Source organism: Nocardioides sp. (genome assembly GCA_037045645.1).
Taxonomy (GTDB): Bacteria; Actinomycetota; Actinomycetes; order Propionibacteriales; family Nocardioidaceae; genus Nocardioides.
On record JBAOIH010000001.1, the window covers coordinates 1,142,941 to 1,200,611 of the forward strand.

General features: G+C 67.9%; 55 protein-coding genes and 3 pseudogenes (2 of these 58 only partly in view). 48 read left to right on the top strand and 10 right to left on the bottom strand.

What is annotated here, in order from left to right:
• A protein-coding gene (dinB, locus tag V9G04_05630) for a DNA polymerase IV (protein MEI2712776.1) crosses the window boundary here: on the top strand, positions 1-1,096 show its 3' portion. It extends 122 nt beyond the left edge of the window; the window shows 1,096 of its 1,218 coding nt (coding positions 123-1,218); its start codon lies beyond the left edge, outside the window; it ends in the stop codon at positions 1,094-1,096.
• A gap of 312 nt (positions 1,097-1,408) precedes the next feature.
• Complete coding sequence (locus V9G04_05635) at positions 1,409-1,750, top strand: DUF3040 domain-containing protein (GenBank protein ID MEI2712777.1); 342 nt, start codon at positions 1,409-1,411, stop codon at positions 1,748-1,750.
• Between the two features lie 26 nt (positions 1,751-1,776).
• Here V9G04_05635 and V9G04_05640 read toward each other — a convergent pair whose 3' ends face one another.
• Genes V9G04_05640 through V9G04_05655 form a run of 4 tightly spaced genes read right to left on the bottom strand, consistent with a single transcriptional unit; the run spans position 1,777 to position 6,371 of the window.
• Entirely contained in the window at positions 1,777-2,346 is a 570-nt protein-coding gene (locus tag V9G04_05640; protein ID MEI2712778.1) for a hypothetical protein, read from the bottom strand.
• A 43-nt stretch (positions 2,347-2,389) separates the two neighbouring features.
• Positions 2,390-4,144 carry a DUF3488 and transglutaminase-like domain-containing protein gene (locus tag V9G04_05645; GenBank protein ID MEI2712779.1) on the bottom strand — a complete coding sequence of 585 codons (1,755 nt, stop codon included), beginning with the start codon at positions 4,142-4,144 and terminating at the stop codon, positions 2,390-2,392.
• On the bottom strand, positions 4,141-5,415 hold the full coding sequence (locus V9G04_05650) for a DUF58 domain-containing protein (protein MEI2712780.1): 1,275 nt from the start codon (positions 5,413-5,415) through the stop codon (positions 4,141-4,143). Before V9G04_05650 ends, V9G04_05645 begins: the two co-directional genes overlap by 4 nt.
• 8 nt (positions 5,416-5,423) lie before the next feature.
• Positions 5,424-6,371, bottom strand: coding sequence for a MoxR family ATPase (locus tag V9G04_05655; protein MEI2712781.1), 948 nt, complete (start codon positions 6,369-6,371; stop codon positions 5,424-5,426).
• A 297-nt stretch (positions 6,372-6,668) separates the two neighbouring features.
• Here V9G04_05655 and mraZ point away from each other — a divergent pair, with 297 nt between their 5' ends.
• Positions 6,669-7,100, top strand: coding sequence for a division/cell wall cluster transcriptional repressor MraZ (gene mraZ / locus V9G04_05660; GenBank protein ID MEI2712782.1), 432 nt, complete (start codon positions 6,669-6,671; stop codon positions 7,098-7,100).
• Between the two features lie 165 nt (positions 7,101-7,265).
• On the opposite strand, the gene V9G04_05665 is transcribed toward mraZ, so the two are convergent.
• On the bottom strand, positions 7,266-7,475 hold the full coding sequence (locus V9G04_05665) for a hypothetical protein (protein ID MEI2712783.1): 210 nt from the start codon (positions 7,473-7,475) through the stop codon (positions 7,266-7,268).
• 33 nt (positions 7,476-7,508) lie between these two features.
• On the opposite strand from V9G04_05665, the gene rsmH reads away from it, so the two are divergent.
• The 21 genes and pseudogenes from rsmH (at position 7,509) to V9G04_05770 (ending at position 28,342) form a co-directional block, all read left to right on the top strand.
• A complete protein-coding gene (gene rsmH, locus V9G04_05670) occupies positions 7,509-8,495 on the top strand; it encodes a 16S rRNA (cytosine(1402)-N(4))-methyltransferase RsmH (GenBank protein ID MEI2712784.1) in 987 nt (328 codons plus the stop codon).
• 3 nt (positions 8,496-8,498) lie between these two features.
• Entirely contained in the window at positions 8,499-9,062 is a 564-nt protein-coding gene (locus V9G04_05675) for a hypothetical protein (GenBank protein ID MEI2712785.1), read from the top strand.
• Between the two features lie 47 nt (positions 9,063-9,109).
• Entirely contained in the window at positions 9,110-10,951 is a 1,842-nt protein-coding gene (locus V9G04_05680) for a penicillin-binding protein 2 (GenBank protein ID MEI2712786.1), read from the top strand.
• A pseudogene (locus tag V9G04_05685) lies at positions 10,881-11,498 on the top strand (Mur ligase domain-containing protein). Before V9G04_05680 ends, V9G04_05685 begins: the two are co-directional and overlap by 71 nt.
• A 73-nt stretch (positions 11,499-11,571) precedes the next feature.
• Positions 11,572-11,621: pseudogene (locus V9G04_05690) on the top strand (hypothetical protein).
• 50 nt (positions 11,622-11,671) lie between these two features.
• The gene (gene murF, locus V9G04_05695) at positions 11,672-13,942 is read left to right on the top strand and encodes a UDP-N-acetylmuramoyl-tripeptide--D-alanyl-D-alanine ligase (GenBank protein ID MEI2712787.1); all 2,271 of its coding nucleotides are present in this window, start codon (positions 11,672-11,674) and stop codon (positions 13,940-13,942) included.
• Entirely contained in the window at positions 13,939-15,045 is a 1,107-nt protein-coding gene (gene mraY, locus V9G04_05700; GenBank protein MEI2712788.1) for a phospho-N-acetylmuramoyl-pentapeptide-transferase, read from the top strand. The genes murF and mraY overlap by 4 nt, the downstream gene beginning before the upstream one ends.
• A complete protein-coding gene (gene murD, locus V9G04_05705; protein MEI2712789.1) occupies positions 15,027-16,502 on the top strand; it encodes a UDP-N-acetylmuramoyl-L-alanine--D-glutamate ligase in 1,476 nt (491 codons plus the stop codon). Before mraY ends, murD begins: the two co-directional genes overlap by 19 nt.
• A 37-nt stretch (positions 16,503-16,539) precedes the next feature.
• On the top strand, positions 16,540-17,808 hold the full coding sequence (gene ftsW / locus V9G04_05710; GenBank protein ID MEI2712790.1) for a putative lipid II flippase FtsW: 1,269 nt from the start codon (positions 16,540-16,542) through the stop codon (positions 17,806-17,808).
• A 20-nt stretch (positions 17,809-17,828) separates the two neighbouring features.
• Positions 17,829-18,905, top strand: coding sequence for an undecaprenyldiphospho-muramoylpentapeptide beta-N-acetylglucosaminyltransferase (gene murG, locus V9G04_05715; protein ID MEI2712791.1), 1,077 nt, complete (start codon positions 17,829-17,831; stop codon positions 18,903-18,905).
• Complete coding sequence (gene murC / locus V9G04_05720) at positions 18,902-20,320, top strand: UDP-N-acetylmuramate--L-alanine ligase (protein ID MEI2712792.1); 1,419 nt, start codon at positions 18,902-18,904, stop codon at positions 20,318-20,320. Before murG ends, murC begins: the two co-directional genes overlap by 4 nt.
• A 249-nt stretch (positions 20,321-20,569) precedes the next feature.
• On the top strand, positions 20,570-21,100 hold the full coding sequence (locus tag V9G04_05725) for an FtsQ-type POTRA domain-containing protein (GenBank protein ID MEI2712793.1): 531 nt from the start codon (positions 20,570-20,572) through the stop codon (positions 21,098-21,100).
• Positions 21,101-21,289: 189 nt separating this feature from the next.
• Entirely contained in the window at positions 21,290-22,528 is a 1,239-nt protein-coding gene (ftsZ, locus tag V9G04_05730) for a cell division protein FtsZ (GenBank protein MEI2712794.1), read from the top strand.
• Between the two features lie 64 nt (positions 22,529-22,592).
• On the top strand, positions 22,593-23,240 hold the full coding sequence (locus V9G04_05735) for a polyphenol oxidase family protein (protein MEI2712795.1): 648 nt from the start codon (positions 22,593-22,595) through the stop codon (positions 23,238-23,240).
• Positions 23,237-23,938, top strand: coding sequence for a YggS family pyridoxal phosphate-dependent enzyme (locus V9G04_05740; GenBank protein ID MEI2712796.1), 702 nt, complete (start codon positions 23,237-23,239; stop codon positions 23,936-23,938). Before V9G04_05735 ends, V9G04_05740 begins: the two co-directional genes overlap by 4 nt.
• A 72-nt stretch (positions 23,939-24,010) precedes the next feature.
• Positions 24,011-24,529, top strand: coding sequence for a cell division protein SepF (gene sepF, locus V9G04_05745; protein MEI2712797.1), 519 nt, complete (start codon positions 24,011-24,013; stop codon positions 24,527-24,529).
• A 121-nt stretch (positions 24,530-24,650) separates the two neighbouring features.
• A complete protein-coding gene (locus tag V9G04_05750; protein MEI2712798.1) occupies positions 24,651-25,409 on the top strand; it encodes a DivIVA domain-containing protein in 759 nt (252 codons plus the stop codon).
• A 195-nt stretch (positions 25,410-25,604) separates the two neighbouring features.
• On the top strand, positions 25,605-26,384 hold the full coding sequence (locus V9G04_05755) for a TraR/DksA C4-type zinc finger protein (GenBank protein MEI2712799.1): 780 nt from the start codon (positions 25,605-25,607) through the stop codon (positions 26,382-26,384).
• Between the two features lie 35 nt (positions 26,385-26,419).
• Positions 26,420-26,935: a signal peptidase II gene (gene lspA / locus V9G04_05760; GenBank protein MEI2712800.1), complete on the top strand. Its 516-nt coding sequence runs from the start codon at positions 26,420-26,422 to the stop codon at positions 26,933-26,935.
• Positions 26,932-27,861: an RluA family pseudouridine synthase gene (locus tag V9G04_05765; GenBank protein MEI2712801.1), complete on the top strand. Its 930-nt coding sequence runs from the start codon at positions 26,932-26,934 to the stop codon at positions 27,859-27,861. Before lspA ends, V9G04_05765 begins: the two co-directional genes overlap by 4 nt.
• On the top strand, positions 27,848-28,342 hold the full coding sequence (locus tag V9G04_05770) for a GNAT family N-acetyltransferase (GenBank protein MEI2712802.1): 495 nt from the start codon (positions 27,848-27,850) through the stop codon (positions 28,340-28,342). The genes V9G04_05765 and V9G04_05770 overlap by 14 nt, the downstream gene beginning before the upstream one ends.
• A 52-nt stretch (positions 28,343-28,394) precedes the next feature.
• Here the strand turns inward: V9G04_05770 and V9G04_05775 are convergent, their stop codons facing one another.
• The gene (locus tag V9G04_05775; protein MEI2712803.1) at positions 28,395-28,877 is read right to left on the bottom strand and encodes a hypothetical protein; all 483 of its coding nucleotides are present in this window, start codon (positions 28,875-28,877) and stop codon (positions 28,395-28,397) included.
• A gap of 422 nt (positions 28,878-29,299) precedes the next feature.
• Here V9G04_05775 and dnaE point away from each other — a divergent pair.
• Both dnaE and V9G04_05785 read left to right on the top strand, forming a co-directional pair.
• A pseudogene (gene dnaE, locus V9G04_05780) lies at positions 29,300-32,858 on the top strand (DNA polymerase III subunit alpha).
• Between the two features lie 53 nt (positions 32,859-32,911).
• Complete coding sequence (locus tag V9G04_05785) at positions 32,912-33,385, top strand: hypothetical protein (protein MEI2712804.1); 474 nt, start codon at positions 32,912-32,914, stop codon at positions 33,383-33,385.
• On the opposite strand, the gene ybaK is transcribed toward V9G04_05785, so the two are convergent.
• Positions 33,353-33,844: a Cys-tRNA(Pro) deacylase gene (gene ybaK / locus V9G04_05790; protein MEI2712805.1), complete on the bottom strand. Its 492-nt coding sequence runs from the start codon at positions 33,842-33,844 to the stop codon at positions 33,353-33,355. The genes V9G04_05785 and ybaK overlap by 33 nt on opposite strands.
• A gap of 8 nt (positions 33,845-33,852) precedes the next feature.
• Positions 33,853-34,521 carry an LON peptidase substrate-binding domain-containing protein gene (locus V9G04_05795; GenBank protein MEI2712806.1) on the bottom strand — a complete coding sequence of 223 codons (669 nt, stop codon included), beginning with the start codon at positions 34,519-34,521 and terminating at the stop codon, positions 33,853-33,855.
• A 103-nt stretch (positions 34,522-34,624) separates the two neighbouring features.
• Between V9G04_05795 and hisD the strand changes: the two genes are divergently transcribed.
• The 15 genes from hisD to V9G04_05870 all read left to right on the top strand — a co-directional run bounded on the left by hisD (position 34,625) and on the right by V9G04_05870 (position 47,255).
• Complete coding sequence (gene hisD / locus V9G04_05800) at positions 34,625-35,920, top strand: histidinol dehydrogenase (GenBank protein ID MEI2712807.1); 1,296 nt, start codon at positions 34,625-34,627, stop codon at positions 35,918-35,920.
• Positions 35,917-37,044 carry a histidinol-phosphate transaminase gene (locus V9G04_05805; GenBank protein ID MEI2712808.1) on the top strand — a complete coding sequence of 376 codons (1,128 nt, stop codon included), beginning with the start codon at positions 35,917-35,919 and terminating at the stop codon, positions 37,042-37,044. Before hisD ends, V9G04_05805 begins: the two co-directional genes overlap by 4 nt.
• On the top strand, positions 37,044-37,661 hold the full coding sequence (gene hisB / locus V9G04_05810; GenBank protein MEI2712809.1) for an imidazoleglycerol-phosphate dehydratase HisB: 618 nt from the start codon (positions 37,044-37,046) through the stop codon (positions 37,659-37,661). Before V9G04_05805 ends, hisB begins: the two co-directional genes overlap by 1 nt.
• 509 nt (positions 37,662-38,170) lie before the next feature.
• A complete protein-coding gene (gene hisH, locus V9G04_05815) occupies positions 38,171-38,821 on the top strand; it encodes an imidazole glycerol phosphate synthase subunit HisH (protein MEI2712810.1) in 651 nt (216 codons plus the stop codon).
• A 102-nt stretch (positions 38,822-38,923) separates the two neighbouring features.
• Positions 38,924-39,097 carry a hypothetical protein gene (locus V9G04_05820; GenBank protein ID MEI2712811.1) on the top strand — a complete coding sequence of 58 codons (174 nt, stop codon included), beginning with the start codon at positions 38,924-38,926 and terminating at the stop codon, positions 39,095-39,097.
• A gap of 60 nt (positions 39,098-39,157) precedes the next feature.
• Positions 39,158-39,958, top strand: coding sequence for an SDR family oxidoreductase (locus V9G04_05825; protein ID MEI2712812.1), 801 nt, complete (start codon positions 39,158-39,160; stop codon positions 39,956-39,958).
• 99 nt (positions 39,959-40,057) lie between these two features.
• Positions 40,058-40,786: a bifunctional 1-(5-phosphoribosyl)-5-((5-phosphoribosylamino)methylideneamino)imidazole-4-carboxamide isomerase/phosphoribosylanthranilate isomerase PriA gene (gene priA, locus V9G04_05830; protein ID MEI2712813.1), complete on the top strand. Its 729-nt coding sequence runs from the start codon at positions 40,058-40,060 to the stop codon at positions 40,784-40,786.
• Positions 40,787-40,790: 4 nt separating this feature from the next.
• Complete coding sequence (locus V9G04_05835; protein ID MEI2712814.1) at positions 40,791-41,228, top strand: NUDIX hydrolase; 438 nt, start codon at positions 40,791-40,793, stop codon at positions 41,226-41,228.
• Positions 41,229-41,238: 10 nt separating this feature from the next.
• Positions 41,239-42,021, top strand: a complete 783-nt coding sequence (hisF, locus tag V9G04_05840; protein MEI2712815.1) for an imidazole glycerol phosphate synthase subunit HisF — start codon at positions 41,239-41,241, stop codon at positions 42,019-42,021.
• A gap of 52 nt (positions 42,022-42,073) precedes the next feature.
• Positions 42,074-43,873 (top strand): ABC transporter ATP-binding protein, encoded by a 1,800-nt coding sequence (locus V9G04_05845; GenBank protein ID MEI2712816.1) that lies wholly within the window; start codon positions 42,074-42,076, stop codon positions 43,871-43,873.
• The gene (locus V9G04_05850; GenBank protein ID MEI2712817.1) at positions 43,870-45,669 is read left to right on the top strand and encodes an ABC transporter ATP-binding protein; all 1,800 of its coding nucleotides are present in this window, start codon (positions 43,870-43,872) and stop codon (positions 45,667-45,669) included. The genes V9G04_05845 and V9G04_05850 overlap by 4 nt, the downstream gene beginning before the upstream one ends.
• Positions 45,670-45,710: 41 nt before the next feature.
• On the top strand, positions 45,711-46,067 hold the full coding sequence (gene hisI / locus V9G04_05855; GenBank protein ID MEI2712818.1) for a phosphoribosyl-AMP cyclohydrolase: 357 nt from the start codon (positions 45,711-45,713) through the stop codon (positions 46,065-46,067).
• Positions 46,060-46,572, top strand: coding sequence for a Trp biosynthesis-associated membrane protein (locus V9G04_05860; protein MEI2712819.1), 513 nt, complete (start codon positions 46,060-46,062; stop codon positions 46,570-46,572). The genes hisI and V9G04_05860 overlap by 8 nt, the downstream gene beginning before the upstream one ends.
• Before the next feature lie 58 nt (positions 46,573-46,630).
• Positions 46,631-46,819, top strand: a complete 189-nt coding sequence (locus V9G04_05865) for an HGxxPAAW family protein (protein ID MEI2712820.1) — start codon at positions 46,631-46,633, stop codon at positions 46,817-46,819.
• Positions 46,809-47,255 carry a DUF2752 domain-containing protein gene (locus V9G04_05870; GenBank protein ID MEI2712821.1) on the top strand — a complete coding sequence of 149 codons (447 nt, stop codon included), beginning with the start codon at positions 46,809-46,811 and terminating at the stop codon, positions 47,253-47,255. The genes V9G04_05865 and V9G04_05870 overlap by 11 nt, the downstream gene beginning before the upstream one ends.
• Before the next feature lie 30 nt (positions 47,256-47,285).
• Here the strand turns inward: V9G04_05870 and V9G04_05875 are convergent, their stop codons facing one another.
• The gene (locus tag V9G04_05875; protein MEI2712822.1) at positions 47,286-47,828 is read right to left on the bottom strand and encodes a DUF4190 domain-containing protein; all 543 of its coding nucleotides are present in this window, start codon (positions 47,826-47,828) and stop codon (positions 47,286-47,288) included.
• Between V9G04_05875 and V9G04_05880 the strand changes: the two genes are divergently transcribed.
• The 6 genes from V9G04_05880 to lgt are packed head-to-tail and all read left to right on the top strand — an operon-like array spanning position 47,827 to position 52,356.
• A complete protein-coding gene (locus V9G04_05880; protein MEI2712823.1) occupies positions 47,827-47,958 on the top strand; it encodes a hypothetical protein in 132 nt (43 codons plus the stop codon). The two genes, V9G04_05875 and V9G04_05880, sit on opposite strands and share 2 nt — an antisense overlap.
• 14 nt (positions 47,959-47,972) lie before the next feature.
• Positions 47,973-48,767 (top strand): indole-3-glycerol phosphate synthase TrpC, encoded by a 795-nt coding sequence (trpC, locus tag V9G04_05885; GenBank protein MEI2712824.1) that lies wholly within the window; start codon positions 47,973-47,975, stop codon positions 48,765-48,767.
• Positions 48,764-50,065 (top strand): tryptophan synthase subunit beta, encoded by a 1,302-nt coding sequence (trpB, locus tag V9G04_05890; GenBank protein MEI2712825.1) that lies wholly within the window; start codon positions 48,764-48,766, stop codon positions 50,063-50,065. The genes trpC and trpB overlap by 4 nt, the downstream gene beginning before the upstream one ends.
• Positions 50,062-50,859: a tryptophan synthase subunit alpha gene (gene trpA / locus V9G04_05895; GenBank protein ID MEI2712826.1), complete on the top strand. Its 798-nt coding sequence runs from the start codon at positions 50,062-50,064 to the stop codon at positions 50,857-50,859. Before trpB ends, trpA begins: the two co-directional genes overlap by 4 nt.
• On the top strand, positions 50,852-51,496 hold the full coding sequence (locus V9G04_05900; GenBank protein ID MEI2712827.1) for an SCO family protein: 645 nt from the start codon (positions 50,852-50,854) through the stop codon (positions 51,494-51,496). The genes trpA and V9G04_05900 overlap by 8 nt, the downstream gene beginning before the upstream one ends.
• On the top strand, positions 51,493-52,356 hold the full coding sequence (gene lgt / locus V9G04_05905) for a prolipoprotein diacylglyceryl transferase (GenBank protein ID MEI2712828.1): 864 nt from the start codon (positions 51,493-51,495) through the stop codon (positions 52,354-52,356). The genes V9G04_05900 and lgt overlap by 4 nt, the downstream gene beginning before the upstream one ends.
• Positions 52,357-52,366: 10 nt before the next feature.
• Here the strand turns inward: lgt and V9G04_05910 are convergent, their stop codons facing one another.
• Entirely contained in the window at positions 52,367-53,074 is a 708-nt protein-coding gene (locus V9G04_05910) for a type II CAAX endopeptidase family protein (GenBank protein ID MEI2712829.1), read from the bottom strand.
• A gap of 231 nt (positions 53,075-53,305) precedes the next feature.
• On the opposite strand from V9G04_05910, the gene gltB reads away from it, so the two are divergent.
• Positions 53,306-57,671 carry the 5' portion of a glutamate synthase large subunit gene (gltB, locus tag V9G04_05915; GenBank protein MEI2712830.1) on the top strand. It continues 206 nt past the right edge of the window, so the window shows 4,366 of its 4,572 coding nt (coding positions 1-4,366); it begins with the start codon at positions 53,306-53,308; its stop codon lies off the right edge, out of view.

Here is a 57,671-nt window from a genome sequence, read left to right on the forward strand (position 1 = left end):
CGGCGGCAGTCGCGGGGTGGTCTTGTCGGCCAACTATCTGGCGCGCGAGTTCGGCGTACGTTCGGCGTTGCCGATGACCAGAGCGCGTCGACTGTGTCCGCAGGCGGTGGTGGTCAGCCCCGACTACGACACCTTCACCACCGTCTCCGCCTCGGTAATGGAGACCTTTCGACGGGTGACCCCACTGGTGGAGGCATTGTCGTTGGACGAGGCGTTCTTGGACGTACGCGGTGCCGCCCGGCGACTTGGCAACCCGGTCCAGATCGCCGAGTGGCTGCGCGCCACGATCCAAGACGAGCAGGCCATCACCTGCTCGGTCGGAGTGGCGGCCTCGGTCTCGATGGCCAAGCTCGGCAGTCGGATGGCCAAGCCCGACGGCGTGGTGGTGCTGGCGCCCGAAGCGGTGACCACGGTCTTGCATCCCCTCGACGTCGGCGAGTTGTGGGGCGTGGGCGAGAAGACGAGAGCGATGTTGCATCGGCTCGGTCTGATCACCGTCGGCGACGTCGCCCACACTCCGGCCAAGACGTTGCAACGCGCCGTCGGCGTGGCGTTGGGCAAGCAACTGCACGCCCTGGCCTGGGGTGACGACCGGCGGGAGATCACGCCGCGCAGCGGGGCAGCGTTCTTCGGCGGGGGAGACCCCGACAAGTCGATGGGCGCCAACGAGACCTTCGGGCGCGACACCGATGACCGAGAGGTGATCCTGCGGGAACTGCTCCGGCTCTCGGCAAAGGTCGCGTCCCGGTTGCGGGTGGCCGAGGTGGCAGGACGTACGGTCACCATCACGATCAGGTTCGCCGACTTCACCACGATCACGCGTTCCAAGAGTCGCTCTGAGGCCACCGACGTGACCCAGGAGATCTATCAGTCGGCGGTGGCGCTCTATGACGCCCTCGGTCTGCAACGTGCTCGGCTGCGTCTGGTCGGCGTACGCGTAGAGGGCCTGGTGCCGCGCACCACCGTGCACCGGCAACTGGTTCTGGGTGAGCGGGAGCGTGGCTGGCGAGAGGCGGACAGGGCTGTCGATCGGGCGACCTTGCGTTTCGGGACTGCGGCGGTTGGCCCCGCCAGCCTGTTGGGAGGACGGCCCTAAGGGCCTAGAAGCCGCGCGGCAGCAACTCCACTTTGATGCCCGAACAAGCACGTGTCGGGCCGCGTCAACCGGGCCGGGTCGGACGGTTGTCCGAACAAGCACGTGTCGGGCCGCGTCAGGCGGGCCGGGTCGGACGGTTGTCCGAACAAGTACGTGCGGGCCGCGGCAGGCGGCGCGTTCGCCACCCCCGAAGGGCGGCGCGGACCACCCACGCGAGAGCGATCTGGAGATTTCGATCGCCTCAACGGCTACCGCGATGCCGAGAGCCTGCCTAGACTTGGCAGGAAGCGACTTTGAAGGTGGGAGAAGAACGTGGCGCTCTCCGAGCATGAGATGCGGCTCCTTGAGCAGATGGAGCGCGCCCTCCTCGACGAAGACCCCAAGTTGGCTCACACCCTGCGTGGGCCCTCGCGGCACCACAGCGCTCGTCGCCGGATGCTCGTGGGTGGCATCGGCCTCCTGGTCGGCATCGCGGTGATGGTCGCCGGCGCCTTCTGGCAACTCACCCCGGTCGGGATCGCGGGCTTCGTGATCATGCTGGTGGCCGCACTGTTCGCGCTCGGTGGCGTGCACATGAGCGACGAGGTCGGCCAAGAGGATGAGCCCGGACACGTGGAGCACTCCGGACGCGACCTCAACGAGGACGACCTCTAAGTCACCGCTGAGTCTCGCGAAAGAACTCACCTGACGCGGTCGACCAGCCGCTCCCCGTCCGCCGCGACCAGCGGACCGGATGCCGCTCGTGCCCGGTCCAGTCGGCCGAGCGAGCGTGGCCACCACGAGGAGAGCCGTCGTACGCGCCCGGTCGCTCCTGCCTCCCAGGCAGCCACACACACGGCCACATCCGCGCGCAACGACTCGACGTCGCCCTCGCCCGGACGGCGCGCATAGCGGCCCAACTCGACCTCACGCACGATCCGCAGCAAAGCCGCGTACGCCTCGGGGGCCGCATCCGGCCCGCGACGAGTCGAGGACTCGCGCCCGCCGAAAGACGCGGCCGCACGTTCGGCGGTGCGTCGCGGTGAAGCGGTGTTCAGCCACGCGATCCCAAGATCACGCGCGTGATCGCGCAACTCGACCCAGGCGGCTTCGGCCGCAGGCAGGCTTCGCCACCGCCGCTGCGAGCGGATCCTGCGCGCCAGGCGTGGACCACAGATGAGCAGGCCCAGCAACGCGACCGCGCCGAGGGACTGCAGCACCCGGGTCAGCGAAATACCCCACCATCCGCCCGCGTCGGTGCTCTGCTCCAACTCATCCTGGGGAGTGGTCGGCTGCGGAGCCCGGGTCGGCAGGTCATTGCTGGGCTGCGCGGTGGGCGCCGAGGTGGTGGGCGTCGGTGCCTCCGGGAAGCTCGGCGGTCGTATAACCGGGCACCTGCGGGACCCGAGCCGCCGGCGTCGGCTCGAAGCGCACCCATCCCGATCCTGGGAAGAACAGTTCCGGCCAGGCGTGCAGGTCGTGCGTCGAGAAGGTGTACGACGGCACTCCCGCCTCGTTCACTCCCGTGCGTTCTCCGCGCAGGAAACCCACCGCTACCCGAGCGGGGATGCCGAGGGTTCGCGCCATCATCGCCATCGACGAGGAGAACTGCTCGCAGTACCCGGTACGGTCGCCGAACAGGAACGAGGTCAGAGTCCCTTCACCGGTGTAGCTGTCGTTGTAGGTGAACTCGCCGCTGCTGCGGAAGAACTCCTGCAGCAGCTGGGCTCGCCTGAATCGGGTGGTGGCACCTTCGGTGACCTGGCGAGCCAGCGAACGGACCCGCTCGTCGAGAGTGCTCGGCACCTGGGTGAAGTCGGTGCGTACCTCACTCGGGGCGGCCGGCGACTCGTTCATCGCCAACGCGTCACGGTCGAGCACGATCCGGGTGAAGTCGTAGTCGAGAGCATTGGCGCGTTGGCTGTTGCTGCCCGAGAGGAAGTCCATCGTGCTCAGGTCGTAGCGCCAATCACCGGGAGCGGAGATCGATTCCAAAGCCTCCGCGGTCGGCAGCCATAACGAGTCGAACCGCTGTTGTGTGTGGACCGACCACTCGAACGTCGTGCGTGGCACGCCCGGAGCCACTCCTACGAGGGGCGGCATCGGCCCCTCTGCCACCTGTTCCTGCGGTACTTCCCGGTCACCGGTGCTCCATTGCTCGTCGTTGAGCCGAGCCAGGACGGCGATGCGCAGGTAGGTCGGGTCGGGATCGGTGGTCGAGGCCGTCAGCAGCGGCAGGTCGGGGCCACGAAGCAGGTCGCGCTCAAGATCGGTCATCGGGTTCTGAATCTCGATGTCGCCGCCACGGCCGGCGCCGAAGCCTCCCTCGAACATCGACAGCCCGAAGGTGGGCACAGCCAGTGCGCCGATCAGGGCCACCGCGATCGAGGAGGCGCCGATGCCGGACGCCGCGGTCACGATGCGTTCTTCGTCGATGGCCAGATCCGGCTCGTGTTCCTCGCTGTGCGGCAACCCGCGTCCCCATCGGGAGAGTTCACGTCGATGATCGAGGTAGAGCATGGTGACGAGCCCGATCGCCGCAGCCACGAAGATCCACCACGACACGGCATCACCGGTCAGGCTGATGGGCACCGCGTAGACGGCCAGCAGGGGTAGAGAGGCGAGGGTGGGGCGCTGCAGGGTGTTGGCCAGGAAGTCGACCAGCAGCAGGCAGCCGAGCCCGCCGAGGATCAGTAGCGGTACGACTGAGGGTGCTTCGGCCGGCACAGGAGGCGCGAAGGTGTTGGCACTGTGCACGGCCGCTTCGAACCGGGCGCGCAGGCCGGCGACGAGTCCCTCGGGGGCGGACCCGGCGATGGCGTACGCCGCGGCCGACCCGGCCAGCAGGATCTGTAGGACGAGGATGACCAGGGCCGGCCAGCGCAGCCAGCGCGTGAACACGCCGATGCCCGCCACCAGGAAGCCGATCATCAGCATCGGTCCCAAGAAGGCGCCCGGTGCGTGGGTCAGCCCACGCCAGGCGAACATCGTGATCCAGACCGTCGCCATGGACACCAGGCTCAACAACACCAGGTGTGTCAGATCCGCGCCGCCTTTGAGTTGCTTCATCGGGTCACCGCCCGACGGGGGATCGGCGCGAGTGGGGTCTGACCCAGGAGCTTCCAGACCGTGTCCAGTTGATCCGTCGGTCGCAGCGGTGCCGCACGCCACCCGCTTCGCGTCAGCATGCCCGTGGCTTCCTCGCCTGAGTTCTGGCCCGGGATGGTCGACCCGCCCCAGCGCGCCACGTCGACCGCGAGAGCCAGCGCGGCGCCACTCGTGTGACGCATCCGGCGCACGACCGGCTGATCCGGGGTGGACAGCGCGCCGAAGACGCCGATGGTGAGCCCGCCCGAGCCCGCCTCCGCGAGCCAGTGGCTGGTGATGTGCGTGGCGGACGTCAGCCGCAGCACTGCGAGGGACGCCAGGAGGGGGGCGGCGGAACTGTCGTCGTCACGTTGATGCCACTCGACTCCCAACTCTTCACCGACGGCGGTGACCAGTCGCACCTGGAAGCCGGCACGCGCGACGTGCAAGGCGATGGACGCGGCAGCGGAGATGGCCGTCTCGAACGACGAGGCAATGCCCTGGCCTCGGTGCGCCATCGAGCGGTTGTCCAGGAACAGGGTGGCGCGAGACTGCCAGGGCTGCTCCTCTCTGCGCACCATCAGATCGCCGACGCGTGCCGAACTGCGCCAGTGGACCCGCCGCAGGTCGTCGCCGCGTCGGTATTCGCGTACGGTCACGTCCTCGGCGCTCCCGGTCGCGAACGCGCGCGGCCGGTTGTCTCCCGACCCCGTCCAGTCGCCACCGAGCGGGATGCGCGAGAGCGGCACTGTCCTCGGCGTGACGATCAGGGGATTGACGGCCCGAAACGTACGTTGCGACTCGACGAACCCGAACGGGTCTCGCACCCGCACCTGCATCGGCCCGATGTCGAAGCGGCCACGTACGTCTGAACGCACGCGGTAGTGCACCTGCCGATGCCAACCCTGCTGGATCCCGGCCAGCACGAATCGTGGCCGCGATCCCAAGGTGAAGGGGACCTGCTCCTCCAGGAGCAGGACACCGGTCGGGGTGCGTCCCTCGTTGGTCAGAGTGAGGTTGACCTCTGCCGACGTGCCTGCCGACACCTGACGAGGTGACACCGCGCGTACCAGCGAGAGCCGGAACCTGCTGCGCGCCATGAAGACCGACGCGATCAGGGGTAGCGCCACCGCGAGCAGTCCCACGCGTACCAGCGAGTCGTGGCCCAAGACGATGGCGCAGACCACGGCCGTGAGCCCCCCGGCCAAGAAGGCTCTGCCACGGGTGGTCAGGTTCGCCAGTGCGGTGCGCATCGCGGGACTTAGCCGGTGGCGTGCTCGGGCACCGGAACGGATGCCACGACACTCTCCAGCACGGCGGTCGCCGAGCGTCCGCTCATCGTGGCCTCGACGTTGGGCAGCAGCCGGTGCGCCAGCACGGGGCGACACAGTGCCAACACGTCGTCGGGAAGGACGTAGTCGCGACCGTCCATCGCGGCCTTCGCCTTGGCAGCCCGCACCAGGTGCAAGGTCGCGCGTGGTGAAGCACCCAAGGAGAGGTCGGGGGAGCGACGGGTCGCGGTCGCGACGGCCACCGCATAACGCTGTACGGCAGGGGCGACATAGACCTGGGCGACCTGGTTGATCACCTTGCGCAGCTCGACCGCGTCGGTGACCGGTTCGAGGTCGTCCAGCGGATTGTGCGAGGTGTGACTGTCCAACATCGCGATCTCGGCTGCTTCGACCGGGTAGCCCACCGAGACCCGGGCCATGAACCGGTCGCGTTGGGCTTCGGGGAGGGCGTACGTCCCCTCCATCTCGATGGGGTTCTGCGTGGCGATGACCATGAAGGGAGCCTCGAGTTCGTACGTCGTCCCGTCGACGGTGGCCTGTCGCTCCTCCATACATTCCAGCAGCGCCGACTGCGTCTTGGGTGACGCGCGGTTGATCTCGTCGCCCACCACGATGTTGGCGAAGATGCCGCCGGGCCGGAACTCGAACTCGCGGGTGTTCTGATTGAAGACCGACACACCGGTCACGTCCGAAGGCAGCAGGTCAGGCGTGAACTGGATGCGTCGCACCGTGCAGTCGATGCTGCGAGCCAAGGCCTTGCTGAGCTGGGTCTTGCCGACACCCGGCACGTCCTCGATCAACAGGTGACCTTCGGCGAGCAACACCACCAAGGCGGCCGAGACGACGTCGGGTTTTCCTTCGATCACGCGCTCGACGTTGCGGCGTACGGCGTCGGTGACGCGGCGTGCGGATTCCAGATCCGCACCGCCGACGGCGTGGTCGTGCCCAGCACCAGACTCGTCGCTGCTCACTTCGCGTCTCCTCCTCGGTCGTGCACGAACCCAAACCTAAGCGGCCCTCACAACCTAGGGCCCCGCATTGCTCGCGGTCGTGCTCGAGGGGGTCACGAATTGATTGCGATGCATCGCCGTACGCGTCGCTTCGCAGGCGGGGGAGGGAGGTGGGGATTGGTGGGGAAAGGTGGTTGACGGTGGAGGAAAGTGGGGTAGAGTGGAGCGAAGTGGAGGAGATCGGGTCTGGAGTGGAGGTCACCGATGTTTGTCGGCACCTACACCCCCAAGCTCGATGACAAGGGGCGACTCGTCCTCCCCGCGAAGTTCCGGGAGCCGTTGGAGGGAGGGCTGATGGTGGCGAGAGGCCAGGAGCACTGCGTGCAGCTGTATCCGATGGCGCAGTTCCACGATCACGTCGCCAAACTCCGTGCCGCCTCGTTGTCCGATCCCGCCACCCGCAGTTATGTACGCCTGCTCGGTTCGGGCGCGTTCGATCAGGTCCCGGACAAGCAGGGACGGATCAGCGTCCCGCAACTGCTGCGGACCTGGGCCAGCCTGGACAAAGAGGTCGTCGCGATCGGATCGCTGGACCGCGTCGAGATCTGGGACCCGGCGCTGTGGGAGGAGTACCTCGCGCAAGAGGAGTCCAGCTTCGCCGAACTGAACCAAGAGATCGTTCCCGCCGGCGGCTAGCCGGCGATTGCCGCCCACAACTCCACAACTGTTCCGACGGGCCAGGTCTCGCGCCCGCTCTCACCGCGTTCTGGGGCGACTTCCCCCGTTCCAGAGCTCTTCCCCGCTGAGAGCGGGCAGAGACCTGGCCCGTCGGCACTGCACCACCACCAGCACCACCAAGCACTACCGCCGAGCACCGCCGCCAAACACCGCCGTCGAAGGGTCGAGACCGATGAGCACCATGCCCATCCCCACCTCGTGGGACCCGGCTGCTCGACCGGTGCGACCCGGCGCCACCCCGAGGCGTCGCGTACGACACCAGGCGCGCGAGACCGTGGCGGTGATGGCCTTCTCCGCGGCCATGTCGGTCGTGACCGCTCTCTTCTTGCTCATGCTCCTCGGACTAGGGAAGTAGGAGCCGGGCAGATGATCGACTCCCGCCACGTCCCGGTCCTGTTGGACCGGGTCGTCGCGCTTGTGGCGCCCGCGCTGGACGAACCCGGTGCGGTCTTGGTCGACGCGACGCTCGGACTCGGCGGACACAGCCAGGCCGTGTTGACCGCCTGCCCCCAGGCTCGCGTGATCGGCATCGATCGCGACACCGAGGCCCTGGCCGCGGCACGTGAGCGCCTCCACGATTTCGGTGATCGCTTCGTCGGCGTGCACGCGGTCTACGACGAGCTCGCCGAGGTCATCGCCGGCCAGGGACTCGGCCAGGTCGCCGCCGTACTCTTCGACCTCGGGGTCTCCTCGCTGCAACTCGACCGGGCCGACCGCGGATTCGCGTACGCCCAGGACGCCCCGCTCGACATGCGGATGGACGGTACGACCGGGATCACGGCGGCCGAGGTGCTCAACACCTACGACGGCCGAGACCTCACCCGGATCCTGAAGGAGTACGGCGAGGAGCGCTTCGCCCGCAAGATCGCCGACGCCGTCGTCCGCGAACGTGCACGGGAGCCGTTCACCAACAGCGGCCGTCTGGTCGAGTTGCTCTACGCGACGATCCCCGCGCCCGCGCGGCGTACGGGCGGCCACCCGGCCAAGCGCACCTTCCAGGCCCTACGCATGGAGGTCAACGACGAGTTGGCCGTCCTGCGGCGCGCCATCCCGGCCGGGCTGGAGGCGATCGGCGTCGGGGGACGCGTGGTCGTCGAGTCCTACCACTCCCTGGAGGACCGGGTGGTCAAGCGGGCGTTCACCCAGGTCACCCGACTGGACGTGCCACCGGACCTGCCCTTCATCCCGGAAGGGCAGGAGCCTGCCTTCCGGCTGGTGACCCGAGGTGCGGAGGCGGCCGACGAGGCCGAACGTGCACACAACCCGCGCGCGGCGTCGGTACGACTGCGCGCCATCGAACGACTTCGCCCAGGCGGCAACCCGGCAACCGATCAGCGATCCAGAGGAGCCTGACCCATGAGCATGTCGCAAGCCTTCGCGCCCTTGCGCGATCGTCTGCCCCGCGAGGGAAAGGGCAGTGCCCCCCGCCTGCGCGCGGTGACCACGCGGCGTCCGCGCGCCCCCAAGGTGCCGTTCGTGGTGGCGTTGACCGCGATCCTGGTCGGGGGAGTGGTGGGGCTGCTGCTGTTCAACACCAGCCTGCAACAGGCCAGCTTCGCTGCCGCGCAACTGGAGGATCAGGCCCAGACCCTGACCGCGCGCGAGCAGTCCCTGCGGATGGAACTCGATGCCCTGCGCGAGCCGCAGCGCGTCGCCGAAGCGGCTCAGAAGATGGGCATGGTGCCAGCCGGCACGCCTGCCTTCCTCGACCTCAGCACAGGTCGGATCCTGGGTGAGCCGACCCCGGCCACCGCGGAGAACGGTGTCCGTCTTCAGCCCCTGCCGCCGGTCAAGCCGGCGATCCTGGCACCCAAGCCCAAGGTTCGCCAAGTAATGGCCGACACGGCGCGTTCAACGTCGAAGACTCGCGACCGGCGCGGCAATGATGGAGCGAGCGCACAGAACCGTCAGCGCCGCTGATCAACCTGCCGTACGCCAGCCCCATCACTCAGCCTGACTCCCAACCCATGACCCGGAAGACCCGTTTCGTGCCCCTTCGCCGCTTTCGCAGCCGTTCGTCCGCCGGCACCCGTCCGCGTGGTCGACGTGGGCGCCCCCAGGATCGGCTCAAGTGGGGCTTCTTGATCATCGCGATGACGTTGTCGGTCTTCGGGGCTCGGCTGATCCAGTTGCAGGCGGTCGACCCCAAGTCGTACGCCGCGATGGCCCTGGCCGATGGCACGGTCAACGTGGTGCTGCCTGCGCGTCGCGGGGACATCCTCGATCGCGCGGGACAACCGTTGGCCGACTCGGTCGAGGCGAAGATGATCATCGCCGATCCCGAGTGGACCGCACCGGATGCGCCGGCGCTGGCGTCGCTGCTGGCCGAAAGACTCAACGTGGACTACTTCCGCACGTTGCAGGCGCTCAAGGCCAAGAACACCAACTTCCGCTATATCGCGCGGCGCGTCCCGGCGTCGCTGGCCGACGAGGTCTTGGCCGAGGCTCGCGAGCAGAAGTTCAAGGGGCTGAGCAGTGAGCGTGACCCGGCGCGCTCCTACCCGGCCAAGGACGTCGCTGCCAACCTGGTCGGCTTCCTCGGCACTCCCGACCCGGTCAAGGGTGCTCAGCCTCTGGCGGGCTTCGAGCGTACGTTCAACAAACTGCTCTCCGGCAAGGACGGATCGGCGCGCTTCCAGCAATCCGGCGGTCGCCGCATCCCGCTGGGTGAGAACGTCGTCGTCAAGCCGGTCGACGGGCGCGACCTCACCACCACCCTCGACACGGATCTGCAGTGGTTCGTCCAGCGCGTGATCCGGCAGACGGTCGAGGACTACAGCGCCAAGTCCGGCTTCGCGATCGTGATGGACTCCAAGACCGGCGAGGTCTTGGCGTTGGCCGACTACCCGACATTCGATGCCACCAAGCCGCTGGAGGCCGACGAGGACGACCTCGGTTCGCGTGCCATGAGCGATGTCTACGAGCCTGGTTCGGTGCAGAAGGCACTGACCATGTCGGCGCTGATCGACGCCGGCAAGGTGACTCCTCGCACGCGGCTTCGAGTGCCGTCCTCACTCGCGCGCCAGGACCGGGTGATCGGCGACTGGTTCGATCACGGTGACATCAACCTGACGCTGACAGGGGTGCTGGCCAAGTCCTCCAATATCGGCACCGTGTTGGCGACCGACAAGATGGATGCCCCGGACCTGCGCCGGTATCTGACCGCGTTCGGGGAAGGCTCCTCGACCGGGATCGGCGTACGCGGGGAGTCGGCCGGCATCGTGCCGGAGGGGGCGCTGCTCACCTCGCAGACCAAGGACCGCATGGCATTCGGCCAGTCGCTCTCGGTCAACGGACTCCAGATGGCTGCGGCGATCAACACCATCGCCAACGGTGGGTTGTATGTCGCACCCAGCCTGATCGAGGGCTCGGCTACGACCGACGCGGGCGCCACCGTAGGCACCGACCGTACGACCACCCATCGGGTGGTGAGCGAGAAGACCGCCCGCCAGGTCATGAAGATGATGGAGAAGGTCGTCGACCCCGAGGACGGTGTCGCGCCGAGCGCGCAGATCCCTGGCTACCGGGTGGCCGGCAAGACCGGCACCGCCCAGCGGGTCGGTGAGGAGTGCCAGTGCTATGACGGCACGTTCACGCTGTCGTTCGCGGGCTTCGCCCCGGCCGACGACCCTCGCTTCACGGTCTATGTGGTGATCCAGGCGCCCGGCAAGGACGGCGGCGGTGGGTCTGTGGGTGGTCCGGCGTTCGCGAAGATCATGCAGTACGCCCTGCGCCGTTATGGCGTGCCGCCCACGGGACGCAAGCCGTCCGACCTTCCGGTGGAGTGGTCCTCGGGTCGGAGCAGGTGACCGGTGTCGCGACCCGTTAGCCTCGACGTCCGTGGTGGCTGAACACGTACGAGTGCCGGTGCGACCGCAGTCGTCGCCCGACGCGAGCCTGGCGCAGGTGCAGGGTTGGCTGGCCGAGTCGGGCCAGGATGTCGAGCGGCGAGGCGACGCGACGATCCACGGCATCTGTCTGGCCACGCAACGCGTCGTTCCCGGCGATCTCTACGCCGCGCTGCCCGGCACTCGCGCCCACGGGGCGTCGTACGCCTCGAAGGCCGTCGAGGCCGGCGCGGTGGCGGTCCTCACCGACCGGGCGGGCGCCGAACTCGTTCCCGCCGGTGTCCCGCTGCTGATCGTCGAGCGGCCCCGAGCGGTGCTCGGCGAGTTGTCCGCTCGGGTGTACGCCCGGCCTGCCGAGGCGATGCGGATGATCGGGATCACCGGCACCCAGGGCAAGACGACGACCAGCCGCATCGCCGAGGGGGGGCTGCAGGCGGCGGGCGTTCCGGCCGCGGTGATTGGCACGATCGGCACTCGAGTGCGTGGCCAGGATGTGCAGACCTCGCTCACCACACCGGAGGCCCCCGACCTGCATGCGCTGTTCGCGGTGATGGGGGAGCAGGAGGTCGACGCCTGTCGTGATGGAGGTGTCGAGTCACGCGCTGGTGCTCGGCCGCGTGGACGGTGTCGTGTTCGACCTTGCGGTGTTCTTGAACCTCGGGCGCGACCATCTGGACTTCCATCCCGACCGTCGAGGACTACTTCGCGGCCAAGGCGTCTCTCTTCACGCCCGCGCGGGCTCGACGAGGTCTGGTCAACATCGACGACGAGTTCGGCCGTCGCCTCGCGGAGACCGCCGAGATCGAGATGCGTACGTTCGGTGGTGCCGACTCCGGTGCCGACTGGCGCTGCGTCGACGTGGTGCCGAGCGCCGAGGGGTCGACCTTCACGATCCTCGGACCGGACGGCACCAGGGTTCGAGCGGTCTGTCCTCTCGCGGGGCTCTACAACGTCTCCAACACCCTGGCGGCGGTCGCGGCCTGCGCCGAGGTCGGCCTGGACCCCCAACTTGTCGCCGACGGCATCGCCTCGGCCCCTGGAGTCCCCGGGCGGCTCGAACGCGTCGACATCGGTCAGGACTTCCTCGTCGTCGTGGACTATGCGCACAAGCCCGACGCCGTCGAGGCGGCGCTCGCGACGCTGCGACCGCTGACCCGTGGCCGGATCATCACGGTCATCGGAGCCGGTGGCGACCGTGACCCCGGCAAGCGACCGCTGATGGCCGCGTTGGCTGCCGAAGGGAGCGACGTGTTGATCATCACCGACGACAACCCGCGCACCGAGGAGCCGGCAGCGATCCGAGCCGCCATGCTCGCAGGCGTCGCCGAGGCGGGGTGTGAGGTGCTGGAGGTCGGTGACCGGCGAGCCGCGATCGCCCGGGCCGTACGCCTGGCTGCCCCCGGCGACATCGTGCTGATCGCGGGCAAGGGCCACGAGACCGGTCAGGAGATTCAAGGCGTGATCCACCCCTTCGACGACCGCGAGGTCGCGCGCGCAGAATTTGGCGACCCGATGATCGCGATGACCCTCCAGCAGATCGCCGACGTCGTGGGTGGCACGGCGCACGGCGACGCGACCGTCACCGGAGCCGCGTTCGTCGACACCCGTGCGGCCGAGCAGGCCGGCCTCTTCGTGGCCATCGCGGGGGAGCGTGCCGATGGGCACGACTTCGCGGAGGCGGCTGTCGCGGCGGGAGCAGCAGCCGTACTGGGCTCCCGCGTGACCCCGGCCCCGACCGTCGTCGTAGACGATGTGGTGCTCGCCCTCGGGCGCTTGGCACGTCACGTACTCGAGCGGATCGAGGGTGTCACCGTGTACGCGTTGACCGGCTCCCAGGGCAAGACCGGCACGAAGGACTACCTCGCCTCGATCCTGGAGAGCCACGGAGCAGTCGTCGCCACCGCGGGCAACTTCAACAACGAGATCGGCGTACCCCTGACCGTGCTGCGGGCGCAGGCAGACACCCGGCACCTCGTGGTCGAGATGGGGGCACGCGGGATCGGCCACATCGCCTATCTGTGTGAGATCGCGCCACCCGATGTCGCGGCCGTACTCAATGTCGGCACTGCGCACGTCGGGGAATTCGGCAGCCAGCAGGCCATCGCCCAGGCCAAGGGCGAGATCGTCGAGGCACTCGGTGCAGACGGCTTCGCCGTGCTCAACGCCGATGATCCGCTAGTCGAGGCGATGTCGACTCGTACGGGCGCACGCGTGCTGACCTTCGGCGCGTTCGACCCCGAAAGCGATGCGTCACCGGCGACGCTGGCCTGGCACACGATGCGCACCGATGCGCTGGGCCGGCCGTCGGCGATGTTCCAGTTCTCCGACGACTCCGCGCGGGTGACGACGGGCGCGCGAGTGCAGTTGCGCGAGGTCGGGACACACCAACTCACCAACGCAGCCGCCGCCATGACGATGGCACTGGCCGCCGGCGTTTCGTTCGAAGCGGTCACGGCTGCGATCGCGCAGGCGACGGCGCGTTCGCGGTGGCGAATGGAACTCCACGAGCGCCGTGACGGACTGCTGGTGATCAACGACGCGTACAACGCCAACCCTGCCTCGATGCGCGCTGCCCTCGATGCCCTGGTTTCGGTGGGACGGGGCCGCACCGGTCGTACGGTCGCCGTCCTCGGCGAGATGCGCGAGCTCGGGTTGGAGTCAGCTGACGAACACCGCGCCCTGGGGGCGTACGCCGCCAGGCTGGGCGTGGACGTCTTGGTAAGTGTGGGAATCGAAGGAGATCCCATCGCCGAGGGCGCAGTGGGCCACGACACGTTCGTGCAACGCTCGGGGAGTCGCGACGAGGCGGCGTCCTGGGTGCGCCACAATGTCGCAGCCGACGACGTCGTGCTCGTCAAGGCGTCGCGTGGAGTGGCGCTGGAGCACGTCGCGGACGCACTGCTGGTCCCAGACACTCGCGCTGACTCAGATACCGGAGGAGACGAAGCATGAAATCGATCCTCTTCGGGGGCGGTATCGCTCTGCTGATCTCGCTGCTGGGCACCCACGTCGCGATCAACGTGTTGTCTCGGCGCGGCTATGGCCAAGAGATCCGCGAGGACGGGCCCACCACCCACCACACCAAGCGCGGCACGCCGACCATGGGTGGCCTGGTCATCATCCTGGCCACGGTGCTGGGCTATCTCGGTGCCAAACTGCTCACGCAGCAAGAGCCCAGCGCATCGGCGCTGCTGTTGTTGTTCCTCTTCGTCGGTCTCGGATTCGTCGGCTTCCTCGACGACTTCATCAAGGTCGCCAAGCGACGCAACCTCGGTCTGCGCAGTGCCGCCAAGATGATCGGCCAGACGGTGGTGGCGCTCACGTTCGGCTTCTTGGCGTTGAGCCACTGGCTCGAAGACGAGGACAACCTGCGTCCCGCGTCACACCAACTCTCCTTCATCCGTGACTTCGGCTGGACCTTGCCGACCGCCGTCGTGATGGTGCTGATCTGGTTCTTCGTCACGGGCTTCTCCAACGCGGTCAACCTCACCGACGGTCTGGACGGTCTCGCGACCGGGTGCAGCATCCTGGTCTTCGGCGCCTACACGATGATCAACATCTGGCAGTCCAACCAGTCCTGCAGCGCGGGGCAGGGGGCAAACTGTTACGAGGTGCGAGATCCGCTCGACCTCGCGGTCGTCTCGGCGGCGATCACCGGCGCCTGTTTCGGCTTCCTGTGGTGGAACGCGTCGCCGGCCAGGATCTTCATGGGCGATACCGGTTCGCTGGCCCTCGGTGGCGCCTTGGCCGGATTGGCCATCTTGACCCGCACCGAACTGCTGCTGATCGTGCTCGGCGGGCTCTTCGTGGTGATCACGATGTCGGTGATGATCCAGGTCGGTGTGTTCAAGGCCAGCAAGTCCAGTGGGCTCTTCCGCAAGGTCTTCCGGGTCCAACCCGGGCATCGCGTCTTCCGGATCGCTCCGCTGCATCACCACTTCGAGATGCTCGGATGGGAACAGGTCAACGTCGTGATCCGCTTCTGGATCATCTGCGGCCTCTGCGTCGCCACCGGACTCGGCGTGTTCTACGCGCAATGGGTGGTCACCTCGTGACGAGCCGCCCACTCGACGGCCTGACCCAACGAGACTCCTGGGACGGCATCCGTGCGACCGTTGCGGGCTTCGGCGTCAGCGGCTTTGCCGCCGCCGACAACCTGACGCACCTCGGCGCGTCCGTGACCGCACTCGACGAAGCAGGCGGGGGCGCCAAGGACGAGCAGGCCGAACTGCTGGGTGTTCTGGGTGCCGACGTGCGCCTTGGCCCCGGCAGCACCGACTCGCTGCCCGATGACTGCGACCTGCTGGTCGTCTCACCCGGCTGGCGTCCGGACGCATCCCTGATCGCCCAGGCGAGCGCGCGCGGCGTCCCGGTCTGGGGGGAGGTCGAGTTGGCCTGGCGGCTGCGCGATCCCGATCGCCCGGCCCCCTGGCTGGCGATCACCGGCACCAACGGCAAGACGACCACCGTGCAGATGCTCGACTCGATCCTGCGCGCCGCGGGCCTACGCAGTGCGGCCATCGGCAATGTCGGGCGTCCGGTCGTCGAGGCCGTCATGGATCCCGAGCCGTACGACGTGTTCGCCGTGGAGTTGTCGAGCTTCCAGTTGCATTACACCTCCTCGATGCGTGCCGAGTCGGCCGTGGTCCTCAACCTCGCCGAGGACCACTTGGACTGGTATTCCGGCGCGGATCCGATGGGCGCGTACGCCGCCGACAAAGGCCGCATCTATCGAGGCGTCCAGCGTGCGTGCGTCTATAACGTCGCCGATCCGCTGACCGAGGAACTCGTCCGAGAGGCGGACGTCCAGGACGGGGCCCGCGCCATCGGTTTCACCCTCGGCATCCCCTCGGTCGGGATGGTGGGTCTGGTGGATGACGTGCTGGCGGATCGTGCGTTCGTCGAGGAGCGGCAGACGTCGGCGGCCGAGTTGTGCACCGTCGCGGACCTGGCCTCCCCGGCACCGCACAACATCGCCAACGCGCTGGCCGCGGCTGCGTTGGCGCGCGCACACGGCATCTCCCAGCAGGCGGTGCGTGACGGCCTTCGAAACTTCACCCCCGACGGGCACCGGATCGCGACCGTGGCCCAGATCGACGGTGTTACCTACGTAGACGACTCGAAGGCCACCAACCCGCACGCAGCCGCTTCCTCACTGCAGGCGTACGACTCGGTGGTCTGGCTGGCCGGGGGGCTGGCCAAGGGCGCGACCTTCGACGACCTCGTGCAGCGCGTGCGTCCTCGCCTGCGCGGTGTGGTGCTCCTCGGGCGCGACCGGGACGTGATCGCCGGTTCGCTTTCGCGACACGCTCCCGATGTCCCGGTGATCACGATCGACGAGCGCGAGACTGGTGCCCCCATGGAGCGGGCCGTCTCGGCCGCGCGGAGCCTGGCCCGGCAGGGCGACACAGTGCTCCTCGCACCAGGCTGCGCCTCGATGGACATGTTCAAGAACTACGGCGAGCGCGGCGACGCGTTCGCCGCTGCCGTACGAAGAAGCGCCGGGGCCTGAGCACACCGGGCCAGCGAGCACCAGGGGAGGAGGTCCGATGACCACCACCGACCCCGAGGCTCCCGCCACCAAACGCCCCGTCGACGCTGCCGCGCGACCCAACCCGGTCGACCGGATCCGCGCTCGGCTCTCGCACTGGCGCGACCTGGTCAGGGACGCGCTGGACAAGCCGCTGGCCGACTACTACCTGCTGCTCGGCGCCGCAGTGATGCTGCTGAGCATCGGTCTGATCATGGTGCTGAGCAGTTCGAGCATCTATGCGTACAAGAACTACGACGGCAACTCCTATGCCGTTGTGGTCAAGCAGTTGATGTGGGTGGCGATCGGGGTGCCGTGTGCCTGGATCGCCGGCCGCCTGCCGCATCGGTGGGTGCGCCGGTTGGCCTATCCAGGCTTCCTGGTCACGATCCTGCTGCTCGGCCTGGTGGCCAGATGGGGTGTCGAGGTCAACGGCAACCGCAACTGGTTGGCGCTGGGGCCGTTCTCGATTCAGCCGGCTGAGATCGCCAAACTCGCACTGGTCCTGTGGGCCGCGAACATCTACGCCAACAAGGAACGCCGGCTGCACTCGTTGCATCACATCCTGGTGCCGGTCGTGCCCGGCATGGTGACCGTGATCGCGCTGGTGCTGGTCGGACGTGACCTGGGCACCGCGCTGGTGCTCTTCGCGATCATGCTCGGCATGTTGTGGGTGGTGGGCGCGCCGCCGCGGCTCTTCGCGCTGTCGTTGAGTGTGATCGGTGTGCTGGCTATCGCGCTCGCAGCGGTCAGCCCGACCCGGATGGCGCGCATCGCCAACTTCTCCGACCCGTTCCGCGACTACCACGGCACCGGCTGGCAACCGGCGCACGGCCTCTACGCGCTGGCCAGCGGTGGCTGGTTCGGTGAGGGTCTCGGCGCGAGTCGGCAAAAGTGGGGAGACCTGCCCGAAGCCCACACCGACTTCATCTTCGCTGTGCTGGGTGAGGAACTCGGACTCGTGGGCACGTTGCTGGTCGTCAGCCTGTTCCTGGCCCTGGCGTTCGCGGGCATCCGGGTCGCCCAACGCACCGAGGACCCGTTCGTGCGCTACATGTCCTTCGGGATCATCGTGTGGCTGCTGGGCCAGATGGTGATCAACGTCGGCATGGTGCTCACCGTCCTGCCCGTTATCGGCATCCCGTTGCCCCTGATCTCCTACGGGGGATCGGCACTGGTGCCGTCATTGGTGGCCGTCGGGCTGCTCGTGGGCTTCGCGCGTCGAGAGCCTGCGGCGGCTGCGGCACTGGCCGCGCGTCGGCGTCGCCCGACGCCGACCACGCGGTGACCGGGACTAAGGTCGCACCGATGCGCGTACTCCTCGCCGGCGGCGGCACCGCCGGGCACACCTCTCCACTTCTGGCGACCGCCGACGCCCTGCGCCGCCTGGACCCGGCCGTCGAGATCACCTGCCTGGGCACGGCGCGCGGACTCGAGACCCGAGTCGTCCCCGCCGCCGGCTACCCACTCGAGCTGATCCCGCCCGTACCGCTGCCCCGACGTCCCTCGGCGGACCTGCTTCGCGTACCCACTCGCCTGCGCGCCGCCGTGCGCGCGACGTACGACGTCTTGGACCGCACCCGCCCCGACGTGGTGGTGGGCTATGGCGGTTATGTCTCGATGCCTGCCTACCTCGCAGCCCGGCGGCGCAAGTTGCCGCTGGTGATCCACGAGCAGAACACCGTGCCCGGCATCGCCAACAAGGCCGGCGCGCGGTTCGCCGACCGGGTCGAGGTGAGCTTTCCCGACACTCCGCTGCCCAAGGCGCACTACATCGGCTTGCCGATCCGGCGGATGATCTCGACCCTGGACCGGGCCACGCTGCGTGCCGAAGGCCGAGCCCACTTCGGGCTCGACGCCGATCGCCCGACGTTGCTGGTGACCGGGGGGTCTCAAGGAGCCCGGCAACTCAACGAGGCAGTCAGCGGCGCGGCTGGCGCTTTGGCACACGCAGGCGTCCAGGTGCTGCACGTGGTCGGACCCAAGGGCAGCGCCTCCCCGGCTGTTGGCGATGTGCCCTATGTCGTGGAGTCGTACGTCGACCGGATGGACCTGGCGTACGCCGCGGCCGACCTCGTGGTCTGCCGCTCCGGGGCCAACTCGGTGACCGAAGCCGCCGCCGTCGGCCTGCCGGCGATCTACGTCCCACTGCCGATCGGCAACGGTGAGCAGGCGCGCAACGCCCGCGCGGTCGTGGATGCCGGGGGAGGGCTGCTGGTCGACAACGCCGCCATGACCTCCGAATACGTCGCCGCGCAGGTGCCCGAGCTGGCGCTGGACCCCGACCGACTGGCCCGGATGGGGGCGGCGGCCACTGCGCTGATCCCACGTGATGCTGACGACAAACTGGCTGCGATCATCACCGAACTCGGGGGCCGGTCATGAAGATCGAGGTCCCCGATGTCATCACCCCGGCCGCCGGACTCAGCCGCGTCCATTTCGTCGGCCTCGGAGGGGCGGCGCTGTCGGCGATCGCCACGATCATGGCCGAGCGGGGGATTCACGTCACCGGCAGCGACAACAACGACACCCCGTTCCTCGGGCGCCTGCGTGATCTCGGAGTCGAGCCACATCTGACCTACGACGCCACCCACGTGGGCGACGCGGACGTCGTGGTCGTGACGACCGCGGCACGAGAGGACAACCCAGAGGTCGTCGAGGCCCGGCGGCGCGGGTTGACCCTGTGGCCGCGTTCGGCAGGGCTCGCGTCGGTGATGGCCGACCGTCGGGTCCTGGCCGTCGCCGGCACCCACGGCAAGACCACGACCACGTCACTGCTCACCGTGGCGCTGCTCGCCGCCGGGGCCGACCCGACGTACGCCGTCGGTGGCGTGCTCTCGACGACGGGTCGCAACGCCCGCAATGGCAGCGACGATCTGTTCGTCGCGGAGGCTGACGAGAGCGACGGTGCGTTCCTGGTCTACGCGCCCCACGCCGCGATCGTGACCAACGTCGATGCCGATCACCTCGACATCTGGGGGACCGAGGAGGCCTATCGTCGGGCCTTCACCGACTTCCTCGACCGGATCGACCCGGCCGGCTTCGTGGTGTGCTGCACCGACGATCCGGGTGCTGTGGAGGTGGCCGAGCAGGCCGAGGGGCGCGGGCTCGAGGTGATTCGCGTCGCGACTTCCGCTCCCGCCGACCTTCGGTTGGAGGACACCCGCTTCACCGACGGACTGTCGCGGGCCACCATCCGGCGAGGCGACTCGACGCTGGGCGAACTCCGACTGCGGATCCCGGGCTCGCATTATCTGCTCGACGCGGCTGCCGCTCTCGCGGTGGGGATGCGGCTGGGATTCGAGTTCGAGCCACTGGTGGCGGGGATGGAGGCATTTACGGGCACCGCGCGCCGGATGGAGGCCAAGGGTGAGGCGGCAGGTGTCCGAGTCGTTGATTCCTATGCTCACCATCCGCAGGAGATCCGCGGCGACCTGGAAGCCGCCCGTGCCCTGGCCGGTGACGGGCGTGTCGTCGTGGTCTTCCAGCCCCACCTGGTCTCACGCACCCGCATCTTCGGCGCCGACATGGGGCGCGAACTCGGCGCCGCGGACGAGGTCGTCGTCCTCGACGTCTATCTCGCGCGCGAGGATGCCGACCCGGCCGTAACGGGGGCGCTGGTCGCCGACGCCGTGCCACTGCCTGGCGAGCAGGTCGCGTACGTACCCACGCTTGCCGAGGGTGTGCGGGAGGCCGTACGCCGGGCGCGTCCCGGGGACCTGGTCCTCACCCTGGGGGCCGGTGACGTCACCACGTTGGGTCCGGTGATCCTCGACGCGCTCACCGAGACCACGCCATGACCAAGACGGCGACCCCGGCCATGGACCCGAGCGAGCGAGAGCGTGCCCGCACTCGCCGCCGCTTCGTGCGCCGGCAGTGGCGACGCCGGTGGCTGAACTGGAAGCCGCTCCTGGCGGCGCTGGTCACCGTGACACTGGTCGTGGCCGGCATCTGGCTCGTCTACTTCAGTTCGCACCTGGCGGTGCAACAGGTCGGCGTGTCCGGCAACGGTTTCGTCAGCGCGGGCCAGATCCGCACCGCCAGCCGACGTGCCCGAGGGGCGTCCACTCGCGCGCATCGATCTGGACACGATCGAGCGCCGCGTGGAGGGGATCGCGGCGGTCAAGTCGGCGACGGCGACTCGAGCCTGGCCGGACGCGATCAAGATCGCGGTCACCGAACGCAAGGCCGTTGCCGTGGTGGACCTCGGCGACGACATCCGCGGGATGGACGACCAGGGCGTGGTGTTTCGCAAGTTCGACAAGCGTCCGGTCGCATTGCCGCTGGTGAAGACATCCGGAGTCACCGGGGGAGAGGCGCTGCACGAGGCCGCGCTGGTGCTGGCGTCGCTGCCTACGCCGCTGCAAGGCCGGGTGGCGCACCTGTCGGTGGTGACGGTGGACCAGATCTGGCTGGTCCTGCGTGACCAGCGCGTGATCATGTGGGGCAGCGCCGAGGAATCCGAGCAGAAGGCCCAGGTGCTGACCGTGCTGCTCAAGCGGCCGGCGAAGACGTACGACGTCAGTGTGCCGGGCCAGCCGACCACCTCGGATCGACTCCCTGCCACGCCCCTCCCCTGAAATCTCTGCGGGAAATTCTCGACGCCTGCGTGTGTCGCTGGCATGTCGCCGTCCGGGATGCCTACTGTCGTCACCATCATCAGGTTGACATAACTATAACCCTCTACATGACGGTGAGGGTTGAGTTCGTCGGCCGGTGACTTCCCCACATCGCGTCCCGTACGTCCACTCCCGAAAGGCAACCCTGCCGTGGCAGCACAGAACTACTTGGCGATCATCAAGGTCGTGGGGATCGGCGGTGGCGGTGTCAACGCCGTCAACCGGATGATCGAGGTCGGCCTCAAGGGCGTCGAGTTCATCGCGATCAACACCGACGCTCAGGCGCTGCTGATGAGCGACGCCGACGTCAAACTCGACATCGGCCGCGAACTCACCCGCGGGCTCGGTGCCGGCGCCAACCCCGAGGTCGGCGCGCGGGCGGCCGACGATCACGCCGACGAGATCGAAGAGGTGCTCAAGGGCGCCGACATGGTCTTTGTCACTGCGGGTGAGGGCGGCGGCACGGGGACGGGCGGCGCGCCAGTGGTTGCGCGGATCGCTCGCTCGCTCGGTGCGCTGACGATCGGTGTCGTGACGCGGCCGTTCGCGTTCGAGGGTCGGCGTCGAGCCAACTCCGCGGAGGAGGGCATCGCCCAACTGCGCGAAGAGGTCGACACCTTGATCGTGATCCCCAACGATCGCCTGCTGTCGATCAGCGACCGCAACGTCTCGGTGCTCGACGCGTTCCGGCAGGCCGACCAGGTGCTGCTCCAGGGCGTCTCGGGCATTACCGACCTGATCACCACCCCGGGCCTGATCAACCTCGACTTCGCCGACGTCAAGTCCGTGATGGCCAACGCCGGATCGGCGTTGATGGGCATCGGCTCGGCGCGCGGTGAGGACCGGGCGGTGCAGGCTGCCGAGCACGCGGTGTCCAGTCCGCTGCTGGAGGCCTCGATTGACGGCGCTCACGGCGTCCTGCTCTCCATCGCGGGCGGATCCGACCTCGGACTTTTCGAGATCAACGAGGCGGCGGCCTTGGTGGCGCAGGCGGCGCACGAGGAAGCCAACATCATCTTCGGTGCCACGATCGACGATGCTCTGGGAGACGAGGTGCGCGTCACGGTTATCGCGGCCGGTTTCGACGGTGGCATGCCGAAGCGTCGCGACGAGGGCACGGTGCTGCGGCGCGAACCCAAACAGTCCCAGGAAGAGACTCGTGCGGCCGTCCAGGCGATCAACCGGCCCGCGACGGGAGTCTCGTCCGGGGGAGCCTCTGGTGGCGCGGCTCAGTCGTCGGGCGGCCAGTCGTCGGGCGGTCAGTCGACCGGTCAGTCCTCCGGCCAGTCGTCGAGTGGGTCCGAGGCGACCCGGCCCAGCGCCGCGAAGCCGCAGCCGCGTGAGGTGGAATTCGACGACGACCTGGACGTCCCCGACTTCTTGAAGTGACCCCGTTCGAGTGACTAGATCCGTCGACACCCTGCGCCTGCGAGACCGGGTGAGGGGCGACTTCGTGATCGAGGTTGCCTTCACCGGGCCCGGACTCGACGTCTCCGACCACGCGGCCGAGGACGTACGTGCCCGTGCGCTCGCCGCCGTGGCCGCCGCGACCTCGGCCGAGCCCCGGCTGATGCGTCAGGTGCACGGCGCTGAGGTGGTCGCGGTGGACGCCACGTCTCCCACCCCGACCTGTGACGCGATGCTCACCGTGGACGCAGGGATCGCTCTGCTGGCCCGCGCGGCCGATTGCGTGCCTGTGCTGCTGGCTGATCCGGCCACCGGTGTGGTCGCGGCTGCGCACGCCGGACGGCCGGGGGTCGAGCGGGGAGTCGTACCCAGCGCGATCGCCGCGATGTCTGCCGCGGGAGCGGCCCCGACTGTCGCGTGGATCGGCCCACACGTGTGCGGTCGCTGTTATGAGGTGCCGTCGGATCTGCAGGAGCGGGTGGTGCGGGCGGTGCCCGAGACGCGGAGTACGACCTCGTGGCAGACCCCCGCGCTCGATCTGGGCGCCGGCGTACGCGCCCAGTTGGCGCAGGCGGGCATCGAAGACGTTCGCGATGTCGGGGTGTGTACCCGAGAGGACGTCGAGTGGCCGTCCTACCGACGCGACGGCGACGCGGCCACTCGATTCGCAGGCCTTGTCTGGAGTCACCGATGAATCGTCGAGACGAACTTGCAGCCGGCCTCAGCGAGGTGCGCGAGCGGATCGCCACGGCATGTCGCGACGCAGGTCGAGATGACAGCGAGGTCACTCTTGTGGTGGTCACGAAGTTCTTCCCAGCCTCCGACGTGCGGCTGCTCGCAGACCTCGGCGTCACCGACGTGGGGGAGAACCGTCATCCTGAAGGTCGGGACAAAGCAGAGGCCTGCGCGGATCTCGGACTGACGTGGCACTACATCGGCGGTCTGCAGAGCAACAAGGCTGCGGCGGTGGGGGCCTATGCCGACGTGGTGCAATCCGTCGACCGCGCAAAACTCCTGCCCGGGCTCGCCCGTGCTGCCCAAGAGCGCGGACGTGCGCTGGAGGTCTTGGTGCAGGTCAGTCTCGACCCGCCCGAGACACAGGACGGTCGCAACGGGGTCGTGCCCACCGAACTCGACGCGCTCGCTGCCGAAGTGAACAAGCACGACGCGCTGCGCTTGCGTGGGTTGATGGCCGTCGCGCCCCTGGGCGCGGAGCCTGCGGACGCGTTCTCTCGACTGCGCGCGATCCGGTCGGACTTCCTGACCCGACACCGCGACGCGGGGTGGCTCAGTGCGGGCATGAGCGGCGACCTCGAGGAGGCGATCGGTGCAGGCGCGACACACGTACGCGTCGGCACCGCGATCCTCGGATCAAGGCCTTCGATCAAGTAGCGTTTCACATCAAGCAGCGTCGACGGGAGGCTCACGCGAGCCGGCCGGGACGCACAACTGCGGAGGAAGACCATGGCCAGTGCGATGCGGAAGATCGGCGAATACTTAGGTCTCGTCGAAGACACCGGCGCGTACGACCAACGCGACCAGTACGACGGCGCCGACGAATACGACACCGAAGCAGTGCAGACCACGCGTGGTGGCCGCTTCGACGTCGAGGAGCGCCCGCGCCGCGAGAGCCGTACGCCTGCCCCCGTCTCAGATCTCGCTGACCGCCGCCCGCGCGCGGTCCCTAGTCCCGGAGTCGTCGAGTTGTCCCGCATCATCTCCTTGCAGCCGCGCACCTATAACGAGGCGCGTACCGTCGGCGAGGAGTTCCGCGAGGGCATCCCGGTGATCATGAACCTCAGCGACATGGACGACGCAGACGCCAAGCGCATCGTGGACTTCGCGGCCGGGTTGGTCTTCGGCACCCACGGCAAGCTTGAGCGGGTCGCCAACAAGGTCTTCCTGCTCTCGCCCCACAACGTCAATGTGGGCGCGGAGGACAAGCAGCGACTCTCCGAGGGTGGCTTCTTCAACCAGAGCTGATCACGCTTGTTCTGGGCACCGACGCCCAGGGGGCGCCGTGGTCGGAGCATGCCGCGCGGCGCGCTATTGTTCGCGTGTTCGTAGTTGTGACGCAGTAACCGAGAGATAGATGGGTGAGGTCATGCCGCTGACGCCAGAGGACGTGAGCAACAAGCGCTTTACGCCCGTACGCCTTCGCGAGGGGTACGACATGGGCGAGGTGGACCAGTTCCTCGACGAGGTGGAGGCTGAGCTGGCCCGTCTCAACCGGGAGAACGAAGAACTGCGTGCGCGCCTTGGTGACGCGCAGGCCAGCGGCAGTGGCTTCGCCCCGGCAGCCGAGCCCGACGTGGCAGAGGAGCCGGTCGCCGACGAGGTCGTGGAGACCCCGGCAGAGCCCGAGCCCGTAGCGGCGGCGGCCCCGGTGGCGGCCGCGGAGCCCATCCGTGTCGAGACTGTGCCGCAGGCGTCCAATGCCGCCGCGCGCCTGCTGGAGATCGCCACGCGCAACGCCGACGAGTTGGTCGACGACGCCAAGAACCAGGCCGACGCCATCGTGGGTGAGGCTCGCACGAAGGCCGAGCGCCTGACGTCCGAGAGCAAGGCCAGCGCCGACAAGATGGAGTCCGACGCACGGACCCGTTCGCAGATGCTCGACTCCGAGACCGCCGAGCGTCGCAAGGAACTGTTCGGTGCGCTCGAGGTGGAGCGCGGCAAGTTGACCAACGAGATCGAGGGTCTGCGTTCGTTCGAGCGCGAATACCGCTCGCGCCTCAAGAGCTACTTCAACCAGCAACTCGAGGCGCTGGACAACTCCAGCGTCAATCCCGAGGCGGAGATGCCCGAGTCGACGCAGCCGCCGAAGCGTCTTCGTTCGATCCTCGGGGAGGAGGAGGGCTGACGCCCTTCCCCAGCAACAGTCGCTGCTGACGGCCGATCCGCTGTGCGGATCGGCCGTCGGTCGATTTCGGTGGACCTGCCACCGTGGCGGTGACTCACCCTTTGGAGGCTTGGAAAGGCGATGAGGCTCGGCTAGCCTCCGGTCACGATCAGCGGCAGAAGCCGCAGGTCAACCCACGTCGGAGGTCTCCCCAGCATGGTGCGCAGTTTGGCCCGTTCGATCGCCGATACGGCCAAGAGGGCGATCTCGGGCCGGTCCGCAGTTGTCGAGGCTGCTCCCGCGAAGGAGGCGCCCGCCACGAAGGCACCCGCGAAGAAGGCGCCCGCGAAGAAGGCGCCCGCCAAGAAGGCGCCCGCCAAGAAGGCGCCCGCCAAGAAGGCGCCCGCCAAGAAGGCGCCCGCCAAGAAGACGGCCGCGAAGAAGGCGCCCGCCAAGAAGGCAGCCGCGAAGAAGGCGCCCGCCAAGAAGGCAGCCGCGAAGAAGACGGCCGCGAAGAAGGCGCCCGCCAAGAAGACGGCCGCCAAAAAGGCACCGGCGAAGAAGGCGCCCGCCAAGAAGACACCGGCGAAGAAAGCCGCTGTCGGCACCCTCGTCGTACGCGAGGGCGAGACCAAGTGGACCAAGAAGGAACTCGACGACGTCCTCAAGGAGTTGCACGAGCAGCGCAGTCGCCTGCGCGCGGAGGTCACCGAGCAAGAGCGTGACCTGGCCGATCTGATGCGCGACGCCGGTGACGGCGCTGGACACGATCAGGCCGACATGGGAGCTACGTCGTTCGAACGTGACCAGGAACTCGCCTTCGTCCACAACGAGCGCGACATGCTGGCGCAGATTGATCGTGCGCTGGAACGGATCGAGGATGGCACATACGGCATCTGCGAATCTTGCGGGAACCCGATCGGCAAGATGAGAGTGATGGCGTTCCCGCGTGCCACACTGTGCGTGACATGCAAACAGCGCGAGGAGCGCCGCTGACTCCCAGCGGCCATGACGGATCTGACCAACCCAGCGTGCTCCCTCGCCGCTTCGGCCTGTTCGTCCTGGTCTTCGCGGTCTGCTATGTCAGCGACGTGCTCAGCAAGATCGTCGCGGTGCATCGGCTCGAGCCCGGTCACAGTGTCGAGATCGTGGGCGATTTCTTCACTCTCTATTTGATCCGCAACCCGGGCGCGGCCTTCAGCATGGGCGAGCGGTTCACGGTGTTCCTCAGTTGCCTGGCTGTCGTGGCGACCGTGGTGGCATGGCGCTTCGCCTGGCTGACTCGCCACCGAGGGTGGGCCGTGGGCATCGGGCTTGTGGGTGCCGGAGTGCTCGGAAATCTCACCGATCGCCTGTTGCGTGAGCCGGGACCGATGCGCGGCCACGTGGTCGACTTCTTCCGGTTGCCCAACTGGCCGATCTTCAACGTCGCCGATATCTGCATCAATGTGGGTGCCGGGCTGATCTTGCTGCTGGCCCTGCGCGGCATCTCGTACGACGGGACGCGCGAGGAATCGGCCGGCTCCGCGAAGGAGGGCGACGCGTGAGCGAACAACGCACCGTGCTGGTACCCGACGGATTGGCCGGCGAGCGTGTCGACGCCGCCTTGGCTCGGATGTTCGGCTTCTCGCGCACCCGTGCGGCCGAACTCGTGGCCGAGGGGCACGTCGCCGTCGACGGTGCCCAGGTGGTCAAGAGTCATCGAGTCGCCAGCGGCGCCATGCTGGATGTGACGATTCCCGACGTGGCCGATCCGGTGACGGTGGTTCCGGAGATCGTAGAGGGCATCCGGATCATCCACGACGATGATGCGTTGGTCGTGATCGACAAGCCGGTCGGCGTGGCGGTGCACCCGTCGCCGGGGTGGAACGGCCCAACTGTGGTCGGCCACCTGGTCGCCGCGGGCTTTCGGATCGCCACCAGTGGTGCCTCCGAACGCCAAGGGATCGTGCAGCGTCTGGACGTGGGCACGTCGGGTGTGATGGTGATCGCCAAGGGCGAGCGAGCGTACTCCGTACTCAAGAACGCCTTCCGGCACCGCACCGTCGACAAGACCTATCACGCTCTTGTGCAGGGGCACCCGGATCCCTGGCAGGGCACCATCGACGCACCCATCGCGCGACATCCCAAGCACGACTACAAGATGGCGGTGATGTCGGGTGGGCGCCACAGCGTGACGCACTACGAGACGCTGGAGGCGCACCGCTTCGCCAGCCTGTTGGAAGTGCACCTGGAGACGGGACGTACCCACCAGATTCGCGTGCACATGAGCGCGCTCCACCACCCGTGCGTGGCTGACTTCCACTACGGCGCCGATCCGGTGCTGGCCAAGCGTGTCGGACTTGAACGGCAGTGGTTGCACGCGGTCAAACTCGGCTTCTTGCACCCCGAGACGGGGGAGTACGTCGAGTACGAGTCGCCTTATCCCGACGACCTCGCCCACGCGCTCGAAGTCATCCGTGCCGCCGACTGACCAGACCCCGGACCTCACGCTCAGGCCGGCGCAGTCTGGCGACCTGGCCCAGGTCGCGGATGTTTTCATCAGTGCCCGGCGTGCCGCCGCACCGCAGATGCCGCCATTCGTACGGCCCGACGATCAGGTGCGCGCGTGGGTGCAGGCGTGGGACCTGACGCAGTACGACGTGTGGGTCGCCGAGCGCGACAGCGCGGTCGTGGGCTTGGCGAGGATGAAGGACGACTGGCTCGACGACCTCTATGTGGACCCGCGCCATCAACACGTGGGGATCGGGACTGCGCTGCTCGAGGTGGCGAAGGCTCTTCGACCTGGTGGTTTCTGCCTGTGGGTGTTCGAGTCCAATGCACCCGCGCGTGGGTTCTACCGTCGCCGCGGTCTGCTGGAGTTGGAGCGTACGGACGGCTCGGCCAACGAAGAGCGCAGCCCCGATGTCAAGATGGCCTGGCCAGGTGTGCCGGGCTGGACTCGCACGCGATGATGCACGTCACCCGAGCCGCGGGGGGTGCGGCCCGGGCGACGAGGAAGGTGTCTCAGAGGCTGCCGTTGATCGGGCCAACCTGCCAGTTGTTCAAAGTTGCGCTGAAAGTGAACGACGCGGTCGAGACGGCCGAGCAGGTGACGCTGTTCGTCGGGTCGAGCCAATCCAGGAACGTGACGGAGTAACTCACCTGCATCGTGGCCAGGTGGTACTTGGCGCGGAGCAGGCCCAAGTCTCCGTAGAAGTCGGTGAATGGGTGGCCAGACGTCACAGTCCCCGCAACGGAGATCGCGCCACCTGAGCCGTTGATCACCGGGGAGCCGCCAGCGCTCTGGGTGAAGGTGAAGGGCAATGTCGCCCCGTCGCTGCCGACGATGGTGATGCCGGTGATGGTCACATAGAAGCCGGTGGAGTTTGCGGGTGCCTGGGCCTGGTTGACCGTGTAGGCGCCGAAGTTCAGTTGGAGCAGCTCCTGCGTCGAGTTCAACGCGGCGAGGTTGTACGACGGGGCGCTGCCAGACACGGGCACCAGCACGGCCCCCGGGTCTGGCGGGCACGGACCACGCGGCGCCCTTGGCGACGGAGCGGCGGGAAAGGGAGGTCATCGGGGGCCTTTCGAGAGTACGTCTGAGATAAGGTTCCGGTCGTGTAACACGGTGTTTGCACTGCAAGTTGCACGAGCAGTGTGCGGTATGTGACGGAAGAAGTCCGCATTCGTTACGTCGAATTCATCGGTTTGTGAGCAGGGTCACTTAGGAGTCTTTCTACGGTCTCTCCGGGTCAACGCATCACCCCACCGTCGCGGTGGCCGAGGCGTGCCTTGTCGGTCGTGGCTGACACACTGACGTAGGCTGATCGCTCTTCCCCTTTCAGTGCCGTACGGACCCTCGCGCGGCGCCGCTGATCAGTCAGCAACGCCCTGCTCCAGCGACCCAGGAAAGGTGCGGATCACCCTCGATGTCCGTCGGCTCCAAGGACGATTTCGTCCACCTGCACGTGCACACCGAGTACTCCATGCTCGACGGCGCCTCGCTTCTCGAACGGGTTGTTCAGCCGCACCAGCGACCTCGGCATGTCGGCGATCGCCATGACCGACCACGGCAACCTGCACGGGGCGTACGACTTCTACAGCAAGGCACGCCAGCACGGCGTCAAGCCGATCATCGGGATCGAGGCGTATGTCACGCCCGGCACCCAGCGTGGTGAGCGCCGCCGCGTGCGGTGGGGACAGGGGGATCTCGCCGAAGAGGGCGGCAACGACGTCGCGGGCGGCGGGGCGTACACCCACATGACGATGTGGGCCGAGGACACCACCGGCATGCACAACCTCTTCCGGCTGTCGTCGCGCTCCAGCCTGGAGGGCTACTTCTACAAACCGCGCATGGACAAGGAGATCCTCGCCGAGCACAGCTCAGGGCTGATCGTGAGCACTGGGTGTCCCAGCGGTGCGATCCAGACGCGACTGCGCCTGGGACAGTACGACGAGGCGGTGCGCGAGGCGGGCGAGCTCCAAGAGATCTTCGGTCGTGACAACGTCTTCTTGGAGTTGATGGATCACGGGATCGACATCGAGAAGCGGGTCCGAGACGACCTGCTGCGCCTTGGCAAGCAGATGGGCATCGCGCCGATCGCGACCAACGACTCGCACTACAACAACCCCGAGGACGCCGACGCCCACGATGCGCTGATCTGCGTCGCGTCCGGCAAGCGGCTGTCCGATCCCAATCGGTTGAAGTTCGACGGGGGCGGCTACTACATCAAGTCGGCCGCCGAGATGCGGGAGTTGTGGGCCGGGCGCTTCGGCATGCCCGAGGCGTGCGACAACACGCTGGCGATCGCCGAACGCTGCGAGGTCGAGTTCACCGAGTCCACCGGTGGCTACATGGCCCGCGCGGACGTCCCGGCGGGCGAGACCGAGGAGTCGTGGTTCCGTCACGAGGTGTGGCGCGGCATCGAGGCGCGTTATCCCGGTGAGTTGACCACCGACGCGGTTCGCGAGCGTACGGAACTCGAACTCGCCGTGATCAGCCAGAAGGGCTACTGCGGCTACTACCTGGTGGTCGCCGACTTCATCAACTGGGCCAAGGACAACGGCATCCGGGTCGGCCCCGGTCGCGGTTCAGGTGCGGGCTCGATCGCGGCGTACGCCCTGCGGATCACCGACCTGTGTCCGCTGGAACACGGATTGTTCTTCGAACGGTTCCTCAATCCCGAGCGACCCTCGATGCCCGACTTCGACATCGACTTCGACGACGCACGTCGTGGCGAGGTGATCACCTACGTCTCGCAGAAGTACGGCGCCGACCGGGTCGCCCAGATCGCCACCTTCGGCAGGCTGAAGGCCAAGGCGGCCATCAAGGACGCTGCGCGCGTCCTCGACCACGGATTCGCGATCTCCGACCGGATCACCAAGGCGTTGCCCGCCGATGTGATGGGCAAAGGCGTCCCGCTCCGCGAGATCTTCAATGCCGACCACAAGCGCTACAACGACGGTGGCGAGTTCCGCACGCTGCACAGCCAGGACCCCGACGTCCGGACGATCTATGACACTGCGCTCGGCCTGGAAGGCCAGATCCGCAACTGGGGCGTGCACGCCGCCGGCGTGATCATGTCGAGCGAGCCGCTGATCGACATCGTGCCGATCATGTCCCGACCGCAAGACGGCGCGGTCATTACGCAGTTCGACTATCCGATGTGCGAGTCGCTCGGCCTGGTCAAGATGGACTTCCTCGGGCTTTCCAACCTGCGGATCCTCGAAGACGCGCTGGTCAATATCGAGGCGAATCGAGGCGAGAGGATCGTCCTCGAGGAACTCCCATTCGACGATCGCTCGACGTACGCGCTGATGGGACGCGGCGACACCCTCGGTGTCTTCCAGCTCGATGGTTCGGGCATGCGCTCACTGCTGCGGTCGATGCAGCCCGACGAGTTCGCCGACATCACGGCCGTGAGCGCCCTCTATCGCCCCGGCCCGATGGGCGCGGACTCGCACAACAAGTACGCACGTCGCAAGAACGGCCGGGAGCCGATCGAGCCGATCCACCCGGCGCTGGCCGAGGCTCTGGAGCCGGTGCTGGGGGAGACGTACGGCCTGATCGTGTATCAGGAGCAGGTGATGGCGATCGCCCAGGTGCTGGCCGGCTTCACGCTCGGCGCGGCCGACAACCTGCGCCGCGCGATGGGCAAGAAGAAGAAGGACGAACTCGACAAGCAGTACGCCGGGTTCCGCGACGGCATGCTGGAGCGCAACTTCCCCCAGAAGGCGATCGACACGCTGTGGGGGATCCTGCTCCCGTTCTCCGACTACGCGTTCAACAAGTCGCACTCGGCGGCGTACGGCGTCATCACCTATTGGACCGCCTACCTCAAGGCCAACTACCCGACCGAATACATGGCTGCGCTCCTCACCTCGGTGAAGGACGACAAGGACAAGATGGCGATCTATCTCAACGAATGTCGCCGGATGAAGATCCAGGTGCTCCCGCCGGATGTCAACGAGTCGCACGCCAACTTCACGCCGGTCGGGCGTGACATCAGGTTCGGTCTCACCGCGATCCGCAACGTCGGTGGCAACGTGGTCGAGGGCATCGTCGGTGCGCGCGAGGACAAGAGCCGCTTCCTCGACTTCAACGACTTCATGGAGAAGGTGCCTGCGCTGGTGTGCAATAAGCGCGTCATCGACTCCCTCATCAAGGCGGGCGCTTTCGACGATATGAAGCACCAGCGTCGAGCGCTGGTCGCGATCCACGAACTCGCGGTGGATCAGTTCGTCGACATCAAGCGGAACGAGGCGATCGGACAAGACTCCCTCTTCGGAGCATTCGATGACGACGACGCCGGTTTCGGCGTTTCAGTCGCGATCCCCGACATAGAAGAGTGGGACAAGATGACGCTGCTGGGTCACGAGCGCGACATGCTCGGGCTGTATGTGTCCGACCACCCGCTGCTGGGGCTCGAACATGTGCTCTCGCAAGGCACCGACTGCACGATCGGTCAACTGATCGCGGACGAGGATCGCGCCGACGGCACTCCGGTGACCGTCAGTGGGCTGGTCACCAGCGTCCAGCGCAAGATCAACAAGCGGGGCGACACCTGGGCGATCGTCACCCTGGAGGACCTCGAAGGCGCCATCAACATCCGGTTCTTCGCGTCGTCCTATCAACTTGCGGCCACCCACCTGGTCCCCGATGCGATCTTGACGGTGAAGGGCATCTTCCGCCGTGAGGAGGATCAGCCGTCGATGACCGGCCAGCAGGTCTCCTTGCCCGACCTGACCGATGGCCCGAGCGGACCGGTGACGATCAGTCTGCCCTCGACGAGATGTACGCCGCCTGTGGTGGAACGGCTCAAGGAGGTCTTGCGTACGCATCCGGGCGTCACGGAGGTGCGGTTGCGCCTCCTCACGCGCACCGGCACCACCGTGCTCAAGCTCGACGAGGGGTTGCGGGTGAAGCCCAGTCCTGCGCTGTTCGCCGACCTCAAACAGTTGCTGGGTCCGGGATGCTTGGGCGCGTGAGGACGAGATCGCCCCGACGCGAATGGCTGAGCGTCGTCGTGGTGGCGGTGGTCTTGGCTACTCTGACCGCCCTGGTGTGGGTGACGCTTTGGACCCCACCCACCGGGTTCGCCTGGCAAGGCAGGTTCCTGCTTGATTCCTCCGGGCTTCGCGCGGACGTGGACGGCACCGCGCTGTATGTGCTGTGCGCGGTGGGTGGTGGGGTGCTCCTGGGGGTGTTCGCTGCATTCCAAGCCCACGAGCCGCGGCTGACGCTGACGGCCGTCTTGGTCGGGGCGGGGCTGGCTGCCGTGCTGATGGTGGCGTGGGGCCACCAATTGGAGCCGCTCGACGCCGCGCGCCTGGCGAAGTCCGCGGCCGACGGCACGAAGATGAGCGGCGACCTGACGGTCGTGGGTCGTGCGCCGCTGCTGGCCTGGCCGATCTCGGCCCTGGCCTCCTACCTGCTGCTGGTGCTGTGGCTTACACCCCGTGATCGTGCGGTGGCACCCGAGTCAGTCCTTGCCGACGGGCGCGATGACGGCTGAGGTCAGCCGTACCAGGTCGGCCGGTGCGATCTCGAGATCCAAGCCGCGACGGCCCGCGGAGACGAAGATCGTGTCGAAGAGGTCGACGGTCTCGTCGAGGACCGTACGCAGCGCGCGCTTTTGACCCAGCGGGGAGATCCCACCGGCGACATAGCCGGTGACCCGCTCGGCCCGGCTGACCTCGGCCATCACGGCTCGGCTGCCGCCGAGCGTCCTGGCCAGGGCTTTGAGGTCGAGCTGGCCGGAGACGGGGACGACCGCGACCACCAGTTCGCCGTCGAGCTCGGCGAGCAAAGTCTTGAACACCCGCTCGGGTTCCAGCCCGAGCGCGTGGGCGGCTTCGAGACCGAAGGAGGTGGCGCGCGGATCGTGGTCGTAGTCGTGGAGGGCGAAGTCCGCACCCGCCGCGATCAGTGCTGCGGTCGCCGGCGTACCCCCACTCCTGGAGCGTTTGGCCATCTCGCCGCCTAGTTGGGGGACCAGCGGGTGCGGGCGATCTCCGTGGCCGGTAGCGAGGGGATCACGTTCATCGCGCGCAACTCCTCGCGCAACAGCTCGGTGACCAGCACCAGCCGTTCCAGCGCGTCGTCGGACTCCAACAACGCCTGCCGTTCGGGCATCGGCAGGGGCGCGACGGCGGCCAGAGTCCAGGAGAGGTAGGTCGGGTCCGTCGGCAGATTTCCTGGATGCGGATCGCCGCGGAAGGGTGCGACAGCAACCCGGAACGCCTCGAACATCGCAAGTGCTTGTTCGACCACCTCGTCCGGCACCGAGGCGGCGCGTGCGTCCGGCAGCACCTCGACCTCTCCCGCCGGGAAGTCGCCACTGGTCTGCAGCCGATCGAGCCGCATTCGATCGCGGCCCACGGCCACGATGTCGAAGGTGCCGTCGGGATTGCGGGAGATCTCGGTCAGTTGCATCCGGGTGCCGACGCGAAACAGTGACTGGGCACCGTGCTCGCCGACCTCGTAGCCCTCGCGGATGCACACGGACCCGAAGAGGCGTTGGGCGGGATCGGGTTCGCGCAGCAGGTGGTGGATCAGTGCGCGGTAGCGGTCCTCGAAGACGTGAAGCGGCACGACAAGTCCGGGAAAGAGCACCGTGTTGAGCGGGAACATCGGCAGCGCGGTGGTCACGAGATCACCTCCTGATGGTCAACGTAGCCGTTCCACGTGTTGTCCCTGGTCAGGGCCAGGTCTCGGCGGTTCGTAGAATCGAGCGGTGATCCGCCGCCTCGACATCAGGGGCTCTGCTGCGTCGGCGCAGGGCCCGCTCGACTACCGCGCCATCGTGCCGCGCGCGGACTTCGACGTCGAGGCGGCGACCCATCAGGTGCGGCCCGTGTTGGAGGCGGTGCGTACGCGTGGTGTGGCGGCGATCCGGGAGTTCACGGCGACGTTCGACGGTGTGGATCTCGGCGACATCCGGGTGCCCGCAGGTGCGCTGACCGACGCGCTCTCCGCCCTCGACTCATCCGTGCGCGCGGCCTTGGAGGAATCGATCCGACGGCTGCGTACGACCTGCGAGGCCGACCTGGAACGCGAGGCTGAGCACCGCATCGAGGTGGCTCCCGGCGCGGTGGTGACCCACCGGTCTGTGCCGGTCGACCGGGTGGGGCTCTACGTTCCCGGCGGGCTGGCGCCCCTGGTGTCGACGGTCGTGATGAACGTGGTGCCCGCGCAGGTCGCCGGTGTGCCCTCGATCGCGCTGTCCAGTCCGCCGCAGCAGGAGTCCGGCCTTCCCGACCCGACGGTGCTGGCGGCCTGTGCGCTCCTCGGTGTGGACGAGGTCTATGCCGTCGGGGGCGCCCAGGCGATCGCGATGTTCGCCTATGGCGCAGCGGAGTGCCGACCGGTGAACCTGGTCATCGGTCCCGGCAACCTCTATGTCACGGCCGCCAAACGGTTGTTGCGTGGCCTGGTCGGGATCGACTCCGAGGCCGGGCCGAGCGAGATCGCGATCCTCGCCGACGACTCGGCCATCGCAGCGTACGTCGCCGCGGACCTGCTGACCGAGGCCGAACACGGCGGCACGTCCGCGTCGCTGCTCGTAACCGACTCGGAGACTCTGGCCGACGAGGTGAGCGCCGAGTTGGACAGGCAGGTCGCCGCTACGCGACACAGTGAGCGGATCGCCGACGCACTCGGTGGTCACCAGTCCGCGATCGTGTTGGTGGACGATGTCGCGCAGGGACTGGAGGTCGTCAACGCGTACGCCTCCGAGCACCTGGAGATCCACACCCGTGACGCCGCCAGTGTGGCCGCGCACGTCCGCAATGCCGGTGCGATCTTCCTCGGCCCGTGGTCCCCGGTCGCGGTCGGCGACTACTGCGCCGGCTCCAATCACGTGCTGCCGACGGCCGGCTGCGCGTGCCACTCGTCCGGGCTCTCGGTGCGCTCGTTCCTCAAGGCGATCCACGTCGTCGACTACACCCGAGATGCCCTCGCCGAGGTGGCCGACCACGTCCGGGTGCTCGCGGAGGCCGAGGACCTGCCGGGTCACGGTTCCGGCGTGACGATCCGGTTCGACGCATGAGTGCTGCCGCCTGGCCGCCCATCCGGCCCGAACTCGTGGGCATCGAGCCGTACGGGGCGCCACAGTTGGACGTGCCGGTGCAACTCAACGTGAACGAGAACCCGTACGCGCCGAGCGCCGCCTGCGCAGCCGACATCGCACAGGCCGCCGGGGAGGCCGCGACCACGCTGAATCGCTACCCGGACCGGGAGTTCGTAGCGCTGCGCGAGAGTCTGGCGCGTTATCTGAGCGCGGATACGACCTCGACGATCACACCCGAGATGGTGTGGGCAGCCAACGGGTCCAACGAGGTGATGCTGCAACTGCTGCAGGCATTCGGGGGTCCCGGGCGCACCGCCGTGAGCTTTGCGCCGACGTACTCGATGTATCCCGAGTACGCCCGCGACACCCACACCCGCTGGGTCACCGGCCGCCGCGACGACGACTTCGCGATCGACCTCGGCGCGGCACGTGCCTTGGTCGAGTCCGAATCGCCGAGCGTCATCCTGCTGCCGTCGCCGAACAATCCCACCGGCACCGCGCTGCCGCTCGACGCGGTCACCGTGTTGTGCGAGGCGATGGGCGAGCAGGGGATCGTGGTCGTCGACGAGGCGTACGGCGAGTTCCGGCGCGACGGCGTACCAAGTGCGCTCGACCTGTTGTCGCAACACCGCAATCTCGTCGTGACGCGCACGATGAGCAAAGCCTTCGCTCTGGCGGGTGCCCGACTGGGATATCTGGCCGCCGATCCCGCGATCTGCGACGCGATCCGGGTGGTGCGGCTGCCGTACCACCTATCGGCGGTGACGCAGGCGACTGCGCTGGCGGCGCTGCGTCACACTTCTGAGTTGTTGGGCAATGTCGACGCACTGCGGCGCGAGCGCGATCACTTGGTGACCTGGCTGCGCCAGCGCTTCTATGAGGTCGCGGACTCCGACGCCAACTTCGTGCTCTTCGGTCCGTTCCCCGACCGGCATGCGATCTGGCAGGGGTTGCTCGACCGAGGAGTGTTGATCCGTGAGACCGGGCCGGACGGCTGGTTGAGGGTGTCGGTCGGTACGCCGGACGAGATGGGATCATTCAAGCAAGCCCTGGTCGCGGTCGATGCCGCGCGTCAGGACCCGGCAACCACGCAGGAGACATGATGAGCCGCACCGCGACCGTCGAGCGCACCACCTCGGAGTCGAAGGTCCACGTGAGCGTCAATCTCGACGGCACCGGACGCACCGAGATCACCACGGGCGTGGCCTTCTATGACCACATGCTCACCGCGCTGGGGCGGCACTCACTGATCGACCTCACCGTGCACGCCAACGGCGACACCCACATCGACGCTCACCACACGGTCGAGGACACCGCGATCGTGCTCGGGCAGGCGATCCGGGAGGCTCTCGGGGACAAGGCCGGGATCGTGCGCTACGGCGACGCGACCGTGCCGCTCGACGAGGCACTGGCGCAGGCCGTGGTGGACGTGTCGGGACGTCCCTACTGCGTATGCACCGGCGAACCCGAGGGACAGATCTATGCGCTGATCGGTGGCAACGGTCCGAATGGTGCGCCTTATCAGGGCTCACTGACCCAGCACGTCTTCGAGTCGCTGGCGTTCCACGCCCAGATCTGCCTGCACGTACGCCTGCTCGCAGGCCGCGACCCGCACCACATCGTCGAGGCGCAGTTCAAGGCGGTCGCGCGCGCCCTGCGGACGGCGATCGCGCTCGACCCCCGCGAGACCGGCGTACCGTCGACGAAGGGCGCCTTGTGAGCGTTGCTGGTGGTTTCGAGACGGCGCCTCGCAGGTCAACCACCACCGGGACCGCGGGTGGTTTCGAGGCGGCGCCTCGCAGGTCAACCACCACCGAGACCACCGGTGGTTTCGAGAGGGCGCCTCGCAGGTCAACCACCACCGAGACCACCGGTGGTTTCGAGACGGCGCCTCGCAGGTCAACCACCACCGAGACCCCCGATGGTTTCGAGAGGGCGCCTCGCAGGTCAACCACCACCGAGACCACCGGTGGTTTCGAGACGGCGCCTCGCAGGTCTAGCACCACCGGGACCACCGGTGGTTTCGAGAGGGCGCCTCGCAGGTCAACCACCACCGAGACCACCGGTGGTTTCGAGACGGCGCCTCGCAGGTCTACCACCACCGAGACCACCGGTGGTTTCGAGACGGCGCCTCGCAGGTCAACCACCACCGAGACCACCGGTGGTTTCGAGAGGGCGCCTCGCAGGTCAACCACCACCGAGACCACCGGTGGTTGAGGAGTGAACGAAGTGAACGTCTCGAAACCACGCGTCATCGTCCTCGACTACGGCTCGGGCAACGTCCGCTCGGTCGTACGCGCGGTGGAGCGTGCCGGAGCAGCCGTCACCCTCACGTCCGACCGGCAGGCTGCCCTGGATGCCGACGGGCTCGTCGTGCCGGGCGTGGGGGCTTACGAGGCGTGCATGCGCGGACTGCGCGCCGTACGAGCCCCCGAGGTGATCGGCCGTCGTCTAGCCGGCGGTCGAGCGGTGCTCGGGATCTGTGTCGGCATGCAGGTGCTCTTCGATCGCGGGGTCGAGCATGGCGTCGAGTCCGAGGGATGCGGCGAATGGCCAGGCGTCGTGGAGCGACTCCAGGCCGACGTCGTACCGCACATGGGCTGGAACACCGTCGCGGTGCCGGACGGGACGACTGCTTTCGCAGGCGTCGAGGACCAACGCTTCTACTTCGTGCATTCCTATGCCGCGCGCTCCTGGGACCTGGTGACCAATGACCGTACCCGTGCCCCCTTGGTGACCTGGGCCGAGCACGGGGGCGACCGCTTTGTGGCCGCGGTGGAGAACGGTCCACTGTGGGCAACCCAGTTCCACCCGGAGAAGTCCGGTGACGCCGGGGCCGCTCTGCTGCGCAACTGGGTGCAGACCCTCGTCGGTGGTTGAGGCGTGGCCGGCTAGCCGGTGCGTAGCGGGTTGAGGGGTGGGGTTTCCCAGGGTGCGTAGTTGCAGCCGGTGGAGACCGGGATCGGTGGTTGAGGAGCGAGCGTGAGCGAGCGTCTCGAAACCACGCAGCACGCGCACGGGGGAAGTGGTTTCGAGACGGCGCTACGCGCCTCCTCAACCACCGGGGAGTGTGGTTTCGAGACGCGCCTGCGGCGCTCCTCAACCACCGGGGCTTCGTGCCTCCTCATCGACCGGGAGACCCGAGATCGGTTCTGAGCCAAGGAGTCACCAAATCTGGCCGAGGGGTCACAACCGGCTTGCCCTAGGCTCGTGGCCGTGAGCACGAAGACGGCGTTTGTCACCGGAGCAGCACAAGGGATCGGGCGAGCCACTGCCGAGGCGCTGCTCTCACGCGGGTGGCGCGTGGGGGCGTACGACGTCGACACCGCCCGCCTGGAGGAGTTCGCGAGGAACAACCCGTACGCGAACCGCCTGATCGTCGCCGAACTCGATGTCACCGATCCGGTCGGCTGGCAGACCGCGCTCACGACGCTGTGCGGCGACGGCGGGCTCGACCTGCTGCACAACAACGCCGGGATCCTCACGCCCGGCAACTTCGAGGACGTGCCGCTGGCTCGGCACCGCGAGATCCTGGAGGTGAACGTGCTCGGGGTCGTCAACGGAGCCCACACGGCGCTGCGCTACCTCAAACGCAACCGCGGGTTGATGGTCAACATGTGCTCGGCGTCGGCGATCTATGGCCAACCTGAACTCGCGTCCTACTCGGCCAGCAAGTTCGCCGTACGCGGTCTCACCGAGGCGCTCGAACTCGAGTGGTCGCAACATGGGGTGGGCGTACGCGACCTCTGGCCGCTGTTCGTGAACACGGCGATGGTCGACGGCATGGACACCAGTTCGTCCAGGAGCCTGGGCATCAAACTCACCGTCGACGACGTGGTGGACGAGTTGTTGGCACTGATCGACGATCACGAGAAGGCCGGACCGCGCCGGCGGGCGCCCTGGCTGCGATCGGTGCACCGCCCGGTCGGCCGACAGGCCAAAGTCCTCGGTGCGCTTGCGCAAGTCTCGCCCACCTGGGTCAACCGTGCGTCCAACAAACTCATCTCGAAGCTCTGAAACTCCCGGATACCCAACTCGACGGGCAGCCAGGCACACCTCAACGCCTAGTGAGACCCAACTCAACGGCGCGGGGGAGGGGACCTACGATCAGGCATCGTGAGCGCCTACCTCGAACTCCTGCCGGCCGTCGACGTCAAGGGCGGTCAGGCCGTCCAACTCGTGCAGGGCGTTGACGGCTCGGAGCAGCGATTCGGGGACCCCGTCGAGGCCGCCCTGCGCTGGCAGCAGGCGGGCGCCGAATGGATCCACCTGGTGGACCTGGACGCTGCTTTCGGCCACGGCCACAACCGAGAATTGCAGGCTGAGATCGTCGGCCGTCTCGACATCCAGGTCGAGATGAGCGGCGGCATCCGCGACGACGAGTCGCTCGAAGCGGCGATGGCCACCGGCTGCCGTCGCGTCAACATCGGCACGGCCGCGCTGGAGTCCCCCGAGTGGTGCGCCAAGGCGATCGCGACGTACGGAGATCGGGTCGCGGTCGGCCTCGACGTCCGCGGTCGTACGCTCGCCGCCCGGGGCTGGACTCGTGAGGGCGGCGACCTCTACGAGACGCTGGCCCGCCTGGACTCCGAAGGGTGCGCGCGCTATGTCGTCACGGACGTCAACAAGGACGGCATGCTCCAGGGGCCCAATCTGCAACTGCTTCGCGACGTGTGCGCGGCCACGGACAAGCCGGTGGTCGCCAGCGGCGGTGTGACCACGCTCGACGACATCCGCGCCCTGATGGGCTTGGTCGCCGACGGTGTCGAGGGCGCGATCGCGGGCACGGCGCTCTACACCGGCCAGTTCACGCTAGTGGACGCGCTGGCGCTGACGAGGGGCTGACTCCGTGCACTTCAGCGAGTTCCACACCAGGTTGGCGGCGTACGCGCTGATCCTCGACGACCAGGGGCGCGTGCTGCTGACCTGGTGGAATGGCGAGGGTCGCTTCGATCCTGCCTGGACGCTGCCCGGCGGTGGCATCGACTTCGACGAGGCGCTGCGAGACGGGCTGGTACGCGAGGTCCGTGAAGAGACCGGCTACGACATCGAGGTGGGCGAGATGCTGGCCGACCACTTCTTCACGCGCAGCCCGAACAAGATCTTCGACGGCTGGTTCCGCTCGCAGCGTTTCGTGTACGCCGCCGAGATTGTCGGTGGCGAACTCGGCACGCTGGAGGTCGGCGGCTCCACGGACTTCGCCCGTTGGGTGTCGCTCGACGAGTTGCTCACCGGGGGCGAGCCGAGGACTGAGATCGTCGACGTCGCTCTCGCCGCCCGACGTTAGGTTGCGTGTCGTGTCCCTTGCAGTCCGCGTGATCCCGTGCCTCGACGTCGATTCGGGGCGTGTCGTCAAAGGCGTCAACTTCGAGGGCCTACGGGATGCGGGCGATCCCGTCGAGTTGGCCCGGAAGTATGACGCGGAAGGGGCGGACGAACTCACCTTCCTCGACATCTCCGCCTCGCATCAGGGTCGGGCGACGACGTTGGAGATCGTGTCGCGCTGTGCCGAAGAAGTCTTCATCCCACTCACGGTCGGTGGCGGCATTTCGACAGTCGAGGACGTCGACCGACTGCTGCGTGCCGGGGCCGACAAGATCGCCGTCAATACCGCCGCCATCCACCGCCCCGACCTGGTGAAGGAGATTGCCGACCGCTTCGGCAACCAGGTGCTCGTACTCTCCGTGGACGCTCGCCGGTGCGTCGATGATCGAGCCGAGTCGAGGCCCGCCTCCGGGTTCGAGGTCACCACCCATGGCGGCCGAAAGGCGGCTGGTCTCGACGCGATCGAGTGGGCGACGCGTGCTGTCGAGCTCGGTGCCGGGGAGATCCTGCTCAACGCCATGGACGCGGACGGCACCCGAGATGGCTTCGACCTCGAATTGATCGAGGCGGTACGCCGTGAGGTCACCGTCCCCGTGATCGCCAGTGGAGGTGCAGGGAGAGTCGAGCACTTCCCGCCCGCGGTCGCCGCCGGCGCGGATGCCGTACTCGCCGCCAGCGTCTTCCACTTCGGGACGCTGTCGATCGGCGACGTCAAGGCCGGTCTGGCGGCGGCCGGGCACCCCGTCCGCCGCTAGCGATGCACCACTGATTCGCCCACTGTCGGGGCAGCCACCTAACCTCGGACGAGTGACGGAGACGACCGGCGGGACGACCACAGCCGGCTTCAAGGTCCTCGGCGTGGCGATCCGGCGCGAGCCGGGCATCTTCGTGCTGTCCACGATCGGCAGCATCCTCTTCGGCGCCCTCACCGTCGCCGATGCCTGGGTGTTGGGCTGGTCCACCGACCACGTGATCGTGCCCGCCTTCCGCGACGGCGAGATCGGCCCCAGCATGCTCTGGGCGGTCGTGGGACTCTTCGTGGCCGTGGCGATTCTGCGAGCCGTCGGCATCGTGGCCAGGCGATTGGGCGCGGGGATCATGCAATACCGAATGCAGGCACATTCGCGCCGCGCGGTCACCCGGCAATACCTCCGGCTGCCGATGGAGTGGCACCAGCGTCACCCGACGGGACAACTGCTCAGCAATGCCTATTCCGACGTGGAGGCAGCCTGGGCGCCGATCGCGCCGCTGCCGATGGCCGTCGGCACGGTCGTGATGATGGTGATCGCCATCGTGCAGATGCTGCTCGCCGACGTCGTGATGGCGCTGGTCGGGCTGCTCGTGTTCCCGTTGGTCGTCGTGGTCAACATCATCTTCCAGCGGCTCGCCTCCCCACAGTGGACCAAGGCCCAGGAGTTGCGCGCCGAGGTCTCCGAGATCGCCCACGAGTCCTTCGACGGCGCGATGGTCGTCAAGACCCTCGGTCGGGAGGGCGAGGAGACGCAGCGCTTCCTTCGCAAGGCCCACGAGTTGCGCGACGTGAACATCAAGGCGGGCCGGATCCGAGCCGCATTCGACCCGATCCTGGCCAGCCTGCCGAGCCTCGGCGTCCTCGTCGTGCTCGCCGTGGGAGTCCAGCGCGTGCTTACGGGCGCCACCGACGCCGGAGACGTGGTCACCGTCGCCTACCTGTTGACGATCGTGTCCTTCCCGATCCGTTCGCTGGGCTGGTTGATGGGGGAGTTCCCACGCAGCGTCGTGGGCTACCGGCGCACCAAGTCCGTCCTCGACGCCACCGGTGCGATGCCCTTCGGCGATCGTGACCTCGCCAGCACCGGTCGCGGCGCCGCGCTGCGCATCGAGGGGCTGGGCTACGCGTACGCCCCGGCCAACCCGCTGCTGACCGACGTCTCCTTCGAGGTCGAGCCCGGACGCACCGTCGCCCTCGTCGGGCCGACCGCCTCGGGCAAGTCCACCCTGACCAACCTGATGATGCGCCTCGTCGATCCCGACCGCGGACGGATCCTCGTCGACGACGTCGACCTGCGCGACCTGGCCAACGGTGCGTTGGCGGGATCGGTCGCGGTCGTGTCGCAGACCGCGTTCCTCTTCGACGACACGGTGCGGGGCAACGTCACCTTGGGTGCGGCGATGACCGACGACGACGTCTGGGCCGCGTTGCGTGCCGCTCAGGCCGAGGAGTTCGTACGCGCGCTTCCGGACGGGCTGGACACCAGCCTGGGGGAGCGCGGCACCTCCTTGTCCGGCGGGCAGCGGCAGCGGATCTCGCTGGCGCGAGCTCTCGTACGCAAGCCGCGGCTGCTGATCCTCGACGACGCCACCTCCGCAGTCGACCCCGAGGTCGAGGCGCGAATCCTGGCGAGTCTGCGCGCGGGCGGCTCGGATTCGACCCTGGTCGTGGTGGCCTACCGCAAGGCCACCATCGCCTTGGCCGACGAGGTGATCCACCTCGACGACGGGCGGGTACAGGCGCGCGGCACCCACGCCGAACTCCTCGCCACCTCGCCCGACTACGCCCACCTCGTCAACGCCTACGAACAGGCCGCGTACGAGGAGAACCCGTCCAAGCAGGAGGTGGCCCGATGACGACTTCGGCGGGCACACAGTTGGACAGCGGCGAGGAGATGGGCGCCTTCGAGACGCTGCGACGCGGCGTGGCGATCTCACCCGAACTCAAAGAGGGTGTCGGCTTCACCCTCGTCCTGGCGGTCGTGGCGGCGATGGGTCAGATCGTGGTCCCGGTCGCCGTCCAACAGACACTCGACCGCGGACTCAACGGTCCGGGAGGCCCGGACCTGTCGTTCGTAGCCTGGATGGGAGTGCTGTGCGCCGTCGCCATCGGCGTCACCAGCGCCGCCTCCTATCTGATGACCTCACGGCTCTTCACGACCTCCGAGCGCGGGCTCGCGACATTGCGGATCAAGGCGTTTCGCCACGTCCACGACCTGCCGCTGCTGACGCAGAACACCGAGCGCCGTGGCGCGCTGGTCTCCCGGGTCACCACCGACGTCGACCAGGTGAGCCAGTTCCTGGTTTTCGGCGGCCTGATCTTCGTCGTCAGCGTCGGGCAGATGCTGGTGGCGACCGTCGTGATGGTGATCTATTCCTGGCAGCTCGCGCTCGTGGTCTGGGTCTGCTTCGCGCCGCTGTTCTTGTCGATCCGCTATTTCCAGCGCAAGCTCTCGGCCGCCTATTCGGTCGTACGCCGCCAGGTCGGGGTGTTGCTCTCCGCGATCAGCGAGCCCGTCGTCGGCGCGGCCGTCGTGAAGTCGTACGCCGTCCAGGACCGCACCCAACGACGCATCGACGACGCGATCGACGCCTACCAGTCCGCCAGTGTCCGGGCGCAGAAGTTCACGGTGTTCTCCTTCAGCCTCGGGGGCATCAGCGCGGGCCTGGCCAACGCCGGCGTGATCGTGATCGGCGTGCTGCTGGGTCTGGCAGGGGATATGACAGCCGGGCGCATCCTGGCCTTCGCGTTCCTGGTCACGCTCTTCGTGGGCCCGGTCCAGATGGGCACCCAGATCCTCACCGACGCCCAGAATGCGATCGTCAGCTGGCGTCGGGTGATCGGCATCCTGGAGACCCCTGCTGATCTGGTGGATCCGGGTCCGGACGGCGTCACGCTCCCGCGCGGGCCGATCGACGTGACCTTCGACCGCGTGCAGTTCGCCTACCCCGGCGGGCCGCCGGTCCTGACCGACGTCGACCTCCATCTCGACGCGGGCACCCGTGTCGCCATCGTGGGGGAGACGGGCTCGGGCAAGTCCACGTTCGCCAAACTGCTTACCCGACTGATGGACCCGGTCGCCGGGGCGGTCCGACTCGACGGCGTCGACCTGCGCGAGATCGCGCACGAGAGCTTGCGCAAATCGGTCGTGTTGGTGCCGCAGGAGGGATTCCTCTTCGACGACACGATCGCGGCCAACGTCCGGTACGGCCGACTGGCGGCCAGCGCCGAGGAGATCCACGAGAGCGCCGCGGCGCTCGGCCTGGGTGACTGGCTGGCCGGACTCCCGCACGGCATCGACACGGTGGTCGGCCAACGCGGCGAGTCACTCAGCGCCGGAGAGCGGCAACTGGTCGCCCTGCTGCGAGCCCACCTGGCCGACCTCGACCTGCTCGTCCTCGACGAAGCCACCAGCGCGGTCGACCCATCGTTGGAGATGCGGATCGGGCGGGCTCTCGAGAGCCTGATGACCGGGCGTACGAGCGTCACGATCGCGCACCGACTCTCGACCGCAGAGGCCGCGGACGAGGTGATCGTGGTGGACAAGGGACGCGTAGTGCAGCGCGGCCCGCACGCCGAGCTCGTACGACAGGTGGGCTCGCCCTACGCCGGGTTGCACGCATCCTGGGTGGCCCAGCAGGAGCTTTCGTGAGCGCCGGCGAGCAGCCACCGAGTGACAGGGACAATGGGGTCGTGAGCAACCTCGACCCGGCCATCGCCGCGCGCCTGAAGCGCACCGAACACGGGCTCGTCCCCGCGATCGTGCAGCAGTACGACACCGGCGAGGTGCTGATGCTGGCCTGGATGGACGACGAGGCGCTGCACCGCTCCTTGACGACACGCAAGGCGACGTACTGGTCGCGCAGTCGACAGTCCTATTGGGTCAAAGGTGAGACCTCCGGGCATCACCAGGCGGTACGGGAGATCAGTCTCGACTGCGATGGCGACACCGTGCTGGTGAAGGTCGACCAGACCGGCGCGGCCTGCCATACCGGTGACCTCACCTGTTTCGATGCCGACGTGTTGTGGGCGGCGGGCCTCGATGACTGAGCGTCGCGCCACCTTCCTGCCCGTCGCCGCGACGGGGGTCATTTCGGCTGTCGCCGCGGCGTACGCCGGGTCGAAGCCATGGGCCGAATCGCCGGCCCCTTCTCCGCACACGATCACGACGCCCGTGATCACCGACGCCCCCCAGGTGACCGCGGTGGCGCTCGTGCTGTTGGCCGCGTGGGGTCTGCTCCTCTTCACCGGAGGTCGGCTGCGCGGCATCGCGGCGTGGGTCGCGGCGTTGGCCGGCGCCGGACTGATTGCGTCCGTCCTCCATGCGCGGTTGACCCTGGAAGCCACGACGTGGACGCACTGGTTCCTCGTGGCCGCGGTGACGTCGGCGACTGCCTGCGCCGCGGCCGTGATGGCCGCACTCTGGGCGCGGCAGTGGCCCGAGATGGGGCGCAAGTACGACAACCCCTCTGGTGCCGTCGGTCCACCTGATGAGGACCAGTCCAATCTCGACATCTGGAAAGCACTCGACGAGGGTCGCGACCCGACCAGCTGATCCGCCGCGCGACCACTACACTGATCTCGCACATCCCGAGCACAGACCAGGAGCATCCATGTCCCACCACGGCAACACCCCGGCCGCCTGGACCGGCGTCACCATCGCCATGCTCGGGTTCGTGATCGGTGGGATCGCCTTGATGTTGACTCCGATCAACCTGCCGATCTTCTGGGTCGGTGTCGTCTTGGGTGTGATCGCGCTGCCGGTCTTCATGGTGATGAACAAGATGGGTTATGGCGACTGAGGTCCAGCCCAGTCCGCCCGCGTGGTCGACGCCCCCACGCTGGCGCCGGGTGGTCGCGCCGCTGGCGACCATAGGCACCCTGGCAGCCGCCACCCTCGCGCTGCATCTGCGCGACCCGCACGTGCAGCACAGTTGGGGCTTCTGCCCGCTCTTTGCCATGACGGGTCTCTACTGCCCCGGTTGCGGTGGCCTGCGTGCGACCAACGATCTGTCGAACGCCGACCTGCTCGGCGCCATGCAGTCCAACCTGCTGTTCGTACTGTTCGTGCCCGTGATCGTGTGGGCACTGCTGGGTTGGACCCGCGCTCGCTGGCAGGGCCGGACGTACGACCCCCCGGTGCTCGGCTCGGAACGCTTCGCCTACCTGACCTTGGGTTTGCTGCTCGTGTTCTTCGTGCTGCGCAATCTCCCGGGATTCGACTGGCTCAACCCCTGAGCCGCCTGGCTCAACCCCTGACCTGTGGGGTCAGCGGTAGGCGTCGAACGCCCCCGTCACCCACAGCAGGACCATCAGGATGAACAGCACGACGGCCACCGCGCCGGTGATGATGCCGGCCGTGGCCATCCCGCCGCCCTCTTGGCGCCCTTGGGACTCGGCGATCTGCTTGCGCGCCATGATGCCGAGCACGATCGCCACGATGCCGGTCAGGCCACCGATCCAGCAGCAGGTGAGCGGCATGCTCACGATTCCGGTGATCATCGAACCGAGTGCCATGCCGTTGCGCTGCGCGCCGAACTGTTGCGGCGCGCCGTATCCACCCTGGCCGTAGGGGCTCCCGGTCGGCTGCCCATAGCCAGCTTGGCCATATCCAGGCTGCCCGTAGCCGGGCTGGCCGTACGGATCACCAGCGGGCTGGCCAGACCCGGGCTGACCGTAGCCGGGCTGGCCGTACGGATCACCAGCGGGCTGACCGTACGGGCTGTTCGGCTGGCCGCCGTAGGGGTTGCTCGGCGCACTGCCGTAGGGGTCCTGCGGGCCGCCGGGGGAGGAAGGGGTGTCATTGCTCATGACGAGCAACGTAGTCAAAGACCGGCTCCACGACATCCGCGGCTCGGGCTTCGGGCAGCAGGTCGAGACTCACCAGGGGCGTGAGAGGCTGGGCCTCGGCTCCTCCGAGTCTGGGCCGAGGATTGTGTGAAAGGTGCTGAACAGGTGTCCGTACTCGACGACATCGTCGCCGGCGTGCGCGCCGATCTCTCCGAGCGCATGGCGCGCACCAGCGAGGCCGACCTGCGGGCGGCGCTCCAGGACGTTGACGCGCCACGCGATCCGATGCCGCATTTTCGTGCTCCGGGCATGAGCGTCATCGCCGAGGTCAAGCGCCGCAGCCCCAGCAAGGGCGACCTGGCAGAGATCCCGGATCCCGCGGAGCTTGCGACGTCGTACGCCGCTGGTGGCGCCGCCGCGATCAGTGTGCTGACCGAGGCGCGCCGCTTCGGTGGCAGCCTGGACGATCTGCGGGCGGTCCGTGCGGCGGTCGACACACCCCTGCTGCGCAAGGACTTCATCGTCACCCGCTACCAACTGCTCGAAGCGCGTGCCGCGGGCGCGGACCTGGCTCTGCTCATCGTCGCCGCACTCGACGACGACACCCTGCGCGACCTGCACGACTACGCCCGCGAACTCGGGCTCACCGTCCTGGTCGAGATCCACGAGGAACCGGAGGCGGAGCGGGCCGTGGCGCTGGGTGCCGAGTTGATCGGGGTCAACGCGCGCAATCTCAAGACGCTGGAGGTCGACCCCGACATGTTCGCCACGCTGGTCGGCCGGCTGCCCGCCGACACCGTCAAGGTGGCCGAGAGTGGCATCACCGGTGTCGGGGACGTACGCCGGTTCGCCGACGAAGGCGCCGACGTGGTGCTGGTGGGGGAGGCGCTGGTCAAGGACGGCCGGCCCGAAACGACCGTGCGGGCCATGACGACCGTGGGACGAGAGGTCACCGCATGAGTAGATACGGCGCCGACGACAACGGGTTCTTCGGAGCAGACGGGGAGGTGCGCTGGGGCGGCAGGTTCATGCCGGAGGCCCTCCACGCGGCCCTCGACGAACTCACTCTCGCGTGGCAGGACGCGATGGCCGACCAGAGTTTCCTGGGCGAGTTCGACCAGATCCTGCGGGAGTACGCCGGGGTGCCCTCGATGCTCTATGACGCCACCCGACTTACCGAGGCGGTGGGCGGAGCGCGGATCCTGCTCAAGCGGGAGGATCTCAACCACACCGGCGCGCACAAGGTCCGCAACGTGCTCGGCCAGGCCCTGCTGACCAAGCGGATGGGCAAGACCCGCGTCATCGCCGAGACCGGGGCCGGGCAGCACGGCGTGGCCAGCGCCACCGCGGCGGCGTACTTCGGTCTCGACTGCACCGTCTACATGGGCTCGGTGGACACCCGGCGCCAGGCGCTCAACGTGGCCCGGATGGAACTGCTCGGCGCCAAGGTCATTCCCGTCGATTCGGGCAGCGCGACCTTGAAGGACGCCATCAACGAGGCGCTTCGCGACTGGGTCGCCAGCGTGGACCACACGGCGTACCTCTTCGGCACCGCAGCCGGGCCGCACCCGTTCCCGAGCATGGTGCGCGACTTCTGTCGCGGCATCGGCGACGAGGCCCGCGCGCAGTGCCTGGAACTCACCGGCGCCCTGCCGGACGCGATCGCGGCCTGCGTCGGTGGCGGCTCGAACGCGATCGGTCTCTTCACCGCCTTCCTCGACGACCCGGACGTCGAGATCTACGGTTTCGAGGCCGGGGGCGACGGAGTCGAGACGGGTCGGCACGCCGCAACGATCACCGCTGGTGAACCCGGCGTACTGCATGGCGCGAGGACGTTCCTGCTCCAAGATGAGGACGGTCAGACGATCGAGTCACACTCGATCTCGGCGGGCCTGGACTACCCCGGAGTCGGCCCGCAGCACGCGCACCTGGCCAGGTCGGGTCGCGCCCGCTACCTGCCGGTGACCGACGCACAATCGATGGACGCGCTGGCTCTGCTGGCGCGTACGGAGGGGATCATCGCGGCAATCGAGTCGTCGCACGCCCTGGCGGGTGCCTTCGACGTCGCCCGCCGCCTGGGCCGGGACAAGACGGTGCTGGTGAACCTCTCCGGCAGGGGAGACAAGGACATGGGTACGGCTATCGAGTGGTTCGGTCTGGCCAGCGCCCAGACGGCCAGCGCCCAGACGGCCAGCGCCCAGACGGCCAGTGCCCAGACGGCCAGTGCCCAGACCGCGGCCCAAGGGAGCGCCTCATGAGCGTGACGCAGGCTTTCGTACGTGCTCGCGAGGAGGGCCGTGCCGCACTTGTCGGCTATCTGCCCGCCGGCTATCCCGATGTCGAGGGCGGCATCGAAGCGGTACGCACCCTCGTGGCTGCGGGCGTCGACATCATCGAAGTCGGTTTCCCCTACACCGATCCGGTCATGGACGGTCCGGTCATCCAGGCGGCGGCTCAGCACGCGCTGGAGGGCGGCTTCCGCACCCGCGACGTCTTCCGTACGGTCGAAGCGGTGGTCGAGACCGGCACCCCGGCCGTGGTGATGACCTATTGGAATCCGGTCGAGCGCTACGGCGTCGAGCGATTCGCCGCCGATCTCGCGGCTGCTGGCGGGTCCGGCCTGATCACCCCCGACCTGACGCCGGAGGTCGCAGGTGACTGGATCGCGGCGGCCGACGATCGCGACCTGGACAAGATCTTCCTCGTCGCGCCCTCCTCGACTCCGGATCGGATCGCGTTGACGACGGCGGCCTCGCGCGGCTTCGTGTACGCGACCGCGGTGATGGGAGTGACCGGCCTGCGGGAGACCGCCTCGGACCTGGCCGAACCCCTCGTGATGCGGACGAAGGCCACCACCGACCTGCCCGTCGGGGTAGGGGTCGGCGTCAGCAACCGGGAGCAGGCCAAGCAGGTCGCGGGGTTCGCTGACGGAGTCATCGTCGGCACGGCTTTCGTACGCGCGATCCAACAGCACCACGCAGATCGCAAGGCCGGACTGGCGGCGCTGGCCAAGGTGGCCGAGGAGTTGGCATTGGGTGTGCGCGGTGAGTGAACTTCGCTCCCGGCCGGTGGCGTGGCTGCTGTTCGGGCTCCTGGTCGCGCCGCTGTTGCTGGCCTGCACGAAGGTGGCCGATTCGGGCACCCCCCTGACCGTCGGGGGAGACGACGACGGCTATTTCGGCGCGAAACTGACCACCCCGTACGACGTGCCACCGGTGCGCTTGCACGACACGGCGGACCAGCCCTACTCGCTGAGCAAGGACGCGAAGGCCGAGTTGACCCTGGTGTTCTTCGGCTACACGCACTGTCCCGACGTCTGCCAGGTCGTGATGGCGACCATCGCCTCGGCTCTGACGCGCCTGGACGACGACGTACGCGACCGAGTGGACGTGGTGTTCGTGACCACCGACCCGGCGCGCGATGACGCCAAGACGCTGCGCAGCTATCTGGACAGGTTCAATCCCGATTTCGTCGGTCTCACCGGACCGCTGGCGCAGGTGAAGCGCCTGGGTGAGGGACTGAAGGTCTACGTCGCCCGCGGCCAGGAGTTGCCCGGCGGGGGCTACGAGGTCGACCACTCCACTCCGATCATCGGTGTACGCCCGGACGCCACGGCGCCGATGGTGTGGACCCAAGGCACCTCGTCCGCGCAGTTGGCCGCAGACATCGAGAAGCTGGTCGCCCCATGATGGCGTTGACCATCCCCAGCCCTGACCAGGGAATCTGGCACCTGGGGCCGCTGCCGCTGCGCGGCTATGCGATCTGCATCGTGCTCGGCATCCTCGCGGCGATCATGATCGGCGAAAGGCGCTGGATCGCGCGCGGTGGCCGCGCCAACGAAGTCGCCGACATCGCCTTGTGGGCGGTGCCGTTCGGCCTGATCGGCGGTCGGCTCTATCACGTCCTGACCGATTCGCACCTCTACTTCGGCGAGGGCAGGCACCCGATCGAGGCGCTCTACGTGTGGCGCGGTGGCTTGGGTGTCTGGGGCGCGATCGCGCTCGGGGCCGTCGGCGCGATGATCGCGGCCCGCCGGATGCAGATCCGCTGGCTGCCGCTGCTGGACGCGCTGGCGCCGGGCGTCCTGATCGCGCACGCGTTGGGACGTTGGGGCAATTGGTTCAACCAGGAACTCTTCGGCCGGCCGACCTCCCTGCCGTGGGGGCTGGAGATCGACCCGGCGCATCGTCCGGTCGGTTACGAGGAGGCCGCGACCTTCCACCCGACCTTCCTGTACGAGTCGCTGTGGTGCGTGGCGGTGTTCTTCCTGGTGATCTGGGCGGACCGTCGTTTCCAGTTGGGCCACGGTCGGGTGGTCGCGCTCTATGTGATGGCCTACACGCTGGGCCGCGGGTGGATCGAGATGCTGCGCATCGACAACGTGCAACTCGACGACGTGCTGGGTCTGCGCTTCAACGTGTGGACCTCGATCGTGCTGTTCGTGCTTGCCGGCGCGTACTTCGTCTGGGCCGGCAGGCGACACCCCGGCCGGGAGTACGAGGTCTATCGGCGCCCAGCGGACGAACCCGTCCCCTCCGAGCAGGGTTGAGACCGGCTCGTCAACGCACCAGCACCACCAGCAGATTCCACGCCGCGTGCAGGGCGATGCCCGGCACGATGCTGTCGAAGCGGCGATACATCACCCCGAGAAACAGTCCGATCGGCAACAGCAACACGATCCGGACCGGGTCCAGGTGCACGACCGCGAAGATCAGCGCTGACACCACGATCGCCCACCAGGGATGACTCATCGTCTCCAGCAGGCGCTGCAAGATGATGCCGCGAAACAGGATCTCCTCGATGAGGGGAGCCATCACGACCGTGATCAGGATCTGTGACCACACCGGCCCGAACGTCGTCACGGTCTCCTGCTCGCTGGGAGCTGAAGAAGTCGCACCGAGCAGGCCTGCCACCAAGGCCAGCAGCACCAGCGAAAACAGGCCGAAGAGCATCCCGCCCGCCACCCAGAGCGCCGCGCGACCCACCGACACGTGACGCAGACCGACGCGACTCCACGGGGCACCTTGACGTTTCAACCGTCCGGCGATGAGGGTGATGACCAGCGCCAAGGCGGTGGCCTGCGCGACCAGCACCCACATGAAGAAGTTCTGCTCGGTAATCCCGAACCGGCTCGCCGGGATGTCGAACACCGAGCCGACCAGTGCCGGCAAGAAGATGCCCACGGGCGCGAACAGGACCAGAACAGCCAGCCCCAGGGCCTGCGGAAGCCGCATGAAGGCTCGGGTTTGGTCGAAAGTCGTGGTCATGCGGCGAAACTATCGGCAGCGGCCTGGGCATCCGAAGTCGCTCAACCGGTGAGAAGGAATGTCTTTCCTGGTGAGATGGTGGTGCCGGAGCAGAGTCGATCCTGCTGCTATCGTTTTCCCACCAGGGCCAAAGTCGTCCCCGGCAACTGTGTCGCTCCAGACACGATCAGCCACTTCGACGCACACGCCGGGTGACTCGGCTGGCGTCCCGTACGACCACGGAGACGATCCATGTCCCGCTTCTCCGCGACCCCGCAACCGACCGGCCTCTACGACCCGCGTTTCGAGCACGACGCCTGCGGCGTCGCCTTCGTCGCCACCCTGACCGGTGAACCCAGCCACGACATCGTGGTGAAGGCACTCACGGCGCTGCGCAATCTCGACCACCGAGGCGCGGCCGGAGCCGAGACGAACTCCGGTGACGGGGCGGGCATCCTGCTCCAGGTCCCCGATGCGTTCTTGCGCGACGAGGTCGGGTTCACGTTGCCGGTGCCGGGTGCGTACGCCGTCGGCACTGCCTTCATCGGCGGCGACGAAGGCGAGGTCACCAAGACCAAGGCACGCATCGAGGAACTCGCAGCCGAGGAAGGTCTCGCGGTGCTCGGTTGGCGACGGGTCCCGGTCGACCCGTCCTCGCTGGGCAAGACCGCGCGCTCGGTGATGCCGGCCTTCGAGCAGGTCTTCGTGGCGGGCGCCAGCCAACGGGTCGCCGGGATGGCGTTGGAGCGCCGTGCGTTCTGCCTGCGCAAGCGCGCGGAGAGCGAGGCCGAGGTCTACTTCCCGTCGCTGTCGGCGCGCACCTTGGTCTACAAGGGCATGCTCACCACCGACCAACTCGACCAGGTCTTCCCGGACCTGCGCGACGAGCGGGTCACCAGCGCGCTGGCGGTCGTACACAGCCGGTTCTCCACCAACACCTTCCCGAGTTGGCCGCTGGCCCATCCGTTCCGCTTCATCGCGCACAACGGCGAGATCAACACCGTGATGGGCAACCGCAACTGGATGCGGGCGCGCGAGGCGTTGCTCGACTCGGATCTGATCCCCGGCGATCTGGAACGGCTCTACCCGATCTGTACGCCCGGGGCGTCGGACTCGGCGAGTTTCGACGAGGTCCTCGAACTGCTGCACATGGGGGGACGCAGCCTGCCGCACGCGGTGCTGATGATGATCCCCGAGGCGTGGGAGAGCCACGGTGAGATGGACGCCAAGCGGCGCGCCTTCTATGAGTTCCACTCGACCGTGATGGAGCCATGGGACGGGCCCGCAGCGGTGGTGTTCACCGACGGCAGCCAAGTGGGCGCGGTGCTGGACCGCAACGGCCTGCGACCCTCTCGCTATTGGGTCACCGACGACGGGCTCGTGGTGCTGGCCTCCGAGGTCGGCGTGCTCGATCTCGACCCCGCGAGCATCGTACGGAAGGGACGGCTGAAGCCGGGCCGGATGTTCCTGGTCGACACCGACGAGCACCGCATCATCGAGGACGAGGAGATCAAGGCCGAACTGGCCGACGAGCACCCGTACGACGAGTGGCTCCACGCCGGTCTGATCCACCTCGACCAACTCGCCGAGCGTGAGCACATCGTGCACACGCACGCGTCGGTGACGCGGCGTCAGCAGATCTTCGGCTACACCGAGGAGGAGTTGCGCGTCATCCTCACCCCGATGGCCAACACCGGGGGAGAGCCGCTGGGCTCGATGGGCACCGACTCGCCGATCGCCGCGCTGAGCGCCAAGCCGCGGCTGCTGTTCGACTACTTCGCCCAACTCTTCGCGCAGGTGACCAACCCACCACTCGACGCGATCCGCGAGGAGTTGGTCACCTCGCTCTACGGCTCCATCGGTCCGGAGTCCAACCTGCTCGAGCCGACGCCGGCCTCGTGTCGCCAGGTGGTGCTGCCGTTCCCGGTCATCTCCAACGACGACCTCACCAAGATCCGCCACATCAACCGTGACGGCGACATGCCCGGCTTCATCACCCATGTCGCACGTGGTCTCTACGAGGTGGAAGGTGGCGGTGCGGCGATGGCGGCCCGGATCGAGGAGATCTGCGCCGAGGTGTCCGCGGCGATCGCGGGCGGTGCCCGGATCATCGTCCTCTCGGACCGTCACTCCACGGCCGAACTGGCACCGATCCCGTCGTTGCTGCTCACCGGCGCCGTGCACCACCATCTGGTTCGCGAGAAGACGCGGACGCAGGTCGGCCTGCTCGTCGAGGCCGGAGACGTACGCGAGGTCCACCACGTGGCGCTGCTCATCGGGTATGGCGCGGCGGCGGTCAACCCCTACCTGGCCATGGAGTCGGTCGAAAACCTCGCCCGCGACCAGTACTACGTCAAGACCGAACCCGAGGTGGCGGTCAAGAACCTGATCAAGGCCCTGGGCAAGGGCGTGCTGAAGGTGATGTCCAAGATGGGCGTCTCCACCGTCGCGTCCTACACCGGCGCCCAGATCTTCGAGGCCGTCGGTCTGTCCCAGGCCGTGGTCGACCGATACTTCACCGGCACCACGAGCAAACTCGGGGGCATCGAACTCGACACGATCGCCACCGAGGTGGCGCTGCGCCACGCGCAGGCGTACCCCCGCGGCGGCATCGCTCCGGCGCACCGCGCACTCCAGATCGGCGGCGAGTACCAGTGGCGCCGCCCCGGGATCAACGGGGGCGGTGAGCCGCACCTGTTCGACCCGGAGACCGTCTTCCGCTTGCAACACTCCACGCGCAACCAGCGCTACGACGTGTTCAAGCAGTACACCCAGCGCATCGACGAGCAGTCCGAGCGGCTGATGACCTTGCGCGGCCTCTTCGCGTTCAAGGACGCCGCAGCCACCGGTCGTACGCCGGTCCCGATCGACGAGGTCGAGCCGGTGTCCGAGATCGTCAAGCGGTTCTCGACCGGTGCGATGTCGTACGGCTCGATCTCGCGCGAGGCGCACGAGACGCTGGCGATCGCGATGAACCGACTCGGTGCCAAGTCCAACACCGGCGAGGGCGGCGAGGACCCCGAGCGGCTGCACGATCCGGAGCGGCGCAGCGCGATCAAGCAGGTCGCGTCGGGGCGTTTCGGGGTGACCAGCGAATACCTCACCAATGCCGACGACATCCAGATCAAGATGGCCCAGGGCGCCAAGCCGGGTGAGGGCGGACAACTGCCGGGCAACAAGGTCTACCCCTGGGTCGCCAAGACCCGCCATTCCACCCCTGGTGTCGGCCTGATCAGTCCACCGCCGCACCACGACATCTACTCGATCGAGGATCTCGCGCAACTGATCCACGATCTCAAGAACGCGAACCCGGCTGCGCGGATCCACGTCAAGCTGGTCTCCGAGGTCGGCATCGGCACGGTCGCCGCTGGTGTCTCCAAGGCACACGCGGACGTCGTCTTGGTCTCCGGCCACGATGGTGGGACCGGCGCGTCACCTCTGACCTCGCTCAAGCACGCAGGCGGACCGTGGGAGCTCGGCCTGGCCGAGACGCAGCAGACCCTGCTGCTCAACGGCCTTCGGGACCGGATCGTCGTGCAGACCGACGGCCAACTCAAGACCGGACGCGATGTCGTGATCGCGGCGTTGCTTGGAGCGGAGGAGTACGGCTTCGCGACCGCTCCGCTCGTGGTCAGCGGCTGCATCATGATGCGGGTGTGCCATCTGGACACCTGCCCGGTTGGTGTCGCCACGCAGAACCCCGTGCTGCGTGAGCGCTTCTCGGGCAAGCCCGAGTTCGTCCAGACCTTCTTCGAATACATCGCCGAGGAGGTGCGCGAGATCCTGGCCGAGTTGGGCTTCCGTACGCTCGACGAGGCCGTCGGTCGCGCCGACGCACTCGATGTCGCCTCGGCCGTCGACCATTGGAAGGCGCAGGGTCTCGACCTTGCGCCGATCCTGGCGATGCCCAACACGGATGGTGAGTTCGGTCAGTTCGAAGGCCAGGACCGGCGCTGCACGAAGTCGCAGGACCACGGTCTGGACCGCGCTCTGGACCACGAGTTGATTGCCGCCGCGCGCGCGGCGCTCGATGCCGGCGAACCCGTGGTGGGCGACTTCGCCGTCCGCAACGTCAATCGCACTGTCGGCACGATGTTGGGCCACGAGGTCACCAAGGCGTACCCCGACGGGTTGCCTGACGGGACCATCGACTTCTCGCTGCGGGGGTCGGCCGGTCAGAGCTTCGGTGCGTTCTTGCCTCGTGGCGTGACCTTGCGGCTCGAAGGTGATGCCAACGACTACGCGGGCAAGGGACTGTCGGGCGGTCGGGTGATCGTGCGTCCCGACCGGGACGCGACATTCCGCGCCGAGGACCAGGTCATCGCGGGCAACACCATCGCCTACGGCGCCACCTCGGGTGAGATCTACCTGCGCGGCAGCGTGGGGGAGCGGTGTTGCGTACGCAACTCCGGCGCCACGGTCGTCACCGAAGGCGTGGGCGACCACGGCTGCGAATACATGACCGGCGGACGCGTCGTAGTCCTCGGGCCCACCGGACGCAACTTCGCGGCCGGAATGTCCGGTGGCTATGGGTTCGTCCTGGATCTCGACACCCGTCGGGTCAACCCCGAGCTGGTCGACCTCGATGTCCTCGACACCGCACGTGCCGAGGAGCTGC

Bases quoted from the DNA above. Each gene is read 5' to 3' on its own strand.
- V9G04_05645 (MEI2712779.1), bottom strand. From the start codon at position 4,144: ATGAAGCAACTCAAAGGCGGCGCGGATCTGACACACCTGGTGTTGTTG.
- V9G04_05650 (MEI2712780.1), bottom strand. From the start codon at position 5,415: ATGCGCACCGCACTGGCGAACCTGACCACCCGTGGCAGAGCCTTCTTG.
- mraZ (MEI2712782.1), top strand. From the start codon at position 6,669: ATGTTTGTCGGCACCTACACCCCCAAGCTCGATGACAAGGGGCGACTC.
- V9G04_05665 (MEI2712783.1), bottom strand. From the start codon at position 7,475: ATGAGCAAGAAGAGAGCGGTCACGACCGACATGGCCGCGGAGAAGGCC.
- rsmH (MEI2712784.1), top strand. From the start codon at position 7,509: ATGATCGACTCCCGCCACGTCCCGGTCCTGTTGGACCGGGTCGTCGCG.
- V9G04_05675 (MEI2712785.1), top strand. From the start codon at position 8,499: ATGAGCATGTCGCAAGCCTTCGCGCCCTTGCGCGATCGTCTGCCCCGC.
- V9G04_05680 (MEI2712786.1), top strand. From the start codon at position 9,110: ATGACCCGGAAGACCCGTTTCGTGCCCCTTCGCCGCTTTCGCAGCCGT.
- mraY (MEI2712788.1), top strand. From the start codon at position 13,939: ATGAAATCGATCCTCTTCGGGGGCGGTATCGCTCTGCTGATCTCGCTG.
- murD (MEI2712789.1), top strand. From the start codon at position 15,027: ATGGGTGGTCACCTCGTGACGAGCCGCCCACTCGACGGCCTGACCCAA.
- ftsW (MEI2712790.1), top strand. From the start codon at position 16,540: ATGACCACCACCGACCCCGAGGCTCCCGCCACCAAACGCCCCGTCGAC.
- murG (MEI2712791.1), top strand. From the start codon at position 17,829: ATGCGCGTACTCCTCGCCGGCGGCGGCACCGCCGGGCACACCTCTCCA.
- murC (MEI2712792.1), top strand. From the start codon at position 18,902: ATGAAGATCGAGGTCCCCGATGTCATCACCCCGGCCGCCGGACTCAGC.
- V9G04_05740 (MEI2712796.1), top strand. From the start codon at position 23,237: ATGAATCGTCGAGACGAACTTGCAGCCGGCCTCAGCGAGGTGCGCGAG.
- sepF (MEI2712797.1), top strand. From the start codon at position 24,011: ATGGCCAGTGCGATGCGGAAGATCGGCGAATACTTAGGTCTCGTCGAA.
- V9G04_05750 (MEI2712798.1), top strand. From the start codon at position 24,651: ATGCCGCTGACGCCAGAGGACGTGAGCAACAAGCGCTTTACGCCCGTA.
- V9G04_05755 (MEI2712799.1), top strand. From the start codon at position 25,605: ATGGTGCGCAGTTTGGCCCGTTCGATCGCCGATACGGCCAAGAGGGCG.
- ybaK (MEI2712805.1), bottom strand. From the start codon at position 33,844: ATGGCCAAACGCTCCAGGAGTGGGGGTACGCCGGCGACCGCAGCACTG.
- V9G04_05805 (MEI2712808.1), top strand. From the start codon at position 35,917: ATGAGTGCTGCCGCCTGGCCGCCCATCCGGCCCGAACTCGTGGGCATC.
- hisB (MEI2712809.1), top strand. From the start codon at position 37,044: ATGAGCCGCACCGCGACCGTCGAGCGCACCACCTCGGAGTCGAAGGTC.
- V9G04_05850 (MEI2712817.1), top strand. From the start codon at position 43,870: ATGACGACTTCGGCGGGCACACAGTTGGACAGCGGCGAGGAGATGGGC.
- V9G04_05860 (MEI2712819.1), top strand. From the start codon at position 46,060: ATGACTGAGCGTCGCGCCACCTTCCTGCCCGTCGCCGCGACGGGGGTC.
- V9G04_05865 (MEI2712820.1), top strand. From the start codon at position 46,631: ATGTCCCACCACGGCAACACCCCGGCCGCCTGGACCGGCGTCACCATC.
- V9G04_05870 (MEI2712821.1), top strand. From the start codon at position 46,809: ATGGCGACTGAGGTCCAGCCCAGTCCGCCCGCGTGGTCGACGCCCCCA.
- V9G04_05880 (MEI2712823.1), top strand. From the start codon at position 47,827: ATGACGAGCAACGTAGTCAAAGACCGGCTCCACGACATCCGCGGCTCG.
- V9G04_05875 (MEI2712822.1), bottom strand. From the start codon at position 47,828: ATGAGCAATGACACCCCTTCCTCCCCCGGCGGCCCGCAGGACCCCTAC.
- trpB (MEI2712825.1), top strand. From the start codon at position 48,764: ATGAGTAGATACGGCGCCGACGACAACGGGTTCTTCGGAGCAGACGGG.
- trpA (MEI2712826.1), top strand. From the start codon at position 50,062: ATGAGCGTGACGCAGGCTTTCGTACGTGCTCGCGAGGAGGGCCGTGCC.
- lgt (MEI2712828.1), top strand. From the start codon at position 51,493: ATGATGGCGTTGACCATCCCCAGCCCTGACCAGGGAATCTGGCACCTG.
- V9G04_05910 (MEI2712829.1), bottom strand. From the start codon at position 53,074: ATGACCACGACTTTCGACCAAACCCGAGCCTTCATGCGGCTTCCGCAG.